The organism is Streptomyces sp. NPDC046122 (assembly GCF_056429965.1).
On the sequence record NZ_JBWKLQ010000004.1, the window covers coordinates 436,267 to 493,160 of the forward strand.

The 56,894-nt window shown below is 72.2% G+C and carries 49 protein-coding genes, 1 tRNA gene and 2 pseudogenes (1 of these 52 running past the window's edge); 18 read left to right on the plus strand and 34 right to left on the minus strand.

Annotated features, from left to right (window positions below; translation table 11 throughout):
• Positions 1-54: 54 nt before the first annotated feature.
• Positions 55-1,758 (plus strand): threonine/serine exporter family protein, encoded by a 1,704-nt coding sequence (locus tag AC07FK_RS15150; RefSeq protein WP_479105321.1) that lies wholly within the window; start codon positions 55-57, stop codon positions 1,756-1,758.
• A gap of 39 nt (positions 1,759-1,797) precedes the next feature.
• On the opposite strand, the gene AC07FK_RS15155 is transcribed toward AC07FK_RS15150, so the two are convergent.
• Positions 1,798-2,493 carry a DedA family protein gene (locus AC07FK_RS15155; RefSeq protein WP_479105322.1) on the minus strand — a complete coding sequence of 232 codons (696 nt, stop codon included), beginning with the start codon at positions 2,491-2,493 and terminating at the stop codon, positions 1,798-1,800.
• Between the two features lie 147 nt (positions 2,494-2,640).
• On the opposite strand from AC07FK_RS15155, the gene AC07FK_RS15160 reads away from it, so the two are divergent.
• Positions 2,641-3,006, plus strand: a complete 366-nt coding sequence (locus AC07FK_RS15160) for a YbjQ family protein (protein ID WP_386721970.1) — start codon at positions 2,641-2,643, stop codon at positions 3,004-3,006.
• 107 nt (positions 3,007-3,113) lie between these two features.
• Here the strand turns inward: AC07FK_RS15160 and AC07FK_RS15165 are convergent, their stop codons facing one another.
• On the minus strand, positions 3,114-3,872 hold the full coding sequence (locus AC07FK_RS15165; protein WP_479105323.1) for a MerR family transcriptional regulator: 759 nt from the start codon (positions 3,870-3,872) through the stop codon (positions 3,114-3,116).
• 118 nt (positions 3,873-3,990) lie between these two features.
• Here AC07FK_RS15165 and gad point away from each other — a divergent pair, with 118 nt between their 5' ends.
• Positions 3,991-5,409, plus strand: a complete 1,419-nt coding sequence (gad, locus tag AC07FK_RS15170) for a glutamate decarboxylase (RefSeq protein ID WP_479105324.1) — start codon at positions 3,991-3,993, stop codon at positions 5,407-5,409.
• Between the two features lie 118 nt (positions 5,410-5,527).
• On the opposite strand, the pseudogene AC07FK_RS15175 reads toward gad, so the two are convergent.
• From AC07FK_RS15175 to AC07FK_RS15185, 3 genes and pseudogenes are all read right to left on the minus strand, one after another.
• Positions 5,528-5,707, minus strand: a pseudogene (locus AC07FK_RS15175) (mycothiol transferase); the annotation flags it as partial.
• 20 nt (positions 5,708-5,727) lie between these two features.
• Entirely contained in the window at positions 5,728-7,185 is a 1,458-nt protein-coding gene (locus AC07FK_RS15180) for an aldehyde dehydrogenase family protein (RefSeq protein WP_479105325.1), read from the minus strand.
• Between the two features lie 63 nt (positions 7,186-7,248).
• Entirely contained in the window at positions 7,249-8,112 is an 864-nt protein-coding gene (locus AC07FK_RS15185) for a helix-turn-helix domain-containing protein (RefSeq protein ID WP_479105326.1), read from the minus strand.
• A 342-nt stretch (positions 8,113-8,454) separates the two neighbouring features.
• Here AC07FK_RS15185 and AC07FK_RS15190 point away from each other — a divergent pair, with 342 nt between their 5' ends.
• Positions 8,455-8,955: an ATP-binding protein gene (locus tag AC07FK_RS15190; protein WP_479105327.1), complete on the plus strand. Its 501-nt coding sequence runs from the start codon at positions 8,455-8,457 to the stop codon at positions 8,953-8,955.
• An 88-nt stretch (positions 8,956-9,043) separates the two neighbouring features.
• Here AC07FK_RS15190 and AC07FK_RS15195 read toward each other — a convergent pair whose 3' ends face one another.
• The 5 genes from AC07FK_RS15195 to rpmG form a co-directional block, all read right to left on the minus strand.
• Complete coding sequence (locus tag AC07FK_RS15195) at positions 9,044-9,286, minus strand: DUF397 domain-containing protein (RefSeq protein WP_479105328.1); 243 nt, start codon at positions 9,284-9,286, stop codon at positions 9,044-9,046.
• Positions 9,287-9,403: 117 nt separating this feature from the next.
• A complete protein-coding gene (gene rpsR / locus AC07FK_RS15200) occupies positions 9,404-9,649 on the minus strand; it encodes a 30S ribosomal protein S18 (RefSeq protein WP_138898867.1) in 246 nt (81 codons plus the stop codon).
• On the minus strand, positions 9,649-10,797 hold the full coding sequence (locus AC07FK_RS15205; protein WP_479105329.1) for a CobW family GTP-binding protein: 1,149 nt from the start codon (positions 10,795-10,797) through the stop codon (positions 9,649-9,651). The genes rpsR and AC07FK_RS15205 overlap by 1 nt, the downstream gene beginning before the upstream one ends.
• Positions 10,797-11,042 carry a type B 50S ribosomal protein L31 gene (locus tag AC07FK_RS15210; RefSeq protein ID WP_479105330.1) on the minus strand — a complete coding sequence of 82 codons (246 nt, stop codon included), beginning with the start codon at positions 11,040-11,042 and terminating at the stop codon, positions 10,797-10,799. The genes AC07FK_RS15205 and AC07FK_RS15210 overlap by 1 nt, the downstream gene beginning before the upstream one ends.
• Positions 11,043-11,135: 93 nt before the next feature.
• On the minus strand, positions 11,136-11,300 hold the full coding sequence (rpmG, locus tag AC07FK_RS15215; protein WP_479105331.1) for a 50S ribosomal protein L33: 165 nt from the start codon (positions 11,298-11,300) through the stop codon (positions 11,136-11,138).
• Positions 11,301-11,351: 51 nt separating this feature from the next.
• On the opposite strand from rpmG, the gene rpmB reads away from it, so the two are divergent.
• From rpmB to AC07FK_RS15230, 3 genes are read left to right on the plus strand one after another with little or no spacing between them, the layout of a single operon-like run.
• Positions 11,352-11,588, plus strand: coding sequence for a 50S ribosomal protein L28 (gene rpmB / locus AC07FK_RS15220; protein WP_479105332.1), 237 nt, complete (start codon positions 11,352-11,354; stop codon positions 11,586-11,588).
• Positions 11,588-11,893, plus strand: a complete 306-nt coding sequence (gene rpsN, locus AC07FK_RS15225; RefSeq protein WP_479105333.1) for a 30S ribosomal protein S14 — start codon at positions 11,588-11,590, stop codon at positions 11,891-11,893. Before rpmB ends, rpsN begins: the two co-directional genes overlap by 1 nt.
• 38 nt (positions 11,894-11,931) lie before the next feature.
• Positions 11,932-12,432 (plus strand): hypothetical protein, encoded by a 501-nt coding sequence (locus AC07FK_RS15230; protein WP_479105334.1) that lies wholly within the window; start codon positions 11,932-11,934, stop codon positions 12,430-12,432.
• Between the two features lie 420 nt (positions 12,433-12,852).
• Here AC07FK_RS15230 and AC07FK_RS15235 read toward each other — a convergent pair whose 3' ends face one another.
• The gene (locus AC07FK_RS15235; protein ID WP_479105335.1) at positions 12,853-14,034 is read right to left on the minus strand and encodes a DUF2786 domain-containing protein; all 1,182 of its coding nucleotides are present in this window, start codon (positions 14,032-14,034) and stop codon (positions 12,853-12,855) included.
• Between the two features lie 367 nt (positions 14,035-14,401).
• Between AC07FK_RS15235 and AC07FK_RS15240 the strand changes: the two genes are divergently transcribed.
• The 5 genes from AC07FK_RS15240 (at position 14,402) to AC07FK_RS15260 (ending at position 19,723) form a co-directional block, all read left to right on the plus strand.
• Entirely contained in the window at positions 14,402-16,099 is a 1,698-nt protein-coding gene (locus AC07FK_RS15240) for a bifunctional 3'-5' exonuclease/DNA polymerase (RefSeq protein ID WP_479105336.1), read from the plus strand.
• Positions 16,100-16,299: 200 nt separating this feature from the next.
• Positions 16,300-16,710, plus strand: a complete 411-nt coding sequence (locus AC07FK_RS15245; RefSeq protein ID WP_479105337.1) for a DUF6479 family protein — start codon at positions 16,300-16,302, stop codon at positions 16,708-16,710.
• Positions 16,711-16,791: 81 nt separating this feature from the next.
• Positions 16,792-17,265 carry a Dps family protein gene (locus AC07FK_RS15250; protein WP_479105338.1) on the plus strand — a complete coding sequence of 158 codons (474 nt, stop codon included), beginning with the start codon at positions 16,792-16,794 and terminating at the stop codon, positions 17,263-17,265.
• A 162-nt stretch (positions 17,266-17,427) separates the two neighbouring features.
• A complete protein-coding gene (locus tag AC07FK_RS15255) occupies positions 17,428-18,831 on the plus strand; it encodes a cytochrome P450 (RefSeq protein ID WP_479105339.1) in 1,404 nt (467 codons plus the stop codon).
• Between the two features lie 82 nt (positions 18,832-18,913).
• A complete protein-coding gene (locus AC07FK_RS15260) occupies positions 18,914-19,723 on the plus strand; it encodes a VOC family protein (protein ID WP_479105340.1) in 810 nt (269 codons plus the stop codon).
• 197 nt (positions 19,724-19,920) lie between these two features.
• Here the strand turns inward: AC07FK_RS15260 and AC07FK_RS15265 are convergent.
• A pseudogene (locus tag AC07FK_RS15265) lies at positions 19,921-20,472 on the minus strand (ABC transporter ATP-binding protein).
• Between the two features lie 253 nt (positions 20,473-20,725).
• Here AC07FK_RS15265 and AC07FK_RS15270 point away from each other — a divergent pair.
• Positions 20,726-22,180, plus strand: a complete 1,455-nt coding sequence (locus AC07FK_RS15270; protein ID WP_479105341.1) for a Gfo/Idh/MocA family protein — start codon at positions 20,726-20,728, stop codon at positions 22,178-22,180.
• Positions 22,181-22,271: 91 nt separating this feature from the next.
• Positions 22,272-23,279, plus strand: coding sequence for an NEW3 domain-containing protein (locus AC07FK_RS15275; RefSeq protein WP_479105342.1), 1,008 nt, complete (start codon positions 22,272-22,274; stop codon positions 23,277-23,279).
• 138 nt (positions 23,280-23,417) lie between these two features.
• Here AC07FK_RS15275 and AC07FK_RS15280 read toward each other — a convergent pair whose 3' ends face one another.
• Positions 23,418-24,209, minus strand: coding sequence for a DeoR/GlpR family DNA-binding transcription regulator (locus tag AC07FK_RS15280; protein WP_479105343.1), 792 nt, complete (start codon positions 24,207-24,209; stop codon positions 23,418-23,420).
• Positions 24,210-24,340: 131 nt separating this feature from the next.
• Here AC07FK_RS15280 and AC07FK_RS15285 point away from each other — a divergent pair, with 131 nt between their 5' ends.
• Positions 24,341-25,360 (plus strand): SIS domain-containing protein, encoded by a 1,020-nt coding sequence (locus AC07FK_RS15285; RefSeq protein ID WP_479105344.1) that lies wholly within the window; start codon positions 24,341-24,343, stop codon positions 25,358-25,360.
• Between the two features lie 3 nt (positions 25,361-25,363).
• Here AC07FK_RS15285 and AC07FK_RS15290 read toward each other — a convergent pair whose 3' ends face one another.
• The 13 genes from AC07FK_RS15290 to AC07FK_RS15350 form a co-directional block, all read right to left on the minus strand.
• Positions 25,364-25,930, minus strand: a complete 567-nt coding sequence (locus AC07FK_RS15290) for a 2'-5' RNA ligase family protein (protein WP_479105345.1) — start codon at positions 25,928-25,930, stop codon at positions 25,364-25,366.
• 91 nt (positions 25,931-26,021) lie between these two features.
• A complete protein-coding gene (locus tag AC07FK_RS15295) occupies positions 26,022-28,301 on the minus strand; it encodes a catalase (RefSeq protein WP_479105346.1) in 2,280 nt (759 codons plus the stop codon).
• Between the two features lie 959 nt (positions 28,302-29,260).
• Positions 29,261-29,334 (minus strand) — tRNA-Thr (locus AC07FK_RS15300).
• A 119-nt stretch (positions 29,335-29,453) separates the two neighbouring features.
• Positions 29,454-30,989, minus strand: coding sequence for an alpha/beta hydrolase (locus tag AC07FK_RS15305; RefSeq protein ID WP_479105347.1), 1,536 nt, complete (start codon positions 30,987-30,989; stop codon positions 29,454-29,456).
• A 283-nt stretch (positions 30,990-31,272) separates the two neighbouring features.
• The gene (locus AC07FK_RS15310; RefSeq protein WP_479105348.1) at positions 31,273-32,487 is read right to left on the minus strand and encodes a DNA polymerase III subunit delta'; all 1,215 of its coding nucleotides are present in this window, start codon (positions 32,485-32,487) and stop codon (positions 31,273-31,275) included.
• Positions 32,488-32,711: 224 nt separating this feature from the next.
• The gene (tmk, locus tag AC07FK_RS15315) at positions 32,712-35,975 is read right to left on the minus strand and encodes a dTMP kinase (protein WP_479105349.1); all 3,264 of its coding nucleotides are present in this window, start codon (positions 35,973-35,975) and stop codon (positions 32,712-32,714) included.
• 136 nt (positions 35,976-36,111) lie between these two features.
• Positions 36,112-39,015 (minus strand): type I DNA topoisomerase, encoded by a 2,904-nt coding sequence (topA, locus tag AC07FK_RS15320; protein WP_479105350.1) that lies wholly within the window; start codon positions 39,013-39,015, stop codon positions 36,112-36,114.
• Positions 39,016-39,227: 212 nt separating this feature from the next.
• The gene (locus tag AC07FK_RS15325; protein WP_479105351.1) at positions 39,228-39,425 is read right to left on the minus strand and encodes a hypothetical protein; all 198 of its coding nucleotides are present in this window, start codon (positions 39,423-39,425) and stop codon (positions 39,228-39,230) included.
• A 220-nt stretch (positions 39,426-39,645) separates the two neighbouring features.
• Positions 39,646-41,178: a DUF7059 domain-containing protein gene (locus AC07FK_RS15330; protein WP_479105352.1), complete on the minus strand. Its 1,533-nt coding sequence runs from the start codon at positions 41,176-41,178 to the stop codon at positions 39,646-39,648.
• Between the two features lie 131 nt (positions 41,179-41,309).
• Positions 41,310-41,888, minus strand: coding sequence for a small secreted protein (locus AC07FK_RS15335; protein WP_479105353.1), 579 nt, complete (start codon positions 41,886-41,888; stop codon positions 41,310-41,312).
• A 288-nt stretch (positions 41,889-42,176) separates the two neighbouring features.
• The gene (locus AC07FK_RS15340; RefSeq protein WP_479105354.1) at positions 42,177-44,516 is read right to left on the minus strand and encodes a sodium-translocating pyrophosphatase; all 2,340 of its coding nucleotides are present in this window, start codon (positions 44,514-44,516) and stop codon (positions 42,177-42,179) included.
• A gap of 263 nt (positions 44,517-44,779) precedes the next feature.
• Positions 44,780-45,256, minus strand: a complete 477-nt coding sequence (locus AC07FK_RS15345) for an ATP-binding protein (RefSeq protein ID WP_479105355.1) — start codon at positions 45,254-45,256, stop codon at positions 44,780-44,782.
• Positions 45,257-45,349: 93 nt separating this feature from the next.
• Complete coding sequence (locus AC07FK_RS15350) at positions 45,350-45,703, minus strand: STAS domain-containing protein (RefSeq protein WP_028810414.1); 354 nt, start codon at positions 45,701-45,703, stop codon at positions 45,350-45,352.
• Positions 45,704-45,784: 81 nt separating this feature from the next.
• Between AC07FK_RS15350 and AC07FK_RS15355 the strand changes: the two genes are divergently transcribed.
• Positions 45,785-48,352, plus strand: a complete 2,568-nt coding sequence (locus tag AC07FK_RS15355) for a DEAD/DEAH box helicase (RefSeq protein ID WP_479105356.1) — start codon at positions 45,785-45,787, stop codon at positions 48,350-48,352.
• Positions 48,353-48,417: 65 nt separating this feature from the next.
• Here the strand turns inward: AC07FK_RS15355 and AC07FK_RS15360 are convergent, their stop codons facing one another.
• The 7 genes from AC07FK_RS15360 to ssd all read right to left on the minus strand — a co-directional run bounded on the left by AC07FK_RS15360 (position 48,418) and on the right by ssd (position 53,424).
• Positions 48,418-48,729: an Rv3654c family TadE-like protein gene (locus tag AC07FK_RS15360; protein WP_479105357.1), complete on the minus strand. Its 312-nt coding sequence runs from the start codon at positions 48,727-48,729 to the stop codon at positions 48,418-48,420.
• A 137-nt stretch (positions 48,730-48,866) separates the two neighbouring features.
• Complete coding sequence (locus AC07FK_RS15365) at positions 48,867-49,238, minus strand: TadE family type IV pilus minor pilin (RefSeq protein WP_479105358.1); 372 nt, start codon at positions 49,236-49,238, stop codon at positions 48,867-48,869.
• Positions 49,225-49,431 (minus strand): DUF4244 domain-containing protein, encoded by a 207-nt coding sequence (locus AC07FK_RS15370; RefSeq protein WP_479105470.1) that lies wholly within the window; start codon positions 49,429-49,431, stop codon positions 49,225-49,227. Before AC07FK_RS15370 ends, AC07FK_RS15365 begins: the two co-directional genes overlap by 14 nt.
• A gap of 81 nt (positions 49,432-49,512) precedes the next feature.
• Positions 49,513-50,304, minus strand: coding sequence for a type II secretion system F family protein (locus AC07FK_RS15375; protein ID WP_479105359.1), 792 nt, complete (start codon positions 50,302-50,304; stop codon positions 49,513-49,515).
• On the minus strand, positions 50,301-51,161 hold the full coding sequence (locus tag AC07FK_RS15380) for a type II secretion system F family protein (protein ID WP_479105360.1): 861 nt from the start codon (positions 51,159-51,161) through the stop codon (positions 50,301-50,303). The genes AC07FK_RS15375 and AC07FK_RS15380 overlap by 4 nt, the downstream gene beginning before the upstream one ends.
• Positions 51,158-52,294, minus strand: coding sequence for a TadA family conjugal transfer-associated ATPase (locus AC07FK_RS15385; protein ID WP_479105471.1), 1,137 nt, complete (start codon positions 52,292-52,294; stop codon positions 51,158-51,160). Before AC07FK_RS15385 ends, AC07FK_RS15380 begins: the two co-directional genes overlap by 4 nt.
• A gap of 8 nt (positions 52,295-52,302) precedes the next feature.
• The gene (ssd, locus tag AC07FK_RS15390; RefSeq protein ID WP_479105361.1) at positions 52,303-53,424 is read right to left on the minus strand and encodes a septum site-determining protein Ssd; all 1,122 of its coding nucleotides are present in this window, start codon (positions 53,422-53,424) and stop codon (positions 52,303-52,305) included.
• Between the two features lie 431 nt (positions 53,425-53,855).
• On the opposite strand from ssd, the gene AC07FK_RS15395 reads away from it, so the two are divergent.
• Positions 53,856-54,734 carry an HAD family hydrolase gene (locus AC07FK_RS15395; RefSeq protein ID WP_479105362.1) on the plus strand — a complete coding sequence of 293 codons (879 nt, stop codon included), beginning with the start codon at positions 53,856-53,858 and terminating at the stop codon, positions 54,732-54,734.
• 324 nt (positions 54,735-55,058) lie between these two features.
• On the opposite strand, the gene AC07FK_RS15400 is transcribed toward AC07FK_RS15395, so the two are convergent.
• Positions 55,059-55,883, minus strand: a complete 825-nt coding sequence (locus AC07FK_RS15400; RefSeq protein ID WP_479105363.1) for a Fic family protein — start codon at positions 55,881-55,883, stop codon at positions 55,059-55,061.
• A 101-nt stretch (positions 55,884-55,984) separates the two neighbouring features.
• Between AC07FK_RS15400 and AC07FK_RS15405 the strand changes: the two genes are divergently transcribed.
• Positions 55,985-56,894, plus strand: the 5' portion of a protein-coding gene (locus AC07FK_RS15405; protein WP_479105364.1) for an ATP-binding protein. It continues 86 nt past the right edge of the window; the window shows 910 of its 996 coding nt (coding positions 1-910); its start codon is at positions 55,985-55,987; its stop codon lies beyond the right edge, outside the window.

Here is a 56,894-nt window from a genome sequence, read left to right on the forward strand (position 1 = left end):
GGGCATGTCTGGCCATGGCTTGGGCATGCGGACGTACTGGATCAAGGAATCGAATTGAGGCGAGTAGTGGCGGAGCCGAAGCGCGGCGGCAGTGGGGCCGATGGTGAGAGCCCCGAGGACCGCAAGCCGCAGTCGGACGAGGCGCGCAGCGCCTTCACTCCGCCGGCCGGTGTGGAGCAGCCGGAACCGCCGGAGGAGGACAGCCCGACCTCGGAGTTCGCCGTCCCGGAGGGGCTGACCACCGGCGAGTACCCCATTCCGCCGGAGGTGTCGGGCTTCGACACCCCCAGCACCTACAGCGCCCGCAACGCGCCGCCCGCCTTCACCCCCGCCACGGGCATGCCCGTGGTCCGGCTGACCAAGGAGGCGCCCTGGCAGGACCGGATGCGCACGCTGCTGCGGATGCCGGTGGGCGACCGGCCGGTCCCGGAGCCGGTGCAGCGCCACGACGACGCGGGGCCCGCCGTGCCGCGCGTGCTGGACCTGACGCTGCGTATCGGCGAGCTGCTGCTCGCGGGCGGCGAGGGGGCCGAGGACGTCGAGGCGGCGATGTTCGGCGTGAGCCGGGCGTACGGGCTCGACCGGTGCGAGCCGAACGTCACGTTCACGCTGCTGTCGATCTCGTACCAGCCCTCGCTGGTGGAGGACCCGGTCACGGCGAGCAGGACGGTGCGCCGCCGGGGCACCGACTACACGCGGCTGGCGGCGGTCTACCACCTGATCGACGACATCACGTCGCCGGACACCGACGTCACGCTGGAGGAGGCGTACCGCACCCTCGCGGAGATACGCCGCAACCGGCACCCGTACCCCGGCTGGGCGCTGACGGCGTCCAGCGGGCTGCTTGCCGGCGCGGCCTCCGTGCTGGTCGGCGGTGGTCCGGTGGTGTTCCTGGCGGCCGCGATCGGAGCGATGCTCGGCGACCGGCTGGCGTGGCTGTGCGCGGGACGCGGGCTGCCGGAGTTCTACCAGTTCCTGGTGGCGGCGATGCCGCCCGCCGCCATAGGGGTGGCGCTCACGCTGGCCCCGACGACGACGATGTGGGACGTGCGGCCGTCCGCCGTGATCACCGGTGGGCTGTTCGCCCTGCTGCCGGGGCGGGCCCTGGTCGCGGGCGTCCAGGACGGCCTGACCGGCTACTACATCACCGCGTCGGCGCGGCTGCTCGAAGTCATGTACTTCTTCATCGCGATCGTCATCGGCGTCCTGGTCGTGCTCTACCTGGGCGTGCAGCTGGACGCCGAGCTGCACGCGGCCACGGCGCTGGAGACCGTCGAGCGTCCGGTGACGCAGATCCTCGCGTCGATGCTGCTCTGCTTCGCCTTCGCGATCCTGCTCCAGCAACAGCGGAACACCGTGCTGATGGTCACGCTGAACGGCGGAGTGGCCTGGATCGTGTACGGCGCGATGCACGACGTCGGCGAGATCTCCGCGGTGGCCTCGACGGCTGTCGCGGCCGGTCTGGTGGGTCTCTTCGGTCAGCTGTTCTCGCGCTACCAGTACGCGTCGGCGCTGCCGTACGTCACGGCGGCGATCGGTCCGCTGCTGCCGGGTTCCTCGACGTACTTCGGACTGCTCGGCATCGCGCAGAACGACCTGAACCAGGGGCTCGCATCGCTGTCGACGGCGGCGGCGCTGTCGCTGGCCATCGCCATCGGGGTGAACCTCGGAGGCGAGATCTCCCGGCTGTTCCTGAAGATGCCGGGAGCCGGCCGGGGGGCCAGCCGCCGCGCGGCCAAGCGGACGCGCGGCTTCTAGGGTCTGCCCGGCTCGGTGCCCCGCCCGGCCCCCGCCGGGTCAGCGCTTGGCGTGGCGGCCGCGCGAGGACGGGGGCGTGCCGTCGGGGTGGTCGCCGCCGGCGGCCCGTGCCTTCTTGTTCTTGCCGCGGGCGCGCAGGAACTCGATGGCGATCGGGAGGACCGAGATCAGCACGATCAGGATCAGGATCGCCTCGATGTGCTTGTGCACGAACTCGATCTTGCCGAGCGAGGCGCCGAGCAGCGTGACGCCCGCGCCCCACAGCACACCGCCGATGATGTTGAACGTGATGAACGAGCGGTAGTTCATCCGGCTCACGCCGGCGATGATCGGCGTGAAGGTGCGGACGATCGGCACGAAGCGGGCCAGCACCAGCGACTTGGGGCCGTACTTCTCGAAGAAGTCGTGGGCCTTCTCGACGTTCTCCTGTTTGAAGAGTCTGGAGTCGGGGCGCTTGAACAGGGCCGGTCCGACCTTGCGGCCGAAGAGATAGCCGACCTGGTCGCCGAGGATCGCCGCGAGGACGACCAGGGTGCAGACCAGCCACAGCGGGGTGTCCAGTACGCCGGTGGTCACCAGCAGGCCGGTGGTGAACAGCAGCGAGTCGCCCGGCAGGAAGAAGCCGATCAGCAGCCCGGACTCGGCGAACACGATGACCAGCAGGCCGATCAGGCCGAACTGCTCCAGCAGATAGTCCGGATCCAGCCAGGTAGGTCCGAGCGCAAGCGTATTCACGGGTACCGGGCTCCAGGGTGGGTTCGTCGTCTGGGGTGTGCTGCCCAAAGCTATCAACGCCACCGGTGTGCTCCTGGTTCCAGTAGGCCCCAGGGGATGCGAGGGAGCCGGACTGCGGCCAAGCTGTCCGGCAGGAGGTGGATGCGGATGAGCATCGAGGATTACGGCGGTGGGCAGGGCACCCAGTCCGATGTACTGGTGGTCACCACGAATGACGCCCCCGGGTACCGGGTGGAGCGGGTGATCGGTGAGGTCTTCGGTCTGACGGTGCGCTCACGGCACTTGGGGAGCCAGATCGGCGCCGGGCTGAAGTCGATGATCGGCGGCGAGCTCAAAGGGCTCACCAAGACGCTCGTGGAGACCCGCAACCAGGCGATGGAGCGGCTCGTCGAGCAGGCCAGGGCGCGTGGTGCGAACGGTGTGCTGATGATGCGCTTCGACGTGACCGACGCGGCCGACGTGGGCACCGAGGTGTGCGCGTACGGCACGGCGGTCGTCCTCGCCAAGGAGTGACCCCCGGGTCCTGTACGGCTCCGGGGCGCGTCCAGGGCCGTACAGGGCGCGGGTGCGGGCGGCGCGGCGCGCGTGGCGTGCGCTACGCGGTGCGTGCGGTGCGTGCGTTACGCGTGGCGGGCCGCGTTGGCCAGGATCGCCTCGCGCAGGTACGCGGCCAGGCCGGGCCTCGCCGCGTCGATGGACGTGGTGAAGCGCTCGTCGGCGACGTACATCTCGGCGAGGCAGACGTGCATCTCGTAGCCGCAGTCGTAGTGGTTGCGGCTGATCCAGGACCGGTGCTCCTCCGCGAGGTCCATGGCGCGCTCCGAGTCCGGCGCCGCGCCGTCCTCCATGGCGGCGACCAGGCCGGCGGTGTTCCGCTCGCCCTCCTCCTTGATGCGCCGCCAGTCCTCCTTGGTGTACGAGGCGCTCCTGCGGCGGGATTCCTTGTACGCCTCGCTGTCGCCCCAGCGCTGCTCGACCTCCTCGGCATACTGCTCGGGGTCGTGGTCGCCGAAGACCTCGAACCTCTCTTCCGGGGTGAGGTTGATGCCCATGTTCCGTGCCTCCAAGGCGGTTTCGACGGCGGCCGCCATCTCCTGCAGCTTCGCGATCCGGGCGGACAGCAGTCCGTGCTGGCGCCGCAGGTGCTCCCGCGGGTCCGCGTCCGGGTCGTCGAGGAGGGCCGCCACCTCGTCGAGCGGGAAGCCGAGTTCCCGGTAGAACAGGATCTGCTGCAACCGGTCGAGGTCGGCGTCGTCATAGCGCCGGTGACCCGCGCGGCTGCGGCCGCTCGGGGAGAGCAGCCCGATCTCGTCGTAGTGGTGCAGGGTGCGCACCGTCACTCCGGCGAATCCGGCGACCTGTCCCACGGAGTAGCTCATCGCCTTCCGCTCCTTCTTCTTCTCGGTACACGTCGACCCTGACGCCTCACGTCACGTGAGGTGCAAGCCCTCGCCCAATGAAGAGCTATGTCCACTTATCCACCCTTATGGTGAGCCCATGGCACTTCACCGAGGCGGTACGGGCCGGGACAGCGAGCGGCACCGCGAGCTCGCCCTGAACCCCTTCTACGGCGCGGCCGACCCGATCGGCGACATGGAGGCCGCCCCGCCCCGTCACCGGCTGCCGGACGGGCCCATGGCGCCCGCGACGGCGTACCAGCTCGTGCACGACGAGCTGATGCTCGACGGCAATTCCCGGCTCAACCTCGCCACCTTCGTCACCACCTGGATGGAACCGCAGGCGGGTGTGCTGATGGGCGAGTGCCGGGACAAGAACATGATCGACAAGGACGAGTACCCGCGCACCGCCGAGCTGGAGCGCCGCTGTGTCGCCATGCTCGCCGACCTCTGGAACGCTCCGGAGCCGACCGCGGCGGTGGGCTGCTCGACGACCGGGTCGAGCGAGGCGTGCATGCTCGCCGGGCTGGCCCTCAAGCGCCGCTGGGCCCTCAGGAACGCCGACCGGTATCCGGGCGCCGCCCGGCCCAACCTGGTGATGGGCGTCAACGTCCAGGTCTGCTGGGACAAGTTCTGCACCTTCTGGGAGGTCGAGGCGCGCCAGGTGCCCATGGAGGGCGACCGTTTCCACCTCGACCCCGAGGCCGCCGCGGCGCTCTGCGACGAGAACACCATCGGCGTGGTCGCCGTCCTCGGCTCCACCTTCGACGGCTCGTACGAACCGGTCGCCGACCTCTGCGCGGCCCTGGACGGCCTCCAGGAACGTACGGGCCTCGACGTGCCGGTGCACGTGGACGGGGCGTCCGGCGCGATGATCGCCCCCTTCCTCGACGAGGATCTCGTGTGGGACTTCCGGCTGCCGAGGGTCTCCTCCATCAACACCTCCGGGCACAAGTACGGACTGGTGTATCCGGGGGTGGGCTGGGCGCTGTGGCGCTCCCCCGCCGAGCTTCCGGAGGAACTGGTCTTCCGGGTCAACTACCTGGGCGGCGACATGCCGACCTTCGCCCTCAACTTCTCGCGGCCCGGGGCGCAGGTGGTCGCGCAGTACTACACGTTCCTGCGACTCGGCCGGGACGGGTACCGGGCCGTGCAGCAGGCGTCGAGGGACGTGGCCCGGGGGCTCGGGACGCGGATCGGGGCGATGGGCGACTTCCGACTCCTCTCGCGCGGGGACGAGTTGCCGGTGTTCGCCTTCACCACCGCGCCCGACGTACGGAACTTCGACGTCTTCGACGTGTCGCGGCGGCTGCGGGAGCGGGGGTGGCTGGTGCCGGCGTACACCTTCCCCGCGAACCGGGAGGATCTGGCCGTGCTGCGGGTCGTGTGCCGCAACGGCTTCTCGGCGGATCTGGCGGAGCTGCTGGTGGAGAGCTTCGAGGAGGTGCTTCCGGAGCTGCGCGCGCAGGACCGCCCGGCGACCCGCGACACGTCCGCCGCCACCTCCTTCCACCACTGAGCGAGCTGAACCGCGGCGGGCGGGGACCCCTGCGCCGGTCAGTCCTCACAGGAGGGCAGGGTGAAGGCGTCCCACCGCACTCCGTCGGCGGAGACGCGGTAGTCGCACCCGCCCTCGCTCACCAGGCGTGGCCGGAGTGCCGGGCCGTCCCGGTGATCAGCCGCAGCAGCAGCCAGCGCATCGACACGCGCTCGCTGTCCGGGAACCACGGCTCGTCGGGCAGCGGGAAGGTCTCGTCCAGACTCGGCAGCGACCGGACGAACTCCTCGGTCCGCCGCGCGACCTGCTCCCGGACAGCTGCTGTCCGCAAGCGGGGACTCAGAACGGGAAGTCGGTCCGCCCGTGCTGCACGGAGATCCACTTCTGGGTGGTGAACGCCTCCACCGCCGAGTCGCCGTTGAGCCGCCCGATCCCCGACAGCTTCTCGCCCCCGAAGGCGACCTGCGGCTCGTCCTGGACGGTCGAGTCGTTGACGTGGATCATGCCGGTCTCGACGCGCTTGGCGAACCGCACGCCGCGCTCGAGGTTCCCCGTGTGGACCGCCCCGCTCAGCCCGTACTGGCTGTCGTTGGCCATCCGTACGGCCTCTTCCTCGCCGTCGAAGGGGATCAGCAGCACCACGGGGCCGAAGATCTCCTGCGTCAGGACCGCGGAATCGGCCGCCAGCCCGCTCAGTACGGTCGGCTCGACGAGGTTGCCGCGCGTGACGCCCTGCACGAGCGCCGTCGCACCCTCCGCGAGCGCCTGGTCGACGAGCGCCGTCAGGGAGTCCGCCTGGAAGGTGTTGATGACCGGGCCGATGTGGGTCCTGGAGTCGGCCGGGTCGCCGGTGACCAGGGACCGTACCTTCGCGACGAACTTCCGCGTGAACTCCGCCTCGACCGACCGGTCGACCAGGATGCGGTTGGCGGCCATGCAGACCTGCCCCTGGTACACGAAGCGGCTGAAGACCGCGGCGTCCACGGCGTAGTCGATGTCCGCGTCGTCGAGCACGACCAGCGCGCTGTTGCCGCTCAGCTCCAGCACCGCGCGCTTGAAGTGGCTCGCGGCGACGGCGGCGACGTGCCGGCCCACCTTGTCGGAGCCGGCGAAGGAGATCACCTTCGGCACCCGGTGCTCTATCAGCGCGTCACCGATCTCGGCGATGTCGGTGACCAGCACGTTCAGCAGCCCGGCGGGCAGCCCGGCGTCCTCGAAGATCTTGGCTATGAGTCCGCCGCCGACGACCGGGGTGTTCTGGTTCGGCTTGATGACGACCGCGTTGCCCAGCGCGAGGGCGGGCGCGACCGACTTGATCGCCACGAGGAACGGGAAGTTGAAGGGGCTGATGACGCCGACGACTCCGACCGGCAGCCGGTAGACGCGGTTCTCCTTGCCCTCCACCGGCGAGGGCAGGATGCGCCCCTCCGGCCGCACGGCGGTCTGCATCGCCTCGCGCAGGAACTCCTTGGCCAGGTGGACCTCGTACGCCGCCTTCAGCCGCGTGCCTCCGAGCTCGTCGATGATCGCCTCGACGATCTCGTCCTCGCGGTCCTGCGTGATCCGCAGGGCGCGTTCGAGGACGTCCCTCCTGCGGTACGCGCTCGCTTCGGCCCAGGCCGGCTGTGCGCGCTCCGCCGCGAGGTACGCCTGGTCGACCTCGTCCACCGAGGCGACGGTGATCGCGGCGAGCTTCTCCCCGTTGTACGGGTTGAAGTCGATGATGTCCCACGAGCCGCTGCCGGTCCGCCACTCGCCGTCGATGTACTGGTGGGCCAGGTCGGTGAAGAAGGACATGCGATCCCTTACTGCAAGGTGTGCAGGTGCGGACTCCTGATAAAACGTCATCGTACTGGCCGGTTATGTGAGTTGGAGCAGGCCGCGGAGCACATCCCGCGTCTCGGCCGCACTCGGACTGTCCTTCTGGAGCCGCTCCATCACCCTCTGGTACTGCGCGACCTCCTCGCGCTTGTCCAGATAGAGCGCGCTCGTGAGCTGTTCCAGGTAGACGAGGTCCGAGAGATCCGACTCGGGGAACTGCAGCATCGTGAAGGCGCCGCTCTCGCCCGCGTGCCCGCCGAAGCTGAAGGGCATCACCTGGAGCGTGATGTTGGGCTGCTCGGAGACCTCTATGAGGTGCTGCAACTGGCCGCGCATCACGGCCCGGTCGCCGTACGGACGGCGCAGCGCCGCCTCGTCGAGGACGGCGTGGAAGTGCGGCGCGCGCTCGGACACCAGCACCTTCTGGCGCTCCAGGCGCAGGGCCACCCGGCGGTCGATCTCGGCCGGGCCCGCGTGCGGCATGCCGCGGGAGACGACGGCGTGCGCGTAGCTCTCGGTCTGCAACAGCCCGTGCACGAACTGGACTTCGTAGATCCGGATAAGCGAGGCGGCGCCTTCGAGCCCGATGTACGTCTGGAACCAGCCGGGCAGCACGTCGCCGTAACTGTGCCACCAGCCCGCCACGTTGGCCTCGCGGGCCAGGCTCAGCAGCGACTCGCGCTCCGCCTGGTCCGTGACGCCGTACAGCGTGAGGAGGTCCTCGACGTCTCTCGCCTTGAAGCTCACCCGTCCCAACTCCATGCGGCTGATCTTCGATTCGGATGCGCGGATCGAGTAGCCGGCCGCCTCACGGGTGACTCCGCGCGACTCACGCAGCTTCCTGAGCTGGGATCCCAGCAGGATGCGCCGCACCACGGAGCCGCTCGACTCGCCTGCGGTCACCTCTCCAGCCCTCCCCAGTCCGACGGTTCACTCGCGGAGCGACCTCCCCCAGGTGCCCGAGAGCCGCAGTCTGCCATTAAAACGCTTCGCCCCGTACTCATCCGATTACGGAAATGGCAAGAGCTGTACAAGTCACCGAAAGATACCCGGGGAAGAAATGAGCAAGAAACGCCATGGGTCCGGACACGTCCGGCGCGTGCACGTGCATCTGCCCTTGCATCTGCCGTACGCATTCGGAACCATGGTCCGCGCGCACCTGCATGCTCTTTCGTGCTGTGGCCGTACTACCGCCGCATCGCTACCGCTGTATCGCAACGACCGCGAATCCCGGGAGTGCCTCGCATGGGGACGAATGGATCGACCATGCTCGAGCCGTTAAGGCAGGGCCTTCCACCCATCGACCCCGCAGCGGTCTCCAGCTCGGCCTCCTGCGCGCTCCCTCCCCGGTACGACGCGGTGCGCGGCGCCCGCCAGTTCACCAAGTCGACGCTGGCCCGGTGGGAGCTCGGCGAGTGTTTCGACGACGTGGCGCTGGTCGTCTCCGAGCTCGTCACCAACGCCCTGCGGCACGCACTGCCGGCCGACACCCCGCGCGCGGGCGAGCAGGACCCTCCCGTACGGCTGCATCTGATGCACTGGACGTCGCGTCTGGTGTGCGCGGTGCGCGATCCCAGTCACGAGAGCCCGGAGGCGCGGGAGACGGACGACTTCTCCGCCGAGTCGGGACGCGGTCTGTTCCTGGTGGATTCCTTCAGCGACAGCTGGGGATGGCACCCGCTGGCCGGAACGCTCAAGGGCAAGGTCGTGTGGGCGCTGTTCCGGCTCGGGGGCGAGCAGCGGTGACCGGCTCCGGGAGCGGGCAGCGGCAACCGGCGGGGGCCGGCCCGGCGAAGAGGCGGACGGAACGGGGCGGCGGACCGGAGTGCGCCGGTCAGCCGCCGGCCGTCAGGTGGTCGAACTCGCCGTCCTTGATGCCGAGCAGCATCGCCTCGATCTCGGCCGGCGTGTAGACCAGGGCGGGCCCGTCCGGGTGCCGCGAATTGCGGACTGCCACATTCCCGCCCGGCAATTTGGCGAACTCCACACAGGAGCCCTGCGAGTTGCTGTGCCTGCTCTTCTGCCAGACCACCCCGTGGAGCTCTGCGGCGGCCATGCCGTTGTACGCGTGGTGCACAGATCGCTCCCGGAAAGTGCAGATGTCAACTGCCCCGGATCATAGCTTTGTTCACTTGCTGATGCATGGGCAGATGCACGTGCACGCGGGGTGCTCTCTCGGTTACAGACCCCCGGATCAGCGCGAGGAGTACGGCAACAGGGCCATCTCCCTGGCGTTCTTCACGGCCCGGGTCAGCTGGCGCTGCTGCTGGGCCGAGACCCTTGTCACACGGCGGCTGCGGATCTTCCCGCGGTCCGAAATGAATTTCCGCAGAAGATCGGTGTCCTTGTAGTCAATGTACGTAATCCCCGCCTCGTCCAGCGGATTGGGGCGGGACTTGAGGGGCTTACGAGGGTCTTTACCTCGGGACGGTCGGGACATCAGGCCTCCAGAAGGGAATCAAAAGCGGACGGCAGGCGCTTCCACGCATCGCGCCCCGCCGCGTATTCGGCGTCGGTCAGCAAGCAGGATTCGAGGAGCTCTTCGAGCCCGCCGCGGTCGAGACCCGGCGACGTGAAGACCAGGTGCTGACAGCAGTCGCCGTGCTCGGGGTGCCAGTCGAGAGCGGCCGCCGCCCGGCGCACGGCCGGCACCATCTCCCACGCCGCGTCCGGCAGCGACGCCAGCCACGGCCCGGCGCTCTCCACGCACAGCGCGCCCCCCGCCGCGTCCCACGCCATCAGCGTGTCCGGGCGGTCGGCGAGCCAGAAGCGGCCGCGGCTGCGGGCGGCGGCGCAGGTGAGGTCCTCCAGCGCCTCGTACAGGCGCCCCGGGTGGAAGGGGCGGTCGCGGTGCCACACCAGCGTGCCGACCCCCCGGTCGTCGGCGTCCTGCGGGAGCAGCGCGCAGGCGGGGTGCTGGCGGTTCGCCGCCGCCTCGATGTCGAAGCCGGCGAAGGCGGCCTCGGCCAGTTCACCGGAGGCCGCCCGCACCCGGCGGGCCGTCGGGTGCAGCTGCGCGAGCAGCGCCTCGTCCTGCTCGTCCGCCTCCTCGCTGTCCACCACGGCGAGGACCGGGGCGTACTCCAGCTGGCGTGCCCAGGTGTCCGCGACCGTCCGCTGGTCGGTCGCCGCGGCCGCCAGCCCGGCCTCCGCCAGGTCGTCGCCGCAGCCCAGGTACGGCAGGAGCAGTGCGGGGTCGACCGCCGTCATGACGGCGGTCAGATCGAGGACGCCGCCGCCGTGCGCGACGACGACCTCGGCCATCGCCCTGGGCTCGACGGAGTCCCACAGCTCGACGACCGCGAGGCGGGTGAGCCCGCTGCCGGCCAGCCGCTCCAGCTCGGGCACCAGGTCCTCGCGCAGCGCGCAGCACGCGCAGTCGTTGACCAGCGGCGCCTCGCCCGACGCGCTCTCGCCCTGGGCGTCGCGGACCGTGCGGCGCACCGTCCCCTCGGTCGCGGTCGACAGGTCGTGGTGGAGCGCGACGCTGCCGGGGACCTGGCGCAGGAGCTGCTCGACGACGTCCTTGCGGGCGTCGGAGTGCAGCCCTGCGACCACGACGACGGGCAGCCTGCCCTTCTCGCTCACTACTTCGCTCCGTAACGGCGCTCGAAACGCTCCACGCGGCCCGCCGTGTCCAGCACACGGGCCGTGCCCGTGTAGAAGGGGTGGCTCTTCGAGGAGATCTCGACGTCGACGACGGGGTACGTACGGCCGTCCTCCCACTCCACCGTCTTGTCACTGGACAGGGTGGACCGGGTGAGGAACGCGAAGCCGCCGGCCTTGTCACGGAAGACGACGGGGCCGTACGGCGGGTGGATTCCGGGCTTCATCTGCTGATGCCCCCTTCTGGTCTGGCTTCTGGTCCGGTCGGCTGTGGTCCGGTTTCTGCTCCGGTCAGCCGTGTGGTCCGGCTTCTGGTCCGGTCAGCGCTCTTCGCGGAAGTCGACGTGCCGGCGGACGACCGGGTCGAACTTGCGGAGCGTCATGCGGTCGGGGTCGTTGCGGCGGTTCTTGCGGGTCACGTACGTGTAGCCGGTCCCCGCCGTGGACCTGAGCTTGACGATCGGGCGGATTTCGTTGCGTGCCATGTGGTTAGTATATGGAAATGGTTCCCATTTTCAAAGAGGAGTGATCGCACCTTGTCCGCCCACTGCCAGCTGACCGGCGCCAAGCCCGGATTCGGCAACAACATCTCCCACTCGCACCGGCGCACCTCCCGCCGCTTCGACCCGAACATCCAGCGCAAGCGCTACTGGCTGGCGAGCGAGGGCCGCCACGTGCGCCTCACGCTCAGCGCCAGGGCCGTCAAGACGATCGACACGATCGGCGTCGAGGCGGCCGTGGCCCGCATCCGCGCGCGGGGGGTGAAGGTCTGATGGCGAAGAAGAGCAAGATCGCGCGCAACGAGCGGCGCAAGGCCGTCGTGGAGCGGTACGCCGAGCGGCGGGCCGAGCTGAAGGAGATCCTCCGCAAACCCGGGACGGGCGAGCCGGAACGCGCCGCCGCGCTGGAGGAGCTGCGCCGCCAGCCGCGCGACGCGAGCGCCACCCGGGTGCGCAACCGCGACAGCGTGGACGGCCGGCCCCGGGGCCACCTACGGAAGTTCGGGCTCTCCAGGGTCCGGATGCGGGAGCAGGCGCATGCCGGTTTTCTCCCCGGAGTGCGCAAGTCCTCCTGGTAGCTTGGCGCGTTCTGACCTACCGAATCTGGGAGTCCGGAGTGCGTGAGTACGTACGTACCACCGTCGCGGCGGCCGCTGTCGCTGTCGCGCTCGCCTTGACCGGTTGCAGCGGCGACAGCGGCGGCGGCGCCGACGGCGACAAGGGCAAGGACGAGGGCACAAGCAGCGGCGGCGACGCCGGGCGCGGCGGTACGCCGCCGAGCGAGGACCGGGGGGCGTCTGCGGACGTCGCCGGGTCCTGGCTCGCGACGACCGACGGGAAGATCATCGCGCTGATCATCCAGGGGTCCGACGCGGCTGTGGCCGGTGAGCACGTCTGCACGGGCAAGGTCGCCAGGGCCGGCGAGGTGACGCTCACGCTCAAGTGCGGCGACGGCGACACGGGCCGTACGACGGGCGTGGCCACCCCGGGAGCGGGCGGTGACTCGCTCACGGTGAAGTGGGGCAGCGGGATCAAGGACACGTTCCGCAAGTCCGCGGCCGGCGACGAGCTGCCGGAGGGAATCCCCTCGGGCATGCCGAAGCTGCCGGGTTCCTGACGGGGGGCCGGGGACCGCGGCGTGCGGGCGGGGCGGCGGCTGCGGGGGTGTGGGGTTGCGGGCGGGGCGTGTACGGGCCGGACGTGTGCGGGCGGGGGCGTGCCGCTCCGGGGGGCGACGTTCGGGACTGCATGATTTAGGCGCCCTGCGGGGCCGGACCGCGAAGCCGGTGCCCTGCCCGCACATCACGCTTTACGTCCCGAACGCCACCCCCTGCGCGTCCCGCCCCCTCGCGCGGGTGGGTGGTAGCCGTCACCGCGGGGCCGCCTCCCGGCGGTACGGGTGGAGGGGCTCGGCGGGGTGCGGGTAGAAGGGTCGGCGCTCGGCGAGGCCAGCGGATGGACGGGGTCAGCGGGTCAGCGGGTCAGCGGGTCAGCGGGTCAGCGGGTCAGCGGGTCAGCGGGTCAGCGGGTCAGCGGGTCAGCGGGGGATGGTGGGGCGGGGGCCCATGGTTGCGCGGTCGGCGGCCGCTGTGCCGTGTTCCCAGCCCGCGTGGTCGCTGACGCCGCGTACCCGCGTGGAGGTCGTCGCCGGGAACATCCGCTCCGCCCGGTCCTCCACCGCCACGTCCCGCGCCGCCAGCACCGGCAGCAGAGAGCCGCCCGCCTCCTCGGTCACGTGGTCCGTCGCCTCCGCCAGGCGCTGGCCGACCCGGCTGGCGTACGCCGTCAGGAACGCCTGGCGGAATGTCTTCGTGCGCTTGCGGCCGGCCGCCCGCTGCGCCGCCTCGGCGCGGGTCATCGCCGCCGTGCCCTGCACGAGGAGGGAGGTGTAGAGCAGCTCGACGGATTCCAGGTCGGGTTCGAAGCCGACGACCGTGGAGAAGTTCAGGTCGCTGTTCCACACCGCGCGGCAGCGGTTCGCGGAGGCGGCGGCGTCGAGGAGGATCGCCTTGGCCGTCTCGTACGGGGCGTCCACGCCGATCCGGCACGCCGTCGGGGTGTCACCGGTGTGCCCCTGCGCGGCCAGCAGCGCGGCGTCGATGCTGTGGCGCGCCATCAGCTCCTGCGCTTTGGCGGTGAGCGCTTCGGCCTCGTCCGGAAAGTCCGTTCCCTCCGCCTTGGCCAGCAGCGCGCGGATGCGGCCGAGCATGCGCGGCTCGTCGGGCGTGGCCGCGTGCGGGCGTACGTGCACGGGTTCGCCCGGGGGCGGCCCGACCGGTTCGATCGCGGGGAGGCGGACGAGGAGGCGGAAGAGTTCGAGGAGCGCCGTGGCGAGTGAGAAGCGGTCCGTCCGCTCGCGCGCGGCCAGCTCGTCGGCGTACCGGTCGTCACCGTTCCACCAGGGCCGCGCCGCTTCGAGTTCGCGAAGCTGCGCCTCCCAGCGGGGTGCTGTCCGCGCGTACCTGCGGTTCTCGGCGGCGATCAGGTCGGTGGTCAGCCTCGCGTGGCGGTCCTCGAGGTCCCGGCGGACGATGCGTACGACGTCGGCGGGCTGCCAGCCCCGCTCCCAGGCCCGGCGTACGAACTCCTCCCCGCGCCGGAGGATTTCGCGGCCCGCTTCCGACCAGGGGGCGGCGGCGATCAGCGAGGCGCCGAGGTCGAGTCCCGCGTCGCCTTCGGCGTACACGGCCCCGGATATCGCCTTCTCCACCTGCTCCATGTCCTCGATGGTGTCACGTGCGGGTGTGGGGGCAGGGCCGGGCGTACCCCGGGAGCCGGCTCAGTGGTCGTGTCCGGCGGGCGTCCACCCGGAGGACCGGCCGCACGATCACACGGGCCGTACGGCTCACCGCACTCCGCGGGACATCGCGACACCCGCAGGGCGTTGAACGCAACCACCCCGAACCGACCGCAGCCGTACCCGAACGTTCGACGCCCGAGGAGACGCCCCGGCACGGCACCGACCCCGGAACCCCCCGCCCGGCACGGCCGACCCAACGCCCCCGCGCCGCCCGGCACCGACCCCCCACGCCCACGCCCGCGGCGGCCGGAGTCCGTTGTCAGTGGTGGGTGTCAGACTCGCAATCATGAGCGAGCGCTGGGCCGTCGCCGCGACGGACGGGGGTGGGGCGCTGCTCGTGCCGCTGGGGCGGGACGGGCGGCCGGCCGGCGACGTGCGCAGGGAGCCCGACCTCGTGACGGCGGTCGGCTCCAGGCCCGAGGTCGGGCGGTGGGTCTGGCGGTCCACCGCCGAGATCTACCCCCGGCTGCTCGCCGCGGGCGTACGCGTCGAGCGGTGTTACGACGTGGAGGACGCCGAGTCACTGCTGCTCGGCCACGAGGGCCGCCACGGCGAACCGCGCTCGGCGGCGGCCGCCTGGGCCCGGCTGCACGACCGGCCCGTACCGCCCGATCCCCCGCAGCGCGCCGCCGAGCCCGGATCGCAGTCGTCGCTCTTCGAGCCGCAGCCCGTGCCGCTGCCGTTCGAGGACCTGCTGGAGGTGTACGCGGACCAGCAGCGCAGACACGCCGCGGCGGAGCACCCGGACCGGATGCGGCTGCTGACGGCCGCCGAGTCGGCGGGGATGCTGGTGGCCGCCGAGATGAACGGGGCGGGGCTGCCGTGGCGGGCGGACGTGCACCGGGCGGTGCTGGAGGAGCTGCTCGGCGAGCGGTACGCGGGCGGCGGCGACCCGCGCCGCATGGCCGAACTGACGGACGAGATCTCGGCGGCGTTCGGCCGGCGCGTTCGCCCCGAGCTGCCGGCCGACGTGATCAGGGCGTTCGCGCAGGCGGGTATCAAGGTCAGGTCCACCCGGCGGTGGGAGCTGGCCGAGGTCGACCACCCGGCGGTGGAGCCCCTGATCGCGTACAAGAAGCTGTACCGGATCTACACGGCGCACGGCTGGGGCTGGCTCCAGGACTGGGTGCGGGCAGGCCGCTTCAGGCCGCAGTACCTGCCCGGCGGGACGATCACGGGCCGGTGGGTGACCAATGGCGGCGGCGCGCTCCAGATCCCGAAGGTGATCCGGCGGGCGGTGATCGCGGACGAGGGCTGGCGGCTCGTGGTCGCCGACGCGGACCAGATGGAGCCGCGCGTCCTGGCCGCGATCTCGCGCGACCCGGGCCTGATGGACGTGGCGGGGCAGCCCGGCGACCTCTACAAGGCGGTGTCGGACCGGGCGTTCTCCGGTGACCGCGAGATGGCGAAGCTCGCCGTGCTCGGGGCGGTGTACGGGCAGACGTCCGGCGACGGCCTGAAGAATCTCGCGGCGCTGCGAAGACGTTTCCCGCGTGCTGTCGCGTACGTGGACGACGCGGCGCGCGCGGGCGAGGAGATGCGGCTCGTACGGACGTGGCTGGGGCGCACCTGCCCGCCGGCAGCGGGGGCCGGGGACGACGGGGAGGCGGGCATCCCCCAGGACGACGTCGAGCCGCCGGGGGCGACGCGTGAGGGGGAGTTCACGCCGGGGTACGCGTCGACGAACGCCCGGGCTCGGGGTCGTTTCACCCGCAATTTCGTGGTGCAGGGCAGCGCCGCGGACTGGGCGCTGCTGATGATGGCGGCGCTGCGGCAGAGTCTGCGGGCGGCGGATTTGCGGGCGGAGCTGGTGTTCTTCCAGCACGACGAGGTCATCGTGCACTGCCCCGCCGAGGAGGCGCGGACCGTCGCGGAGGCGATCCGGGCCGCCGGTGACCTGGCGGGACGGATCGCCTTCGGCGAGACGCCGGTGCGGTTCCCGTTCACGACGGCGGTCGTGGAGTGCTACGCCGACGCGAAGTGACCGGCGGCGCGGCGCGCGGGCCGGACCGGCGCGGGCCGCGCGCTGCCGAGGCGGGGCGCGGGAGGCCCACAGCGCGCACCGCGGCGGGTTCGTCGGCGGCCCGGTGAAAGCCGCAGGTCGGCGGAGAGCGGACGGGCGCGCGGAAGTGATTCACCTGTTCGGCCGCTCATGACTCCGGCCCCCGTGGGTACCCGCCGCGCATGAGCGCTATCCAGAGCACAAGCTCCAGCGAATTCGCCGGCCTCGCGGACCCCGTGGCCGCGAGCGACCTGGTCATCGGCATCGCGCCGTTCATCGCGGGGCTCGCGATCGCGGCCGCTCTGATCGCTGCCGTGTGGTGGGGCATCCGCATCAGGAACCGCGAGCCTTCGCCTCCCACGCCCCAGGAGCAACCGCACCGCCCCGAGGGCTCGGGCCCGCCCGAGGTGACGGAGCGCCGGGAGCCCGACGAGGTGGTCCCCCCGGAAGGCGGCCGCGGACGGCTCCTCCCGCACGAGCTGAGGAACACCGGCAACTCCTCCGGCCGGCCCAGCGCCGGAGACCCGGAAGAGCCGCCCCGGTGGGACGAGAAGTCCGGTGGCGCCTTCGGCAGCGGAGGCCCCGGCAGCTGACCGCCGACAGGCGGAACAGCGTCTTCCGTACCCAGACTGACACCAGACGAGACCCGAGAGTGTGGACAAGGAGCACCCTGCATGACCACCCTCAAGAGCACCCTGCCCGACGCCGCCCGTAAGACCACCGGGGAGGCCCTCCAGGGCACGCTGGTGGATCTGCTCGGCCTGTCACTGCTGGCGAAGCAGGCGCACTGGACGATCGTGGGACCGCGCTTCCGCTCGATCCACCTCCAGCTCGACGAGGTGGTGGACTTCGCCCGTTCGTACGCCGACGTGGTGGCGGAGCGGGCGTCGGCCATCGGCGTCGCGCCGGACGGGCGCGTGGAGACGGTCGCCAAGTCCGCCGAGCTTCCCACGCCCATGGACGGCTGGACGCAGGACACCGATGTCGTGACCCTGATCGTCGAAGCGCTGGGCGCCATCGGCACGAGGATGCGCGAGCGGATCGAGGCGACCGACAAGCCGGACCCGGTGACGCAGGACATCTTCATCGGCCTCACCGCGGAGCTGGAGAAACAGCGCTGGATGTTCCAGGCCGAGAACCAGCACTGAGCTAGCCGCGCTCGGGCGCCCGCGCCGCCGACCGGCACCGCCGGTAAGTCCCCGGCCGGCACACCCCGGGCCGACGCGCCGGGCGGCCCGCCGCCGGCGCCCCGTCTCCCCCGTCTCCCCCGTAACCGCCGCCCCACCAGCACCGCACCGAGGAGCCGCACGATGGCCGGGAGACACCCAGTCGCCGGATCGACCGACGACGCGCGGCGGGGCGAGCAGGACGGCCCGGCCGCGCGGCGCACCTCGACACCCGCCCGCGCGTCCGCGCGGGACACCGCCCGCGTCGCCGTACGGGTGGCCCTTCCCACGCTCGCCGGCGGAGTGATCCGGCGCCGCAGGCGCGGGATGGCGGCGGCCGCCCGCATCGACGCCGACCGGCACGCGGTGGAGCTCCTGAACGAGCTGCGCCGCCGATACGGTCCCGGCCCGCTCCACCTGCGCCTGGCGGGCCGGGACCTCGCCCTGCCGCTCTCGGCGCCGGACGCCCGGCGGGTGCTGGACGAGACGCCGGAGCCGTTCACCCCGGCGGCGCGCGAGAAACGCGACGCGCTCGGCCACTTCCAGCCGCACGGCGTACTGGTCTCCCAGGGCCCGGAGCGCGCCGAACGCCGGGCCTTCACCGAGGACGTACTGGAGACCGGGCGCCACCTCCACCACCTCGCGCCGGTATTCGTCCGCACGGTCCGCGAGGAGGCCGCCGGACTGCTCGGCGGCGCCGGCGGCCCGCTGGACTGGGACGACTTCGGCGCGGCCTGGTGGCGGATCGTCCGCCGCGTCGTCCTCGGTGACGCGGCGCGCGACGACACCACGCTCACCGACCGGCTCTCCCGGCTGCGCGGCTTCGGCAACTGGGCTTCGCTGGTGCCCGACCGCGTCACCGCCGGCCCGCGCGAGCGCTTCCTGCGCGACCTGCGCGAGCGCCTGGACCGGGCGGAGCCCGGCAGCCTCGCCGAGGCGCTCGCCCGGACGCCCGCCAAGCCGGGCGTCGACCCGGCGGGCCAGGTGCCGCACTGGCTGTTCGCGTTCGACGCGGCGGGCATGGCCGCCGCGCGCACGCTCGCCCTCCTGGCCACCCATCCGGCGCAGGAGCAGCAGGTGCGCAACGAGCTGGCCGTACCGGACCTGGCCCGGCCGCAGGTGCTGCCCTACACCCGCGCGTGCGTCACGGAGTCCGTGCGGCTGTGGCCGACGACGCCCTTCCTGCTGCGCGCGAGCACCCGGGAGACCCGGTGGGGTGAGGGAACCCTGCCCGAGGGCACGGTGTTCCTGGTGTACGCCCCGTACTTCCACCGCAACGGCGCCACGCCGTACGCCGACCGCTTCGTACCGGAGATCTGGCTGGACGGCACGGCGCACACCGGGCCCGAGCTCGTGCCGTTCAGCGCGGGGCCCGGCGTGTGCCCCGGCGAGGACCTCGTCCTGCTCGTCACGTCGACGCTCGTGGCCGCGCTGATGGAACGGCACGACATCCGGCTGGACGGCCCGGGCGGACCGCGGGCCGACGAGCCGCTGCCGTACACCCTCGACCACTTCGCTCTGCGCTTCACCGCCACCGCCAGGCCCTGAGAGGGCGCACGGCCGAGCGGCGCGTGTCAGTGACGGATGACACGCTGGATCTACGAGGATCTGCGCGACGAAAGGCAAGGTCATGATCACCACCGACTTCGTGCCCGGCTCTCCTTGCTGGATCGACCTGGGCGCCCCGGACGTCCCCGCCGCGGCCGGGTTCTACAACGCGGTGCTCGGCTGGCAGTTCGAGAGTTACGGCCCCGACGCCCCGGACGCGGGCGACTACGGCATGCTGAAGCGGGAAGGGCGGACGGTCGCCGGCATCGGGAAGCTGACCGAGGAAGGCGCCCGCTCCGCCTGGATGATCTATTTCTGCACCCCGGACGCCGACGCGACCACCGAGGCCGTCGAGCGGTCGGGCGGCACGGTACGGGTGCCCCCGATGGACGCGGACGGTGAGGGGCGGATGGCCCAGTACACCGATCCGCAGGGCGGCCAGTTCGCGGTCTGGCAGCCGGGCAGGATGCGGGGCATGGACGCGGCGGACCGGCCCGGGACGCTGTGCTGGACCGAGCTCTACACGACCGACGCGGCCGCTGCCAAGCAGTTCTACGGCACCCTCTTCGGCTGGACCACCGACGACATGGAGCTCCCGGGCGGCGGCGGCACGTACTCGATGGTCACCCCCGCCGGCCAGCCGCAGGAACGGATGCACGGCGGCCTCATGGAGGTCCCGTCGGAGGCGCTGGCGCTGAACGGCGGCCGGCCGTACTGGCACCCGGTGTTCGCGGTCGAGGACTGCGACGCCACGGTCGCCCGGGTCACCGGGAACGGCGGCACTGTGCTGATGGGCCCCGAGGACGCCGAGGGCGTCGGCAGGCTCGCCGTCTGCGTCGACCCGGCCGGTGCGGACTTCGTGGTGCTCACCCCGGCCCCGCCTCCGGCCTGAGCGGCCCACCGGACCACCGGCCCACGGCGAACCGCGCGCCGCGGCGTGAAAGGGCCGAGCCGCGCGACGACAGGGAGCCGCACCCGGAACGGAGGGCGCACGCCCCGGGAGCCAGGCCGCGCAAGGGCCCGCGTACGCCGCACGCCGGAGCCCGGACCGCCGACGACGCACCGGCCGGCCTCCCGCGTGCGCACTGCTCAGGCCGCCACCACCACCGCGTCCACCGCAGGTGCGCGCAGGGCCCGCGCGATGGCGACGCGCTGGCGCTGGCCGCCGGACAGCTGGTCGGGGCGGTGGCCGAGACGGTCGCCGAGGCCGACCTGGGTGAGGATCTCGCGGGCCCGTTCGCGGTCGACGCGGCGGCCGGCCAGCTTGAGCGGGAGGACGGTGTTCTGCTCGACGGTGAGGGTGGGCAGCAGGTTGTACTGCTGGAAGACGAAGCCGATCCGCTGTCGCCGGAACCTCGTCAGCTCGGCCTCCGTGCCCGCCGGTCATCTCCTCGCCGTCGACGACGACCTGCCCCTGTCCGGCCGGTCGAGCCCCGCCGCGCACTGGAGCAGGGTCGTCTTCCCGGATCCCGAGGGGCCCATGACGGCGGTGAAGGTCCCGGCCCCCAGGCTGAGCGTCACCGCGTCGAGCGCCGTCACGGCGCTGTCCGCCGTCCCGTAGACCTTGCTGACGGACACGAGCCGCAGGGCAGTGGCCGCCCTGCGGATCTGCTCCTGCTGCGTACGGCGGAACATCCTCATCACTCCCTCGTGGCACCTGATGTGCCGTCGGGAAACGACGCTACGAACGCGCGGCGGCCGTGCCGATGGCCGTACACACCGAGTGGCTGGTGTACCTGGGTGCACCGTCGCCCGGCGACCTCGCGCCCCCCGAATGCTTGATTCTGTTCGTAACGCGCTTCCCGCGAGCACCTATTGACATGTAACTGGCGATCCAGCGAGAGTCGACCCCGCCAGGGAAGTGATGCCGGTCACGTGTCGAGGAGCGTCTCGTATGCCCGAAATCCCCGCAGTCTCACGTCGCTTGCTCCTGGGAGGGACGCTGGCCACCGGAGCGTCGCTCGCCGCCGGGACCGGATCGGCCGGGAGTGCGTCGGCGGCCCCGGCCGCCGCTGCCGGCGCGAGCGCCGGCTCCGCCGCGACACCGGGACGCAGGCCGGGTCAGAAGTCGATGATCAACGTTCCGTTCAAGCCTTACAGGACCGTGCGCGTCGGCGTGATCGGACTCGGCAACCGCGGCTCCGGCATGACCACGGGCTGGTCCGTCGTGCCCGGCTGCGTCGTCACCGCCGTCTGCGACATCCGCGCCGACCGCGCCAAGCGCACCGCCGACCAGCTGGTCGCGAAGGGCAAGCAGCGCCCGGCGGAGTTCGGCGGCTCGGAGGACTCGTACACGCAGATGCTCAAGCGCGACGACATCGACCTCGTGTACATCGCGACGCCGTGGGAGTTCCACTACGAGCAGGGCAAGGCCGCGCTGCTGGCGGACAAGCACGCCGTCGTCGAGCTGCCCGTCGCGACCGAGCTGCGTGAACTGTGGGACCTCGTGGACACCTCGGAGCGCACCCGCAAGAACCTCATGCTGGCCGAGAACTGCAACTACGGCCGCAACGAGCTGGCCATGCTCAAGGCGGCGCACGAGGGCCTGTTCGGCGACATCACCAACGGCCACGGCGGCTACCTGCACGACCTGCGCGCCCTGCTCTTCTCGAACACGTACTACACCGACTCCTGGCGCCGGCTCTGGCACACCCGCAGCACCGCGTCCTTCTACGCCATGCACGGGCTTGCCCCGATCGCGGCGGCCATGGACATCAACCGCGGCGACCGGATGACGACGCTGAAGGCCACGGCGACCGCGCCGAAGGGCCTCGCCGACTACCGCGAGCGCTTCGTCCCCCGGTCGCACCCGTCGTGGAACGAGACGTACGTCAACGGGGATCTCGTCACCTGCGCGATCGAGACGGCGAAGGGCCGGACGATCAGGGCCGAGCACGACGTGAGCTCGCCCCGCCCCTACAGCCGCATCAACTCCCTCGCGGGCACGCGCGGGATCTTCGAGGACTACGCGGGCACGTCGGCGACCGGCGGCCGCATCTACGTCGAGCCGGACCACGGCGGCCACTCCTGGCGCGACTTCGACACGTACCGCAAGGAGTTCGACCACTGGCTGTGGAAGAAGATCGGCGACGACGCCGCGAACAACGGCGGCCACGGCGGCATGGACTACGTACTCCAGTGGCGCACGGTGCAGACGATGCGGGCGGGGCTGGTCCCGGACATCGACGTGTACGACTCGGCCGCCTGGTGTTCACCGGTTCCGCTGAGCGTCATGTCGCTGGCCGACAAGGGGCGGCCGGTGGCGATACCGGACTTCACCCGCGGCGGCTGGGTCAACCTGCGCTCGGGCCTGGACTCGCGCACGACCGAGATGCCTCCCGTCTCGTGAACCCCCGGTGCGCCGCATCCCCGCACCCCCGCGACGCCGGCCCCCCGTGTCCGCCGCCCGTCGGACGCGCCCCCACGCGAAGGAGCAGGCCATGAGATCTGCCTCGGCACGTCTGACCACTCCCCTCAGAGCCCTGGCCGCGGCGGTGGCGGGCGCGGTGCTGCTCGTCCCCGCCCAGGCGGCGGCCGCGCCCGGCCCCGGGACCGCCGCGGCGGCCCGGACCGAGGTGACGATCTCGCCCGTCGACCTCGACGGTCCGGCCGTCTCGACGGTGAAGGTGTCCGTCAGGAACGCGGGCCCGCAGCGCATGCGCTCACTGAAGGTGTCGTTCGCCGGTCCGGTGGGCTGGGCGGTCCAGCCTGCCGTGCGCACGGTCGACGGCTCCCTCGCGTCCGGCGCCACGGCGGATACGACGTTCCGGATCCAGGTGCCGGAGAAGCGCTCCGGTTTCGTGATCCGTACGTTCACGGCGACCGCCGCGTACCGGGGCGGCGACGGCGAGGGCACGGCGACCGGCACGCGGTCCGAGCGGTCCGGCACCCCGCAGCCGAACCTGGCGGCGGCGTACAACAACGTGGCGATCACCGACGAGTCCGCGACGAAGGCGGGCGACTACGACGGTGAGGGCAACAGCTTCTCGGCGCAGAAGCTCGCCGCGGTGGGCCTGACGCCCGGGGCGACGGTCGACGCGCTCGGCGCGAAGCTGACCTGGCCGGACGTGCCGGCCGGCACGAAGGACAACGTGGCGAGCGGCGGACAGGCGATCACTCTGGGCGGCAAGGGCGCCAGGCTCGTGTTCCTCGGGTCCGGCGTCACCAGCGCCGCGACGGGCAGCGCGACCGTCCACTACACCGACGGTTCCTCCAGTACGGGCACGTTCGGCTTCCCCAACTGGTCGTTCGACCCGGAGACGGCGCACGGCGCGACGCTGGTCAGGTCGACGGACGGCCGCAACCGGCAGGACGGATACGGCAACGCCACGGTGAAGTACCGCGTGTTCGCCCACGCGGTGCCGCTGGATCCGGCGAAGACGGTGGAGTTCGTGGTCCTGCCCGCGAACGCCAACATTCACATCTTCGCCATGGCCCTCGCGCCGTAACGGGACCGCGGCGGTCTGCCGGGTGGGGCTCGCAGCCACCCTCGCCCGGCAACCGGCGCGGTCGTGATCAGCCCGTCCGGCGACCGTCGCGGCCGCGAAGACCCGCCCCCGAGTCGCGGACGCTTCCCCGCGGGGACCTCAGACAGCGATCACCTTGATCCCGGCCTCCGTGAGCCGGGCCGTGGCCTCGGCCGTGATCGCGGAATCCGTCACCACCACATCGATCCGGTCCAGCCCGCAGATCCGGGCGAACGCCCGCCTCCCCATCTTCGAGGAGTCCGTCACCACGATCACCCGGTGCGCGCGCTCCGCGAACAGCCGGCTGACACTCGCCTCGTCCTCCTGATGCGCCATCACCCCCAGCTCCGGGTCCACCCCGTCGACACCGAGCACCACCGCGTCCAGTACGACCTCGCCCAGCACGCCCATGGCCAGGGGGCCGACCAGCTCGTACGTCTGGGGCCGCGCCACCCCGCCCGTGACCACGATCTTGATCTGCGGCCGTACGGCCAGCTCACCGGCGATGTTCAGCGCGTTGGTGACCACGGTCAGCACGGGACCCCCGCCGGGGGCGGAGCCGGCCGCCGACGCCCGCAGCGCCAACGCCCGCGCGACCTCCGTGGTCGTCGTACCGCCGTTGAGGCCGACCACGTCCCCGTCCGCGACCAGATCCGCCGCGGCCGCCGCGATCCGCTGCTTCTCGGACGCGTGGCGCGAGGACTTGTAACGCAGGGGCAGTTCGTACGACACGCCGTGCGCGATCGCCCCGCCCCGCGTCCGCACGAGCATCTGCTGCTCCGCCAGCTCGTCGAGGTCCCGGCGGATCGTCGCGGCCGACACCTCCAGCGTGGTCGCGGCCTCCTCGACCTCCAGCCTGCCCTCCGCGGCCAGCAGCTCCAACAGCGCGCTCCACCGCTCGTGTTTCGACATGCGGTCGGACTCCTTCACGACATGGACGGGGCGTTCGGCTTGGTGAATACTTCGCCCCATGGCGGGCAACGCTCGAATCTGCTTGGAATGCCCGCCCTCCGAGCAGTTTCAATCATATGGGAGTTCGTTGCATGCCCACCGCAGAGCCCACGGCAGACCCGACCGCCACCGCCGCCCCTCACCCCGCCGCCTCCCGCACCGCGGTCGAGATCGCCTCCCAACCTGCCACATGGCGCCGGGCGGCCACGACGCTTTCCTCGCACGCGGACGCCCTGCCGCGCCGGGGCGAGCGCGTCGCCGTCGTCGGCTGCGGCACCTCGTGGTTCATGGCCCAGGCGTACGCCGTGCTCCGCGAGAGCGGCGGCCACGGCGAGACGGACGCGTTCGCCGCCTCGGAGTTCCCGTACCGCACCGGCTACGACCGCGTCCTGGCGATCACCCGCTCGGGCACCACGACCGAGGTCCTGGAGGTACTCCGGCGCGTGAAGGGGGCGGTGCCCACCGGCGCGATCACCGCCGACCCCGCCACGCCCGTCATGGAGGCGGCGGACGCCGTGGCCGTCCTGGACTTCGCCGACGAGGAGTCAGTGGTGCAGACCCGCTTCGCCACCACCGTCCTCGCGCTGCTGCGCGCCCACCTGGAGGCGGAGGGCGCGCTCGTGTCCGGCCTGCGCCCCCTCTCCGAGGCGATCGGGGACGCCGAGCGGGCGCTCACGGCGCCGCTGCCCGCCGAGGTGCTCGGCGCCGAACAGTTCACCTTCCTCGGCACCGGCTGGACGTACGGGCTGGCCCTGGAGGCGGGGCTCAAGATGCGCGAGGCGGCGGGGGCGTGGACCGAGGCGTACCCGGCGATGGAGTACCGGCACGGCCCGATCAGCATCACCGGCCCCGGCCGCGTGGCGTGGGTCTTCGGCTCGCTGCCCGACGGCCTCGCGGAGGACGTCGCCCGCGTCGGCGGCACGCTGACGGCCGAGTCCCGGGCCACCGCCGCCGGCGCCCTGGACCCGCTGGCCGACCTGATCCGCGCCCAGCGACTGGCGGTCGCCCTCGCCGAGTCCCGCGGCTACGACCCCGACAAGCCCCGCAACCTCACCCGGTCGGTGGTGCTGGACGACACCGCGGGCAAGGGTGCGGCGAGCGGCGCGGCGTAACGCTCACGCGCCGTCGCCCCCCAGCCGGTACGCCGTACGATCCCGCCAGCGCCCGTCCTCCCGGACGATCAGTTGCACCGTCTCCACGCGCGACGTCACGGGCAGGGCGGGGGCGAACTCCGCTTCCAGGGCGTCGTACGCGCGCTCCCAGGTGTCCGGTCCCTCGTGGTTGGCGAGCGTCAGATGCGGGTCGAGTCCTTCGCCGAACAGGCCCCGGTACGGCACCGCTTCCGGCCACCGCCCGGTGAGTTCCTTGGTGAGCGCCCGTACCGGGTCGGCCGGCCACGGGTCGAGGAAGAGGACGCCCGGATACCGCCCGAACCCCGCGAACGTCAGCGGGAAGGGGTCGTACGAGCGGAACAGGTCCAGCAGCTCGCGGTGGACCGGGCCGTCGATCCGGCTCACGTGCAGGAACGGGTAGAGCACGGTCACATGGGCCGGAATCCCGGTCCTGACGAACGGGTCGGCCTCCGGCACCTTGATGGTCAGGGCCGTGTCCCCGTCGACGTCCGGCCACCCCACTGCCTTGCCCCCGCCGCCTGTCCGCGCCCGTTCCTCTGCGAGGCCCAAGCGAACCACACCGACCGCACCGACGCGCCACCGGCGGGCGACCGCGCTCGGTCACCCGCCGGTGCGGGCGTCGCCCTTCAGGCGTCAGCCGTCATACGGAGATGGGAAACCGCTCCCACACCCGGTGCTGCCCCAGCAACTGCGTGAGCTGCCCCAGCACCGCCGTGCCGCTGCCGGCCGTCACCACGCCCGGCGCGCCGACGGGAATGCCCGCGGACTCCAGCACCCGTTCGGCGCCCGCCCAGCCCCCGATGGCCTTGCCGTGCCGGAACGCCTCCAGCAGCATCAGCTGCACGCGCGGATCGGTGGCCGCCCCGGCCGGCGCCACCGCCTCGGCCGCCTTGGCGTCCCGCGCCCCGGACGCGTCGCTTCCGATGGCGGGCACGCCCGCCACCAGAAGGGCGTCGAACTCGACCGACCGCGCGGTGACATAGGTGCGCTGGACGGCGACCGGCTCGCCGCCGTCCTCCAGCTTGCCGCCCGCGGGAGCGATCACCAGCGGGACCATCCCGGCGTCCAGCACTGCCTGGCGTACGGTCCGCACCCCGTCCAGATCGCCCTCGGCGTCGGTCACGATCCCGATGATGCGCCCGTCCAGCGGCCAGGTCTGCCCGAGCTGGGACAGGGCCGGACTCGGCTCGGGGGTCGTCAGCGACACCGTGGCGGCGGGCGCCGGCAGGCCGAGGCCCGCCGCCACCTGCTCGCACAGCTCCGGGTCGATGTTGGCGAGCACCTTCAACGCCCGTTCCTTGACGGCCTGTTCGTAGCACTTGTTCAGCTCGAAGGTGTACGCCGCGATGATGTGCTCGCGCTCGACGGGCGTCATGCTGAGCCAGAACAGCCGGGGCTGACTGAAGTGGTCCGCGAAGGAGGCGGGCGCCTCTCGCACCTTCTTCGCCGCCGGCACCTCCCTGGGCACCTCGATGTACGCGCCGGTGTCCGGTCCCGCAAGGAACGGGCAGCCGCCGTCGAGCGAGTTGGGCCGGTAGGGGGCCGCTCCCCGGTGCACGGCGGTCTGGTGCATGCCGTCGCGCAGCATGTCGTTGACCGGCGCGTGCGTGCGGTTGATCGGGATCTGGGCGAAGTTGGGCCCGCCGAGCCGGCTGATCTGGGTGTCCAGGTACGAGAAGAGCCGTCCGCTGAGCAGCGGGTCGTCGGTGATGTCGATGCCGGGCACGAGATGGCCGGGGTGGAAGGCGACCTGCTCGGTCTCGGCGAAGAAGTTCGACGGGTTGGCGTTGAGGGTCAGCAGCCCGATCGGCTGTACGGGCGCCAGCTCCTCCGGGACGATGTTCGTCGGGTCGAGCAGGTCGATGCCCTCGAAGACCTGCTCAGGGGTGTCGGGGAAGGTCTGGATGCCGAGCTCCCACTGCGGGTACGCGCCGGCCTCGATCGCGTCGGCGAGGTCCCGGCGGTGGAAGTCGGGGTCCATGCCGTTGACGAGCTGCGCCTCTTCCCACACCAGCGAGTGCACGCCGAGCCTGGGCTTCCAGTGGAACTTCACCAGCGTCGTCGCACCCTCGGCGTTGACCAGCCGGAAGGTGTGGACGCCGAAGCCCTCCATCATCCGGTACGAACGCGGAATGCCCCGGTCCGACATGTTCCACAGGGTGTGGTGGGTGGCCTCGGTGTGCAGCGTGACGAAGTCCCAGAACGTGTCGTGTGCGCTCTGCGCCTGCGGGATCTCCCGGTCCGGATGGGGCTTTCCGGCGTGGATGATGTCCGGGAACTTGATCGCGTCCTGGATGAAGAAGACCGGGATGTTGTTCCCGACCAGGTCGAAGGTCCCCTCCTCGGTGTAGAACTTCGTCGCGAAGCCGCGGGTGTCCCGGACGGTGTCGGAGGAGCCGCGCGAGCCGAGGACGGTCGAGAACCGTACGAACACCGGCGTCTCTACGCCCTTCCCCAGGAAGGCCGCCTTGGTGACCCCCGCCGCCGTGCCGTAGCCCTGGAAGATCCCGTGCGCCGCGGCGCCGCGCGCGTGGACGACCCGCTCCGGGATGCGCTCGTGATCGAAGTGCGTGATCTTCTCACGCAGATGATGGTCCTGCAGCAGGACCGGCCCCCGGGCGCCTGCCTTCAGGGAGTGGTCGGTGTCGTACAGCCGCGCGCCCTGGGCCGTGGTCAGGTACGCGCCCGCCTGAGCCAGGTCGGCCTGCGCCGCACCGGTGGGCCTGCCGGTCGGACCGACCGTCTCGGGTCCCCGCTGGTCCGGCTTGGGCGGCAGCGGCTCCCGTACTTCGGTCGGCTCGTCGACCGGCGGCGACTGCGCTCCGGGCCTGCCCGGGATGCCGTCCGGCGGACCACCGTCGCCGCGCAGCGCGTCGACGGCCTTTTCCGCGGCCGCTTTCACCGGGTTCTTCTCGCTCATCTGTTCTCCAACCGTGTGGGGGCAACGTCACAGCTATGACCCGCACCGCAGAAGAGGAAACTGCGCCGCTCCCCGCGTGACCGCGCGTACGGGCACCTGTGACAGCGCCTCGCCGGGTACCCGCCGACCGGCCCGCTGAACCCGCGTGTCGCACGGCAGGGAAGTGTGGCCGGTTTCGTCCGTTGACGGCCGCCCTTGACTCTCCATCAGGTCTCTGTGCTGCACGATCACGCTCCCTGTTTCCCTTTCACCGCCCCCAAGCAGGACGCATGATTCATTTCGCGGGCCGGAACAGGCAGGTCCAGTACGCAGGCCCGGTAAGCAGGCCCAGCAAAACGTGGGGGGATCCAGAAATGAGCAAGCCGCGGGCCCTCCCCGGTAGCCGCCGGCCGGCTGCGCCCCGGCGACCTGATCAGGCTCGCCACCCGAGCGATGGGTTTCAGCTGGGGCATCACGACTGCTGGCCCTGCCGCCGGTGGCGGGGGGGTCGGATCACCGACCGCCTCAGTGTCTCCCACGGCTTCGAACAGGCCGTCAACGCGTTCCTGGGGATGCTGCGAGGAGAGAACACGGGGACGGCGGTCGTGCGGCTGAGCGGCGCCGCCCAGGAGGATGCCGCCCAGGAAGCAGGGGAAGCACCATGCCGCCAGTTCACTGGGGACTGCACATCAGCACCGTCGGGATCGGTGCCTCCCACCGCGTCTGCGCCGTCTGGAGGGTGAGCGGACCAGCCGATCCGCAGCACCCGTGAGAGTCCCCCGGCGCCCTGCTGCTCTCCCGCCGCGGCGCGGAGCAGGACTGGGCGGTCGAGGTGACGCTGGCCGCACTGGACCGTCACCCCTTAGACCGGCATCCTCGACGACGGTCCCCGCCCCCTGACGCGCCCGCCCCCGAGCCCGCCATCGCCGGGAAAAGCAAAAGCCCCAGGTCACGGCGAGTGAGTCCTGAGGCTTCCACAGAGCCGCCTTCGGGATTCGAACCCGAGACCTACGCATTACGAGTGCGTTGCTCTGGCCAACTGAGCTAAGGCGGCGCCGCTGCCGACACCATGGTGCGATCAGCAGCGGGCACAAGTCTACACAGTTTCCAGGGGTGCTCCGCACAGCCCAGCGCGGCACACATCCGCGCAGGTCAGAGCCAGGTCGAGCCGGGTCAGGAGCACTTCTTGCCGTTCTTCGGGGGCGTGCCCTCCAGGAGGTAGGTGTTGATCGCGGTGTCCACGCAGTCGCTGCCCCGGCCGTACGCCGTGTGGCCGTCGCCCTCGTACGTCAGCAGGGTGCCGGAGGCCAGCTGGCCGGCCAGGGAGCGGGCCCACTTGTAGGGGGTCGCCGGGTCGCGGGTGGTGCCGACCACGACGATCGGCGCGGCGCCCTTCGCCGCGATGCGGTGCGGGGTACCGGTCGCCTTCGTCGGCCAGTAGCCGCAGTTCAGGGACGCCCAGGCGAGGCCCCTGCCGAAGACCGGGGACGCCTTCTCGAAGGTGGGGAGGGCGGAGCGTACGTCGTCGGGGCCGGTGAAGGCCGGGGGGAGGTCCAGGCAGTTCACGGCGGCGTTGGCGTACATGAGGTTCTGGTAGCTGCCGTCGTCGGCGCGCTCGTAGTAGCTGTCGGCCAGGGCGAGCAGTGCCGCGCCGTCGCCGCCCGACGCACGGGTGAGGGCGGTGCGCAGCTCCGCCCAGGCGGACTCGTCGTACATCGCGGCGATCACGCCCGTGGTCGCGAGGGACTCGCCGAGCGGGCGGCTCTGGCCGGTGCGTACGGGCTTCGCGTCGAGCTTGGCGAAGAAGCCCTTCAGGCGCTTGCCGGCCTCGGCCGGCGTTCCGGTGCCCAGCGGGCAGTCCTTGCGCCGGACGCAGTCTGCGGCGAACGAGCGGAACGCGGTCTCGAAGCCGGCCGTCTGGTCACGGCTCATGTCGCGGGCGGACAGCGACGGGTCCATCGCGCCGTCGAGCACGAGCCGGCCGACGCGGGCGGGGAAGAGTTCGGCGTACGTCGCGCCGAGGAAGGTCCCGTACGACGCCCCGACGTAGTTCAGTCTCCGGTCGCCCAGGACCGCGCGGAGGATGTCCATGTCGCGGGCCGTCTCGACGGTGGAGACGTGCGGGAGAAGCGCGGCCGAGCGCTTCTGGCAGCCGGCGGCGAAGCTCTGGTACGACGTGACCAGCGCGCCGGTCTCCCGACGGTCGTCGGGGGTCTGGTCCACCTGCGTGTACGCGTCCATCTCCTGGCCCGTCAGGCACTCCACGGGTTCGCTGCGGGCCACGCCGCGCGGGTCGACGGCCACCATGTCGTACCGCGCGCGGACCTGCGCGGGATATCCGATCGCGGCGTACGCCTGGAGGTAGCCGACCGCCGAGCCGCCCGGGCCGCCCGGATTGACCAGCAGGGAGCCGAGGCGCTTCCCGGGGCCGGTGGCCTTCTTCCGGGACACGGCCAGGTTGATGTCGGCCCGCTCCGGCTCCGCGTAGTCGAGCGGGGCCTTCAGCGTGGCGCACTGGAAACCGGAGACACCGCACTCGCGCCAGGCCGGCTTCTGCGCGTAGTACGTCTTCAGAGCGGCCGGGACCGCCGCCGGCGGCGCGGACGCCGAGGCACTCGGAGAGGAACCCCCCGACGAACAGCCGGAGATGAGCAGCCCGGCTGTCGCGAGGGCTGTGGCAGAGATCCGGATCAGATGCCTGGTGTCCATCCTCGGAGCGTAGTGCGGAGGTGACGGATTGTGCGCTCGACGGCTCGTACGAGTGATCCGGTCAACCGGGGCGGCGTACCGCGCGCCGCACGGGGACGCCCGGGGGCGAACCGCGGCGGGTGCACGGGCCTGGCGGGCATCGCGGAGACAAGCGGTGCGGACCCGCGCGCCTCGCGGACACAAACGGTACGGACCCGCGCGCCTCGCGGACACCAGCGGTACGGACGCGCCGGTCGGCCGGGCGGGCGGATGGGCGCAGCGCGCGCAGGGCCCCGCGGCCGGGTCAGCCGGCGCGCAGGGCCACCGTCATGGCCTCCACCGCGAGCAGCGGCGCGACGTTGCGGTCCAGGGCCTGGCGGCAGGCGATGATCGCCTCTATCCGGCGCAGGGTGCGCTCGGGCGTCGAACTCTGCGCGATACGGTCCAGGGAGTCCCGTACGTCCTCGTTCGCCAGGGCGACCCGTGAGCCGAGCTGGAGCGCGAGCACATCGCGGTAGAACCCGGTGAGGTCGCTGAGCGCCAGGTCGAGGCTGTCGCGCTGCGTACGGGTCGAGCGGCGCTTCTGGCGGTCGGCCAGCTCCTTCATCGCGCCCGCCGTGCCGCGCGGCATACGGCCGCCCGACGCCGCGCCGAGCGCCGCCTTCAGGTCGTCCGTCTCCTTGACGTCCATCTCCTCCGCGACCTGCTTGGCGTCCTCACCCGCCGCGTCGACCAGCTCCTGCGCCGCCTTGAGGCAGCCGCCGATGTCGGCGACGCGCAACGGGACCTTGAGGACGACGGCCCGCCTCGCCCGCGCGCGCTCGTCGGTGGCCAGCCGGCGGGCCCGCCCGATGTGGCCCTGGGTGGCGCGGGCGGCGGTCGCGGCGGTCGCGGGGTCGATCCCGTCACGCCGTACGAGCACGTCCGCGACGGCGTCGACGGACGGCGTGCTCAGGGTGAGGTGACGGCAGCGGGACCGAATGGTCGGAAGGACGTCCTCCAAGGACGGCGCGCAGAGCAGCCAGACCGTACGGGGAGCGGGCTCCTCGATGGCTTTGAGCAGCACGTTCCCGGCGCCTTCGGTGAGCCGGTCGGCGTCCTCAAGGACGATGACCTGCCAGCGGCCGCCCGCCGGCGACAGCTGGGCCCGCCGGACGAGCTCCCGGGTGTCCTTCACGCCGATGGACAGCTGGTCGGTGCGGACGATCTCCACGTCGGCGTGCGTGCCGACCAGAGTCGTGTGGCAACCGTCGCAGAATCCGCAGCCCGGCTCGCCGCCCAGCGCACGGTCCGGGCCGACGCACTGCAGAGCCGCGGCGAACGCGCGGGCGGCGGTGGACCGCCCGGAGCCCGGGGGCCCCGTGAACAGCCAGGCGTGCGTCATCCTGGAGGCGGCGGGGGCGGGGGTGGCCCCCGACCGGTCCGCGACAGCGGTGACGAGGCCGTCTGCGTCCCGCGCGGCGGCGGCCAACTGCGCCTGAACCCGCCCCTGCCCGACCAGGTCGTCCCATACGGCCATGGTGCTACCGCCTCCGCCGCGCCCTTGCGCCGCTGCCTGCGTACTCACGTTCTCGAACTCCGACGACCCCCATTGTGGTCGACCCCACTGACATCGACGCCCGCCGAGCCCCGGCCGCCCCGGATGTCCGGGCCGGGGGCCGCACGCGTGCCGCGAACCGGGGTCGCGCCGGCGTGACGGCGACACCGTGCCGAGCCGGGGCATGCCCGGCTCGGCACGACCGCCTACCTGCGGCCGCCCCGCCCCCGCCGGCCGCCGTCGTCCTCGTCCGCGTCCCGGCCGCCGAGCAGCTCGTCCGCCAGCGAGGGCAGGTCGTCGAGCGGGGTCTCCTCCGCCCAGTCGGAGCGCCGGCGCGCCGCGCGCGCGTTCTGACCCGCGGTCGGATGCGCCGCTTCCGGATCCAGCCACGGCATTTCCCGCGTGCGGTCGTTGCCGGCGTCACCCGCGTCGTCGCCGGCCGTGGCCCGCTCGTCGCGGAAGAAACCCGGAGGCACCCGGTCCGACGGCTCCTCCCGTACGGACGGCAGTACGGCGGTCTCCTCTGCGGGCGCCGCGTCCCGCACCGGCCGCAGCACGGCCGTGTCGTCGGTCGCGTACTCCGCGGACGCCCGACGCGGCTCCTCCTTGCGCATGTCGACGCGCGGCCGCTCCACCGCCTGCGTCACCTCGTCCGGGCGCACGACCGGCGTGGGCACGGTCAGCTCGGCATCCGACGGGGCCGCCGACTGCGACGGGGAGGGCGACGCGGACGGCGACGGGGACGGGGCGGGCGGCGCGGACGGGGACGGCGACGCGGACGGGGACGGGGACGGCGACGCGGGTGGGAACGGCGACACGGAAGGCGACTGAGCGGGCGACTCGGGCGCCTGCGGCCGTGCCGCGCGCTCCGCCTCCGCCGCGGCCGCGGAAGCCGCCGCCGCCGACTCCGCGAGCCGACGCGCCTCCTCCGCCCGCAGCAGCGCCTGCTCCGCCCTGCGCTGCTTCTCGCGGCGGCGTTCCTCCGCCTCCGCCCGCAGCCGGGCCTCCTCGGCGGCCTGCCTGCGCAGCCGTTCCTGCTCGGCGGCCCGCGCCTTCTCCTCGGCCTCGCGGCGCAGCCGCTCCTCCTCGGCCAGCCGGCGCGCCTCCTCGGCCCGGCGCCGGGCCTCCTCCGCCTGCCGTTCGGCCTCGCGCTGCCGCGCCTCTTCGATCTCGCGGCGCTTGCGCTCCTCCTCCTCGGCCCGGAGCTTCGCGAGCTGTTCCTGCCGCTCGCGCTCCAGCCGCTCCTCCTCCGCCTTGCGCGCCGCTTCCTCCTCGGCCTTGCGCCGCGCCTCCTCCTCGGCGGCCTTCCGCGCCTCTTCCCGCGCCTTGATCTCGGCGTCGGACAGGGGCAGCATCCGGTCCAGCCGGTGGCGTACGACCGTGGTGACCGCTTCCGGGTCCTGCCCGGCGTCGACGACCAGGTAACGCCCCGGATCGGCGGCGGCCAGCGTCAGGAAACCGTGCCGCACGCGCGTGTGGAACTCCGGCGGCTCCGACTCCAGCCGGTCCGGGGCCTCCGTGAACCGTTCGCGCGCGGTTTCCGGCGACACGTCGAGCAGTACCGTCAGATGCGGTACGAGCCCGTCCGTCGCCCACCGCGAGATACGGGCGATCTCGGTCGGCGAGAGGTCGCGGCCCGCTCCCTGGTACGCCACGGAGGAGTCGACGTACCGGTCCGTGATGACGACGGCGCCGCGCTCCAGCGCCGGACGCACGACGGAGTCGACGTGCTCCGCGCGGTCGGCGGCGTACAGCAGCGCCTCGGCGCGGTTCGACAGCCCCGCGCTCGACACGTCCAGCAGGATCGAACGCAGGCGCTTGCCGATCGGCGTGGCGCCCGGCTCGCGCGTCACGACGACCTCGTGGCCCTTGTTGCGGATCCACTCGGCGAGCGCCTCGACCTGGGTGGACTTGCCCGCTCCGTCGCCGCCCTCCATCGCGATGAAGAACCCGGTCGCGGCGGGCGCCTGGTCGGGCTCGCCGCCCCGCAGCGCCTCGCGCAGATCGCGGCGCAGCGGTACGCCCTGGCGGTCGTCCGCCTTGGCGAGCACGAGCGCGGCCACCGGCAGCAGCAGCGCGCCGACGAGCATCAGCGTGAAGGCCGCGCCGCCGTGGGCGAAGACGAAGCTGCCGTTGGCCAGGCGGTGCGGGCCGATCGCGGCGGCGAGCACCGGGGCCACGACCGCGCCGAGCGCGATGGCGACCCGGGCGACGGCCTGGAGGTGCTCGATGGTGCGCGCCCGACGGAAGTCCTCGGTCTCCTGGTCGAGCAGGGTGTGGCCGGTGTTCGCGGCGACGCCGGCACAGAAGCCGGCGAGCAGCGTGATCATGAGTACGGTCGCCGTGTCGGGCACAAGGCCCATGGCGAGCAGCGCGACGCCGGTGACGGCGATCGCGAGCGCGAGCAGACGCCGCCGCGACAGTGTGGGCAGCACCTTCTGCGCACTGCGGATGCCGAGCACGGTGCCGCCGGTCAGGCCGAGGAAGAGCAGGGCGAAGGTGACGGGGCCGCCGCCGAGGTCCTTCGCGTGCAGTACGGCGACCGCTGCCGCGGCGGCGGTCGCCCCGGCGACGGAGGCGCAGGCCAGGACGATGAGCCGGATCGCGCCGGTACGCCCCGTGTCGACGCCCGTGCCGGTCTTGGGCCGGCGCAGCCCCTCCAGCGGGGAGCGCGCGCGGGGCGTCTGCGCGTCGGGCAGCTCCAGGAAGTACAGCGTGGACACGGAGGCGGCGAACAGGCCCGCGGCGACGTACGACCCGAGGGCCGCCTGGTGCTGCGTGAACCAGGCGATGCCGGATCCGAGCAGGTTGCCGACCAGCGTCGCGGACAGCAGTACCGCGGCGGCCGCGGGAAGCGCGGCGAAGGTCGTACGCAGCGACAGCCGGCGCAGCGCGTCCAGGTGGTCCGGCAGCGGACGCACCGTCGCGCCCTCCGGCGGCGGCGGGGGCAGCAGCGCGGGAGCCGCGCCCTCCTTGGCGACCGTCCAGAACCGTTCGGCTACGCCGGCGACGAAGACCGTGCTCAGGAGTACGGCCTGGGCCTGGCCGGGGGTCCAGTCGATCCACAGCGGGGCGACGACGAGGAGGGCGAGCCGCAGCCCGTCCGCGCCGATCATCGTCCAGCGTCGGTCGAGGGGGCCCGACGGTCCGGTCAGCGTGGAGACCGGGCCCAGAAGCAGGGCTCCGAAGAGGAAGGTGGCAAGGATCCGAGCCCCGAACACCGCGGCGACCGCGAACGCCGCACCGCGATAACCACCGCCGAACGACCCTTCCGAGATCGCCGCCTGGAGCGACAGCAACAGCAGCACGAGAAGGGCGAGGGCGTCGCCGGTGTTGCCGACGAGCTGTGCGCTCCACAACCGCCTGAGCGGAGGCAGGCGCAGCAGACTGCGTACGGCTCGCTCGCGTGAGTCTGCGGCTAGTGCGTCGGAGCTGGGGCTCACGACCGTTGGCTGCTCGGCTCGCGTCATCCGCCCAGCCTATCCGGAGCCCGGCACTCACCGGAGGCCCGCCCGAACAAACGTCTGCTCACGGACCATACGGACGCCCGCACAGGAACGCCCCCGGCGCCGAGAGGCACCGGGGGCCGCGTGTTCCTGCCGCCGCCTAGTCCTCGGCAGCCGGCGCCGAGGCGCTGGAGGCCGTCGCCTTCTTCGCCGGAGCCTTCTTGGCCGCCGTCTTCTTGGCGGCGGTGGTCTTCGCGGCGGTCGTCTTGGCCGTCGTCGTCTTCTTGGCCGCCGTCTTCTTCGCCGCGGCGGTCTTCGCCGTGGTCGTCTTCTTGGCGGCCGTCTTCTTCGCCGTGGCCTTCTTGGCCGGGGCCTTCTTGGCGGTCTTCTTCTTCGCCGGGCCCTTGGCGCGCTTCTCCGCGAGGAGCTCGTAACCCCGCTCCGGGGTGATGGCCTCCACGCTGTCGTCGGTCCGCAAGGTCGCGTTCGTCTCGCCGTCGGTGACGTATGCCCCGAAGCGCCCGTCCTTGACGACCACCGGACGCTCGCTGACCGGGTCGGTGCCGAGCTCCTTGAGCGGCGGCTTGGCGGCCGCCCGGCCCCGCTGCTTGGGCTGGGCGTAGATCGCCAGCGCCTCTTCGAGCGTGATCGAGAAGAGCTGGTCCTCGGTCTCCAGGGAGCGCGAGTCCGTGCCCTTCTTGAGGTACGGGCCGTACCGGCCGTTCTGCGCGGTGATCTCGACGCCCTCGGCGTCCGTGCCGACGACGCGCGGCAGCGACATCAGCCGGAGCGCGTCCTCCAGTGTCACCGTGTCCAGGGCCATCGACTTGAAGAGCGAGGCCGTGCGCGGCTTGACGGCGTTCTTGCCGGTCTTCGGAGTGCCCTCGGGGAGGATCTCCGTGACGTACGGGCCGTACCGGCCGTCCTTCGCGACGATCTGGCGGCCCGTCTCCGGGTCGGTGCCCAGCTCGAAGTCGCCGCTCGGCTTGGCCAGCAGCTCCTCGGCGTACTCGACGGTCAGCTCGTCCGGCGCCATGTCCTCCGGCACGTCGGCGCGCTGGTGGTTCTCCTCGTCCTTCTCGCCGCGCTCGATGTACGGGCCGTAGCGGCCCACCCGCAGCACGATTCCCTCGCCGACCGGGAAGGAGGAGATCTCCCGGGCGTCGATCGCGCCGAGGTCGGTGACGAGCTCCTTGAGACCGCCGAGGTGGTCGCCGTCGCCGTTGCCGGCGTCCGCCGCGCCACCCGGAGCGACACCGGCACCGGCGTCGCCCTCACCGAAGTAGAAGCGCCGCAGCCACGGCACCGCCTGGGCCTCGCCGCGCGCGATGCGGTCGAGGTCGTCCTCCATCTTGGCCGTGAAGTCGTAGTCGACGAGACGGCCGAAGTGCTTCTCCAGCAGGTTGACCACGGCGAAGCTCAGGAAGGACGGCACGAGCGCCGTGCCCTTCTTGAACACATACCCGCGGTCGAGGATCGTGCCGATGATCGACGCGTACGTCGACGGGCGGCCGATCTCGCGCTCTTCGAGCTCCTTGACCAGCGAGGCCTCGGTGTAACGGGCCGGGGGCTTGGTGGCGTGCCCGTCGACCGAGATCTCCTCGGACGTGAGCGCGTCGCCCTGGGCGACCTGCGGGAGCCTGCGCTCCCGGTCGTCCAGCTCGGCGTTGGGGTCGTCGGCGCCTTCGACGTACGCCTTCATGAAGCCGTGGAAGGTGATCGTCTTGCCGGAGGCGGAGAACTCGGCGTCCCGGCCGTCGCTCGCCCGGCCGCCGATCTTCACCGTCACGCTGTTTCCGACGGCGTCCTTCATCTGGGAGGCGACGGTGCGCTTCCAGATCAGCTCGTACAGGCGGAACTGGTCGCCGCTCAGACCCGTCTCGGCCGGGGTGCGGAAGCGGTCGCCCGAGGGGCGGATGGCCTCGTGCGCCTCCTGCGCGTTCTTGACCTTGCCGGCGTACGTGCGGGGCTTGTCCGGCAGGTACTCGGCGCCGTACAGCTGCGTGACCTGGGCGCGGGCCGCCTGGACCGCGGTGTCGGACAGCGTCGTGGAGTCCGTACGCATGTAGGTGATGAAGCCGTTCTCGTACAGCTTCTGCGCGACCTGCATCGTCGACTTCGCACCGAAGCCGAGCTTGCGCGAGGCCTCCTGCTGAAGGGTCGTCGTACGGAAGGGCGCATACGGCGAGCGGCGGTACGGCTTCGACTCGACCGAGCGGACGGCGAACGGCGAGTCGGCGAGGGCGTCGGCCAGGGCGCGGGCGTTCGCCTCGTCGAGGTGAAGGACGTCACTCTTGAGTTGTCCCACGGAGTTGAAATCGCGCCCCTGGGCGATACGCCGGCCGTCGACCGTCGTCAGGCGGGCGACCAGAGAGGACGGGTCGGAGGCGTCACCGGTGCGTCCCGTGGAGAACGTGCCGGTCAGGTCCCAGTACTCAGCAGAACGAAAAGCGATGCGCTCGCGTTCCCGGGCGACGACGAGCCGTGTGGCGACGGACTGGACACGTCCGGCGGAGAGCCGGGGCATGACCTTCTTCCACAGGACCGGCGAGACCTCGTAACCGTAGAGACGGTCGAGGATGCGGCGGGTCTCCTGGGCGTCGACCATGGGCTTGTTGAGGTCGCGCGGATTGGACACGGCCTCGCGGATCGCGTCCTTGGTGATCTCGTGGAAGACCATCCGGTGGACCGGGACCTTGGGCTTCAGCACTTCCAGGAGGTGCCACGCGATGGCTTCGCCCTCGCGGTCCTCATCGGTGGCGAGGAAGAGTTCGTCGGACTCCGCGAGGAGGTCCTTCAACTTCCTGACCTGCGACTTCTTGTCGGCATTGACGACATAGATCGGCTGGAAGTCGTTCTGTACGTCGACGCCGAGGCGGCGTACCTCGCCCGTGTACTTGTCGGGCACCTCGGCGGCGCCGTTCGGGAGGTCGCGGATGTGCCCGACGCTCGCCTCGACGACATAACCAGGGCCGAGGTAGCCCTTGATCGTCTTCGCCTTGGCGGGCGACTCGACGATGACGAGTCGGCGGCCGCCGTGTGCGGTCTCGCTGGTCGGGGACAACTTGGCTCTTCTCTCCGGTCGACACTCAGTGGTCCGTACGTGACGCTGCGGAGTGTGACGGTACAACCCGTCCCCGTGTCAAACGGCAAAAGCCCGCAACGGCCACTCGAACGGTAACCCGACTCCCGGCATTCCTGCCGCCCGGACCGCCCGACCGCCGCCGCGGGACCTGCCTGAAGACCTCGTGGAGATGCCGTGTGGATCTCTTCCGATCAGATCCGGCCGAAACACCACACTCCGAGAACGACGAACGCCGCGCCGAACGCGGTGGCCAGCGCGAAGGAGGTCACGGGGCTCGTTCCGTGCGCCACCGGCGCGCGACGCAGAGCGCGCGCCCCTGTCCACCACAGGAGCGCGGCTCCGAACGCCGTGAACGCCGCTCCGGCGAAAACCGCAGGCCCGCTCTCCATCCCCGTACCCCTCACCCTCGCCTCGCCCCACCGGCTCTCCCGGACGGTGAGGCTCGCAGCCCCGGGACACCACCCGGCGGCCAGGACACGAACCGGTGGTGAACGGCGCGTGGGCGGCTGGGGGCGATGGGCGGGCGGCAGGCGGCAGGTCGCGGCGGGGGCGGCAGGGCCGCGCGGGCTCGGGTCCGTGTGCGGCCCCGCTGGGGGCCCGAGCCGCGGCTCAGTCCAGCGGCTCCAGAAAGCCCTGCTCGACCAGCAGCCGGATCGCCTCGGGCGTGCGGTCCCGCAGCAGCACCGGGTCCTCCCCCAGGAGTTGCGCGATGGCGTCGAGGATGCGGCCCGCGCTGAGCGATCCGTCGGACACCCCGGCGAAGCCCGCGCCGACCGTGTCGACCTTCGTCGCACGCCGCATGCCCCGGTTCTGGCGCAGCACCACGTACTCCGGGTCCTCCGCGCCCGGCAGACCGATCTGCTCCTGCACGACCTCGTCGGCCAGCTTGAAGTGACCGGCGAGCAGGGCCGCGTCGTCGTGCGCCCGCAGGTAGTCCTGGCGCTCGAAATGGGCCCGTACGACCGGGCCGAGCGGCTGTTCGACAGGGTGCGGCCACTCCTCGACGGTGATCGAGGGGTCCTCGGCGCCGGACTTGCGCAGCGTGATCCAGCCGAAGCCGACGCCCTTGGTCTTGCGGGCCTCGAACTCGTCGAGCCAGGCGTCGTAGCGCGCGGCGTACTCCGCGGGGTCGGCGCGGTGGTCGCCGCTGTCGCGCAGCCACAGTTCGGCGTACTGCGTGACGTCCTGGACCTCGCGCTGCACGATCCAGGCGTCGCATCCGCGCGGCACCCAGGAGCGCAGCCGCTCCTGCCACTCCTCGCCCTCGACGTGCTGCCAGTTGGCGAGGAACTGCGCGTACCCCCCGTCGTTCAGGCGCTCCCCCGCTGCCTGAACGAGCGTGCGGCACAGATCGTCCCCGCCCATCCCGCCGTCGCGATACGTCAGCCGCGCACCCGGCGAGATGACGAACGGCGGATTGGACACGATCAGGTCGTACGTGTCCTCGCCGACCGGTTCGTAGAGCGAGCCCTCACGAAGGTCCGCCTCGGGCGCCCCGGAGAGACCGAGCGTCAGACGCGTGAAGTGCAGGGCGCGCGGGTTGAGATCGGTGGCGGTGACGTGCACGGCGTGCTGCGCCGCGTGCAACGCCTGGATGCCGGACCCGGTGCCGAGGTCGAGAGCCCTGGAGACCGGCGTACGGACGGTGATCCCGGCCAGCGTGGTGGACGCGCCGCCGACTCCGAGGACGACGCCCTCGTCGCGGGTGCCCGCGCCTGCGGCGCCGCCGACCGCGCGGCCGAGGTCGGAGACGATGAACCAGTCCTGGCCCTCCTCACCGCCGTACGGGCGTACGTCCACGGTGGCCCGTACGCCCCCCGGCACGCCGTCGCCGCCGTCCGCCCCCTCGCGCACCAGCCAGCCGTCGGCCAGGCACTGCTCCAGGGGCAGGACGGCGCCGGCGCGGTCGGCCGGCACGGCCTGCTGGAGCAGGAAGAGCCGTACGAGCGTTTCGAGCGGGCCGCCGCCCCGGGTGGCCCGCAGGGCGGGCACGGTCTCGCTGCGGGCGAGCGCGGCGTACGCGGGCGCGCCGAGCAGCTCCAGCAGCCCGTCGGCGGTGAAGTCGGCTGCGAGGAGCGCGTCGCGCAGTCGGGCGGAGCTTTCGGGCGCGGGGAGGCTCGCGGGGAGGCTGGTCGTACTCACCCGGCCATTGTCGCCGCTCCCACTGACAAAAGCCGCGCGGCCCGGCCCTCTTCGGGGTTCCGGGCCGCGCGGCAGGGCCGTTCGCGCCGTAACGGGGCCGCGTCAGCGGCGACATGGCTCCCCGGCGGCGACTACGCCTTCGCGTCGGGCGAGGCGGAGGTCGCGCCCGGCTTCTGGCACCCGGGCTGCTTGGCCATCGCCTTGCCGACCTCGCCGGACTGGAGCTTCTGGAGCGCCTGGTCGCCACTCTTGCTGATCTTGCTCAACTCGTCGGCGACGCCCTTGAGGCCGTCGGCGAACTTCGCCTGGTCCTTGGTGTCGAGCCCGTCGACCTGCTTCTTGAGGCCGGCGTACGCCGCCGAGGAGTCGTTGAGCTCCTTGACCGCTTCCTTCTGAGTGGTCTCCCCGCCCTCGACCGGCGGGGCGCCCGCCTTGTCCACGGCCGCGCCCATGGCCTTGTAAGCGTCGGAGATCTGCTGGAAGGCGCGGGAGTCCGTGCTCTGGACGTCGGCGGGCTTGCTGTTGTCCGCCGTCTGCCGCTGGATGGAGGTGTTGGCGTCCGAGATCTTCTTCAACTGGGGCTGCACCTGGTCGCAGACCGTCTTCGCCCAGTCGTTGACCTTGTCGTCGCTGTCGTCGCTGCTGCAGCCGGACAGCGCCATTGTCAGTACCGCACCGCCGGACAGTGCGGCCGCAAACTTCTTGTTCACCGGATTGGTCCCTTCCAAGGCTCTCGGCCCCGGAACATACACGCCAAGTGGGCGACATCAGCATGTCATACGTCCGGTCCATGCGCTTTTGAAGCCATTTGAACCAAGGGAGAGACACCTCACGACACGCCGCTGAACACCGTGCTCGGCGGGCGGACGCCGCGTCAGTACGCGCCGCCCGCCCGCCTTCTGAACCGGTGTTACGTGTACGACGACACGATGTTCGCCGGCGCCCGAAGATCTGCCGGTTCCGGCCGGCCGCACGGCGCCGGCGCCGAGTCGTCCGCGTCACCCCACGGCGATCCCGCGCCGCTTGGACACGTACACCGCGCCGACGATGACGCCGATGGCCAGCGCCGCCACCGCCGCCCGCACCCCGGCGTTGGCGTCGCCGCCGTAACTGAACTGCACCACCGCGGGGGCGATGAGCAGCGCCACCAGGTTCATCACCTTCAGCAGCGGGTTGATGGCGGGGCCCGCGGTGTCCTTGAACGGGTCGCCGACCGTGTCGCCGATGACGGTCGCGGCGTGGGCCTCGCTGCCCTTGCCGCCGTGATGACCGTCCTCGACGAGCTTCTTGGCGTTGTCCCACGCGCCGCCGGAGTTGGCGAGGAAGACGGCCATCAGCGTGCCGGTGCCGATGGCGCCCGCGAGGAACGCGCCGAGCGCGCCGACACCGAGCGAGAAGCCGACCGCGATCGGCGTCAGCACGGCGAGGAGACCGGGCGTGGTCAGTTCGCGGAGCGCGTCCTTGGTGCAGATGTCGACCACCCGGCCGTACTCCGGCTTCTCCGTGTAGTCCATGATCCCCGGATGCTCGCGGAACTGCCGCCGCACCTCGAAGACCACCGCGCCGGCCGACCTGGACACCGCGCTGATCGCCAGCCCGGAGAAGAGGAAGACGACCGCGGCGCCGAGCATCAGGCCGACGAGGTTGTTGGGCTGCGAGATGTCCATCTGCAGGCCCAGCTCGCTCACCTTCGCCCCGACGTCGTCGCGCGCCGTGGCGATGGCGTCCTTGTACGAGCCGAAGAGCGCCGCCGCCGCGAGGACCGCGGTGGCGATGGCGATGCCCTTGGTGATCGCCTTGGTGGTGTTGCCGACGGCGTCCAGGTCGGTGAGGACCTGCGCTCCGGCGCCCTCGACGTCGCCCGACATCTCTGCGATGCCCTGCGCGTTGTCCGAGACGGGGCCGAAGGTGTCCATCGCGACGATGACGCCGACGGTGGTGAGCAGGCCGGTGCCGGCCAGCGCCACCGCGAACAGGGCGAGCATGACCGACGTACCCCCGAGCAGGAACGCGCCGTACACGCCGAGCCCGATGAGCAGCGCCGTGTAGACGGCGGACTCCAGGCCGATGGCGATGCCGGCCAGGACGACGGTGGCGGGGCCCGTCAGCGAGGACTTGCCGATGTCCCTGACGGGGCGCCGGGTCGTCTCGGTGAAGTAGCCGGTCAGCTGCTGGATCAGCGCCGCCAGCACGATGCCGATGGCGACGGCGACGAGCGCCAGCACCCTCGGGTCGCCGCCGTGCCCCTGGACGACCGTGTCGGTCACGCCGTCCAGATCGGCGTAGGAGGACGGCAGATAGATGAACACGGCCACCGCCACCAGGACCAGGGACACCGCGGCGGAGATGAAGAAGCCGCGGTTGATGGCGGTCATTCCGCTGCGGTCGGCGCGCCGCGGGGCGACCGCGAAGATGCCGATCATCGCGGTGACCACGCCGATCGCCGGAACGATCAGCGGAAAGGCCAGTCCGGCGTCGCCGAAGGCGGCCTTGCCGAGGATGAGTGCCGCGACGAGCGTCACGGCGTACGACTCGAAGAGGTCGGCCGCCATGCCCGCGCAGTCGCCGACGTTGTCGCCCACGTTGTCGGCGATGGTCGCGGCGTTGCGCGGATCGTCCTCCGGGATGCCCTTTTCGACCTTGCCGACCAGGTCGGCGCCCACGTCGGCGGCCTTGGTGAAGATGCCGCCGCCCACTCGCATGAACATCGCGATGAGCGCGGCGCCGAGTCCGAAACCCTCCAGCACCTTGGGAGCGTCGGCCGCGTAGACGAGGACGACGCAGGCGGCGCCGAGCAGGCCGAGGCCCACGGTGAACATGCCGACCACGCCACCCGTACGGAAAGCGATCTTCATCGCTTTGTGCGAGACGGCCGTCAGATCCTTTTCCGGCTCGCCCTCGGCCGGAGTGGCCTCACGCGCGGCGGCCGCCACGCGCACATTGCTGCGTACCGCCAGCCGCATGCCCATGTAACCCGTCGCCGCCGAGAAGAGAGCGCCGACCAGGAAGAACACGGAACGTCCGATGCGCTGCGACCAGTCGTCCGCCGGAAGCAGCATGAGCAGGAAGAACACCACGACGGCGAATACGCTGAGTGTGCGCAACTGGCGGGCCAGATAGGCATTCGCGCCTTCCTGCACCGCCGCCGCGATCTCTTTCATCTTGTCGGTGCCTTCGCCGGCCGCCAGTACCTGACGTACCAGCAGCTGTGCGACGACCAGTGCCGCCAGTGCCACTACGGCGACGACGATCACGATGATCCGGTTCTCGTCGGTGAGTACCGCCGCCGCGAGAGTAGAGGGATGGTCCAGCTGATCCGATGTGAAGAGCCCCGCCATTCGTCCTCCTTGACGCTCAGAGCTCAAGATGTGGACGGATTGTAGGGAGCGGAACCTGATCAAAACAGAGCGCCGCGAACCCAATTGACCTTCGCGCGCCTCTCAGCAAATGATCGCGTTGCCGCAATCCCCTCGAACGCCGTAACGGGGCCAACGCATTCGCGATTTCGCAACGATCTCCGAAATAGATCCGGGGAAATACGAAAGACCCTGCTCAGCAGGGTCTCACGTAAAAGATCTGTCCGCTCGGACACGGCGGGCCGTCAGGGGGAAACGGCCGCCGGTGTCGTCGGCCAGGTCATGCGGATGGTCCCACCGGACACGCCGGTGACGACTTCGACATCGTCGACGAGGCCGCTGATGACCGCGAGCCCCATCTCGTCCTCACCGTCCGCGTCGGCGTCCGCATCGGGACCGGCGCCGGCTTCCGCCCCGGGCCCCGTGGTGCTGCGCACCCCGGGGACCGATCCGGCCGCGCCGCCGCCCGAACCGGGCACCTCGTCGCCGACCTCGATGGAGAACGACTTCTCCTCCTCGGTCAGCGCGACCCGGACCGGAGCCGAGATGCCGTTGCTGCGGTGGAGTCCCACCGCACGGGTGCACGCTTCGCCGACCGCGAGTCGGACCTCGTCCAGCACCGCCTCGTCCACCCCGGCCCGGCGCGCCACGGCGGCCGCCACCAGGCGGGCCGTCCTGACGTGTTCGGGCTGAGCGCTGAATCGGAGTTCAACGGTGGCCATCTGCGGTCCCCCTCGGACGTACGGGCGTGCTTCTCAGGGGCCCGGGCTTTCGGCCCGGTGCCCCTGTTCCTGCTTCCGGTCTCCCGGAAGCCGTCAGTCGGTGGCGTTGACGGCTTCGTCGACCGAGGTGTGAATGGGGAACACCTTGGTCAGTCCCGTGATCCGGAAGATCTTGAGAATGCGCTCCTGGTTGCAGACCAGTCGCAGCGAGCCCTCATGGGCCCGGACGCGCTTGAGTCCGCCCACGAGCACGCCGAGTCCGGTGGAGTCGAGGAAGTCCACGCCCTCCATGTCGACGACCAGGTGGTAACTGCCGTCGTTCACCAACTCGACCAACTGCTCGCGCAGCTTCGGCGCGGTATACACATCAATCTCGCCACCGACCTCGACGACCGTACGGTCGCCACCAGGTCCAGACACGTTGCGAGTCGACAGGGACAGGTCCACGGATCCTCCAGCACCTTGCTATCGAGCGGCCGCCCCCCTGAGGTCTCCCCGGCGGAGCCAGAGGACGGAACGCCAGCCGCGATGGCATTCAATCACTTACCTGCAGGCATGCACGATGCCTTGGAACCATTGTCCGTCACGCCAGTGACACACTCGGTGCCGATGGCCAAGAATCACCGTCCCAGCAGACCCGGGGAGAACGCGGGCGCGCGCCCCGCTCCCCGCACGGTCCTCGACCGGCTCACCGCAGGCGAGAGCCGGTCCTCGCGCATCACTCATACGGAGCACCTGCCCCCGCGCGCGGGGTCTCATGCAGTGTGGCCCGACCGCATCCGCCCGGAAGTGATCGCCGCGATCCGGGACGCCGGGATCGAGCACCCCTGGACCCACCAGGCGCTGGCCGCCGAGCACGCCCTGGACGGCGAGTCCGTCGTCATCGCCACCGGCACCGCGTCCGGGAAGTCGCTCGCCTACCTGGCCCCCGTCCTGACCACCCTGCTGGACGGCTCCGAGGCCGCGAACGGGCGCGGTGCGACGGCCCTGTACCTCGCCCCCACCAAGGCGCTCGCGGCCGACCAGCGCCGCGCGGTCAAGGCCCTCGCGGCGCCGCTGGGCAACGCCGTCAGGCCGGCGGTGTACGACGGCGACACGCCGGTGGAGGAACGCGAATGGGTACGTCAGTACGCCAATTACGTCCTCACCAACCCGGACATGCTCCACCTCGGCATCCTCCCCTCCCACCCGCGGTGGGCCTCCTTCCTGCGCGCCCTGCGCTACGTCGTCATCGACGAGTGCCACACCTACCGCGGCGTCTTCGGCTCCCACGTCGCCCAGGTGATCCGCCGGCTTCGCCGCCTGTGCGCCCGCTACGGGGCGAATCCCGTCTTCCTGCTCGCCTCCGCCACCTCGGCGGAACCCGCCGTTTCCGCGGGCCGCCTGACCGGCGTGCCCGTCCGCCAGGTGGCGGACGACGCCTCTCCGCGCGGGGAACTGGTGTTCGCCCTCTGGGAGCCGCCGCTGACCGAACTGCAGGGCGAGAAGGGCGCACCCGTACGACGGACCGCCACGGCGGAGACCGCCGACCTTCTCACCGACCTGACCGTGCAGGGGGTCCGCTCGGTCGCCTTCGTGCGCTCCCGGCGCGGCGCGGAGCTGATCGCCCTCATCGCCCAGGAACGGCTGGCCGCCGTCGACCGTTCGCTGCCGGCCCGGGTCGCCGCCTATCGAGGCGGATACCTCCCGGAAGAACGCCGGGCCCTGGAGCGCGCCCTGCACTCCGGCGAGCTCCTCGGCCTCGCCGCGACGACCGCTCTCGAACTCGGCGTCGACGTGTCGGGACTGGACGCCGTCGTCATCGCCGGGTACCCCGGCACCCGCGCCTCGCTGTGGCAGCAGGCGGGGCGGGCCGGCCGGTCGGGCGAGGGCGCCCTGGCGGTGCTCGTGGCGCGCGACGACCCCCTGGACACGTATCTCGTCCATCATCCCGAGGCCCTGTTCCGCCAGCCGGTGGAATCAACCGTCCTCGACCCCGCCAACCCGTACGTGCTGGCCCCCCATCTGTGCGCCGCCGCGGCCGAGGTCCCGCTGACCGATGCCGACCTGGAGCTCTTCGGCCCGGCCGCCGCGGACCTGATGCCGCAGCTGGAGGCGGCCAACCTGCTCCGCCGCCGGGGCAGGTCCTGGTACTGGACCCGCCGCGAGCGGGCCGCCGACCTCGCCGACATCCGGGGCCAGGGCGGCCGGCCCGTCCAGATCGTCGAGGCGCAGACCGGCCGGCTGCTCGGCACGGTCGACGCATCGGCCGCCCACGCCTCCGTCCACGACGGCGCGGTCCACCTCCACCAGGGACGTACGTACCTGGTCCGGCACCTGGACCTCGAGGACCCGCACGGCGCCGTCGCCCTGGTCGAGGAGGCGAACCCGCCGTACTCCACGACCGCCCGCGACACCACCGCCATCTCGGTCCTGGAGACCGACACCGAGATCCCCTGGGGAGAGGGCCGCCTGTGCTTCGGCTCGGTCGAAGTCACCAACCAGGTCGTCTCCTTCCTCCGGCGCAAACTCATCACCGGCGAGGTGCTCGGCGAGACGAAACTCGACCTCCCGCCCCGGACGCTGCGGACCCGCGCGGTCTGGTGGACGGTGACCGAGGACCAGCTCGACGCCGCCCGCGTCGGGCCCGAGCAGCTCGGCGGCGCCCTGCACGCCGCCGAGCACGCCTCCATCGGCATGCTGCCGCTCTTCGCCACCTGCGACCGCTGGGACATCGGCGGCGTCTCGGTCCCGCTCCACCCGGACACGCTGCTGCCGACGGTGTTCGTGTACGACGGCCACCCGGGCGGGGCGGGTTTCGCGGAGCGGGCCTTCCACACGGCCCGGGAGTGGCTGACCGCGACCCGGGAGGCCATCGCCTCCTGCGAGTGCGAGGCCGGCTGCCCCTCCTGCATCCAGTCGCCGAAGTGCGGCAACGGCAACGACCCGCTGAACAAGCGCGCCGCCGTCCGCCTCCTGACCGTCCTCCTGCGAGGTGCCCCCCAACCGTCCGACGACACCGCGCCCGCCGATTCGGCGGCGGACCCCCCGGACTGCCCGGGCGGCGCGGACGCCCCGGGCGGCCCTGACGCCCCCGAGGCTTCGGACGCCTCCTGACGCCCCGGACGCCTCGGATGCCCGGGAAGCTCCCTGGGGCCGCTCAGAGCCCGTGGGTGCCGCGGTCATCCGCTGGGACCGGCCGGCCCCGCGCGGGCCCTCACAGCCACTCTGTACGGCCCTGCGGCCGCCTCCGCCGTCACGTCGGAGACCTCCCCGCGCACGGAGCACCTCACGAGCCGCGCGTCCTGAGCCACGGCGACCTGGGCCGCCTCACCGCACGCGGTGGCCTCACCCCGCATCCATACGCCCGCCGCCGCGAGCGCCGCCAGGTCCGCGGCGCTCCCGGCCCGATGGCGGGCCACGACCGCCTGCCCCATCGCCAGCACCACGGCGAACACCACCCCGAGCACAGCCACCACCCCCAACGCCCACACGGTCGCCGACCCCCGGTCGGCAGGTATCCCCCGTTCGGCCCACCGACGGTGACCACCCCGCCGACCCTCCCCTCCGCCGCCCGTGCGAGCCAGAAGGGCGCGACCGCAGCCACCGGCCCCGCCGCCCCGCGCCCCGCTCACGCCGCCACCTCCACGCTCTCCTCGGCCCGCGCGACTGCCTCTGCTCGCAGGATCAGCGGCAACGCGCTCAGGGCCGGCGCGGGGGCCTCGACGACCACACGGACCAGGCCGCCCTCGCGAGTCACCGTGACGCGCGCCCCGCTCGGGGCCGCCTGCCGGGCCGCCGCGACCGACTCCTCCCGCGACTCCTGGCGAGCGGCTGCCCTCGCGCCCGTTCCCGCCGCGTCCACACACTGGATCTGCGCGGCGACCGCCATCAGAGCCCACACCAGGGCCATGGTGAAGAGCAGCAGCGCCGGGACCACCACGGCCGCCTCCGCCGTGACATATCCCCGGTCCCCGCGCCCCCCGGTCTCAGAACGGCACATCGAGCGCCCTCCCCACGACCGCTTGCAGCGCCGACGAGACCATGTCGCTCGTCACCACCTTGTAGAGCACCGCCGCGAAGCCGCAGGCGGCGATCGTGCCCATCGCGTACTCCGACGTCGTCATCCCCGCGTCCCCGCCGCCTGCGGCCCTCCGCACGAAGCCCCGCGCCAGCGCCCGCGTCACGTTCCACATCCGCATGTCGACCCCCGAGGTCACTTGCCGTTCAGGTCACTTGCCGGTCATTTGCCGTGCAAGGTCAGTCGCCGTTCAAGGTCAGTTGCCGTTCATCAGTCCGCTCGCCAGGCCGATCACCACGGGCACCACTCCGACCACCAGGAAGGCGGGCAGGAAGCACAGCCCGACCGGCCCCACCATCAGCACGCCCGCCCGCTGGGCCCGGGCAGACGCATCCCGCGCCCTCTCGGCCCTGAGGCTCTCGGCCACCCGGGTAACGGGTTCGGCCGCCGGAGCCCCGGAGGCTGCCGCCCGTTCCAGGCAGCGGGCCAGCCCGCCGGCGCCCGGTATCGCTGCCAGCCGGGCCCACGCGTCCGCGGGTTCGCCCCCGAGCCGGAGCTCGGCGGCGGTACGGGCCAGCCGCTCACCCACGGGGCCGCCGAGCGAGTCCCCGACCGCCTCCGCCGCCTCGCGGGGGCCCGCGCCCGCCGAGATGCAGGCCGCCAGAAGATCCGCAGCCAACGGCAGTTGGCGCGCGTCGACCGGGCGGTGGTCGCACTGCGGCCGCCCGCGCTGCCACCTTGCGAGCGCGTACGCCCCGACCGCCCCCAGCGCGCCGCCGAGCAGCCCGCCGAGCAGCACATACGTGGTGACAGCCGCTCCCAGCGGCGGCCCCCAGCGCAGCACGCGGCCTCCGTACTCGGGCCTCCACCGCCACCAGCGTCCGAAACGCGGCCCAGTGGTTCCCGCACCGTTCACGGCCACCAGCGCCGCGAGCCGATCGCGCAGCAGCCTCTCCCGCCGTCGCCCCGCCCACGCGAGGACCAGCCACACCGCCGCGGCCGCGACGAACACCGCCGCCCCCAGCCTGTGGACAACTTCCGCGCTCATGAGCCCTCCCCCCGCCGTACGATGCGCCGGGCCCAGAAGAGACCCGCGCCCTCCAGCAATCCGCCGACCAGCAGGCACCCGAGCCCGGCCGGCGTGTGCAGCAGCACCCGCAGCGGCGCGGCTCCGAGCGCGCTGCCGATCAGCAGTCCGGCCACCGGAAGCAGCGCCAGGAGCGCCACCGTGGCCCAGGAGCCCGCCAGCTGGGCCCGGAGGTTCTCCCGCTGGTCCCGCTCGGCCCGCAGCGCCCCTTCCAGCCGGTCGAGTCCCGCCGCGAGACCGGCGCCGCCGTCCACCGCCACCCGCCAGCACGCGGCGACCCCCGCGAGCCCGTCCGCCCCCGGCTCCCGAGCGGCCCGGCGCAACGCATCCGGCACGTCCCCGCCGAACCGCGCCGCGGCCAGCACCTCGGCCTCCGCGGCGCCCAGCCCGCCGGTGCCCGCGGCGGCGAACAGTGCCTGTCCCGGCTGCCTCCCGGCACGCAGTTCACCCGCCACCGCCCCGCAGAGCCCGACGACCGCGTCCGCGCGCCGTTCACGCTCCCGGCGCCGCTCCACGGCCCGCAGCCGGCGTCTCACCAGCGGCACCGCCACCGCTCCGGCGGCGCACGGCAGCACCGACTCGCCCAGTACGGCCAGCAGCACCGCGACCGGCACGCAGAGCCACTCGCGCCCCAGCCGCCCCTGTAGAGCCGCTGCCAGCCGCTCCCACAGCGCCGCCGGGCCGCCGGGCTGCACGCCCCCGCCCGCGAGCATCAGCCGCGCCCGCCGCAAATCCGCGTCCCACCCGGCCAGCAGCCAGGCCGCCACCCCCGCGCACACCACCGCCGCGTACACCGGCGCCGCACCGGCCCCGGTCACACCGCACCCCCGATCAGCGCCCGCAGCCGGGGCCAGCCGCGTTCGTACGAGAAGGCACGGGCGCCCCACCGCAGCGCGGGCGCGGTCACCACCAGCCCCGCCGGGTCCCGCTCCAGCACATGGATCTCGGCGACCCGCCGCGACCCGTCCCGGTCCCGCGCGAGATGCACGACCACCGCGAGGGCGGCCGCCAACTGGCTGTGCAGCGCCGCCCGGTCGAGGCCCGCGGCCGCACCGAGCGCCTCGAGCCGCGCCGGGACATCCGTCGCCGCGTTGGCGTGTACGGTCCCGCACCCGCCCTCGTGCCCGGTGTTGAGCGCCGCCAGGAGTTCCGTCACCTCGGCCCCGCGCACCTCCCCGACCACCAGCCGGTCGGGGCGCATCCGCAGGGCCTGGCGCACCAGGTCCCGCAACGTGACCTGCCCCGCGCCCTCCTGGTTGGCGGGCCGCGACTCCAGGCGCACCACATGCGGGTGATCGGGTCTCAGCTCCGCCGAGTCCTCGGCCATCACGATGCGCTCGCGCTCGCCGACGAGCCCCAGGAGGGTCGAGAGGAGGGTGGTCTTCCCCGTGCCCGTGCCGCCGCTGACCAGGTACGACAGCCGGGCTTCGACGAGCGCCCGCAGCACCGCGTCGCCGCCGGGCGGCACCGTCCCGGCCGCGACGAGCTCGGCCGGCGAGAACGCCTTCGGCCGCACCACCCGCAGCGACAGGCAGGTGCAGCCGACGGCGACCGGCGGCAGCACCGCATGCATCCGCGTCCCGTCGGGCAGCCGGGCGTCCACCCACGGCCGCGCGTCGTCCAGCCGCCGCCCCGCCGCGGCAGCGAGCCGCTGAGCGAGCCTGCGGACCGCTGCCGCGTCGGTGAAGGAGACCTCGGTCAGTTCGAGGCCGCTGCCCCGGTCCACCCAGACGCGGTCGGGGGCGGAGACCAGCACGTCCGTCACCGAGGGGTCGGCGAGCAGCGGTTCCAGTGTGCCGGCGCCCACCAGCTCGCTCCGCAGCTTCTCGGCCGCCCCCAGGACTTCCGCGTCCCCGAGCAGCCGGCCCTGCGCCCGCAGCGCCGCGGCCACGCGCGCCGGTGTCGGCTCGGCCCCGCTCTCCGCGAGCCGCCGCCGTACGGCGTCCAGCATTCCCGCGCTCACGAGACAACGCCCGCGGCCAGCGCCTGCTGCCAGAACGCCGTGCAGAACCGGCCCAGCGGCCCCCGCGCGCTGCCGCCCGGCGGCGTCCCGCCGGCCTGGGCCTCCAGCAGCCCCGCCTCCACCGGCAGCTCGCCGGCCAGCGGCAGCCCGAGGAGCCCCGCGACCGCCTCCTCGTCGAGGCCCGCGGCGTACGGTCCGCGCACCACCGCCCGCAGGTCGCCCAGGACCATGCCGACGGTCGAGGCGACGCGGCTCGCCGCCGCGACCGCCCGTAGCTCCGCCGGCACCACCAGCAGTCCGAGGTCGAGCTGGGCCAGCGCCTCGGCCACGGCCTCGTCGACCCGGCGCGGCAGGTCGACGACCACCACTCCGCCCCGCCTTCGCGCGGCGGCCAGCACCGCGCGCATCGCTTCCGGCGGGATGACCACGCGGTCACCCCGGTCCCAGCTCAGCACGCGCAGCGCGTGCAATTCGGGCAGCGACTCCTCCAGCGCGCCACTGCCGACCCGCCCTCTGGACTCGGCGAAATCCGGCCACCGCAGGCCTTCCGCGGCTTCCCCGCCGAGGAGCACGTCGAGCCCGCCGCCCAGGGGGTCGCCGTCGATGAGCATGGTGCGCCGGCCCGTGCGTGCCGCTGCCACCGCCAGGGCGCACGCCAGCGTCGAGGCCCCCGCCCCGCCCCGGCCTCCGAGCACCCCCACGGTCACCGCCTGCCGCCCCACGCCCTCCGCGACGTCGGCGATGCGCTCCACGAGCCAGTTCTCCGCGTCGGGCAGCCGCAGCACGTGGTCGGCGCCGATCTCGACCGCGCGGCGCCACACATGGGGGTCGTCCTGGTCCTTGCCGACGAGCATCACGCCGCTGCGGCGCGCTCCCCCTCGTCCGAGAACCGCCCCGCGCACCCGCTCGGCGGCGTCGTCGCCGACGAGGACCAGCGGTGCGCTCTCCCAGCTGCCCCGGCGCTCGGGCACCCCGTGATGGACTTCCGGTTCCGCGCCGGCGGCGGCGCACAGCCGCAGCAGATCGTCGAGCAGCTCGACGTCCTCGGTGACGATCAGCGGTCCGCCCTGCCGCGCCTCGGCGACCTGCGGACGGTCGGGTGTGCTGGATCCGGCCACGATCTCCGCCCCCTCTCCCTGCGATTCCTTCTGTCCGCGAACTTCGCGAACGGAATCACCGTGGAGGGATCTCCGAAATCGTGTGGATCTTGCTGGAAAACCGGGGACAACTCGCCGGTTGTGAATATCCCGCTCACCTATACCGGTGACTTCCGGAGAGCGGCGGAACAACTACGCAGCGTGACGCGTCTGGGGAGTGGAAGGCCGCTGCGGCCGCAGGCCAAGAGGGGGAGAAATGATCCGAACCGGAGGGCGAAAAAGTATCCGGACATGCGACGACCCCCGTCGGGGGGGAGAACGGGGGTCGTCTCCACGGCCGACTCGGGGGGGGAGGAGTCGGACCGGGGTAGCACGGTCGCGAACGATCCGTGACTTCCATGGTGTACCCGAGAGCCTTCTCAGGCAAACCCACGCGCCACAGCGTACGCCGAATGGTGGGCGCCTATGCTCGCCTCGTGGAAAAACGCTCCTTGCCGCGAACAGCCGCCTTCTTCGACCTCGACAAGACCGTCATTGCGAAGTCGAGCACGCTGACCTTCAGCAAGTCCTTCTATCAAGGCGGACTGATCAGCCGCAGAGCCGCACTGCGGACCGCGTACATCCAGTTCGTCTTCCTCGCCGGCGGCGCGGATCACGACCAGATGGAACGCATGCGCGCGTACCTCTCGGCGCTCTGCAAGGGGTGGAACGTCCAGCAGGTCAAGGAGATCGTCGCCGAGACCCTGCACGACCTGATCGACCCGATCATCTACGACGAGGCGGCCTCCCTCATCGAGGAGCACCACACGGCCGGCCGCGACGTCGTGATCGTCTCCACGTCCGGGGCGGAGGTGGTCGAGCCCATCGGTGAGCTCCTCGGGGCCGACCGCGTGGTGGCGACCCGGATGGTCGTCGGCGACGACGGCTGCTTCACGGGTGAAGTGGAGTACTACGCGTACGGCCCCACCAAGGCCGAGGCGATCAAGGAGCTCGCGGCGTCCGAGGGGTACGACCTCGCGCGCTGCTACGCGTACAGCGACTCGGCCACCGACGTTCCGATGCTGGAGTCGGTCGGTCACCCCTACGCCGTCAACCCGGACCGGGCGCTGCGCCGTGAGGCGCTCGCTCGGGAATGGCCGATTCTCGTCTTCAGCCGACCGGTCCGCCTCAAGCAGCGGCTGCCCGCCTTCTCCATGCCGCCCCGGCCCGCACTGGTCGCGGCGGCGGCGGTCGGAGCGGCCGCGGCCACCGCGGGTCTGGTCTGGTACGTCAGCCGCAGGCCAGGGCGCGGGAAGAACCGCCGCCCAAATGAAACTTTTGCCCGCATTTGAACCGGTAGGCAAAGAGGTGCGTCCAGGGCTTTCGCTTCCCCGGCTTCAGGAGTACAAAGGTTTTAACGGCCCGCGAGACCAGGGACATCCGAGAGGATGACCTACAACGCAGTAAGGCCCCACGGACCGAGCACGGAAGACGAGCACCCACGCGACGTCGACCCGTCGATTACGGGCCAGCCGCACCAGGTGACGGGCAAAGCACCCGACCTGATGGGCAAAATTTCGAGGACGCATGGTAACTCGGCGGACGTGCCAGCGGCGGTACCGTTCACCGGTACCGCCGCAACCCTTTGTCCGGCCGGCAGGGGCTCCGGCGGCCGCTCAGGCGGCGCCGCGCTGAAGCGCCTCACAGACAGCCGTCGACTCCCTGGCCCCCAGCTCCACCGCACGCCCGCAGTGCGTGATCCACGCCGCCATGCCTTCCGGCGTTCCCGAGACGTAGCCGTCCAGAGCCGCCACGTACGCCGCGCGTCCGAGTTCCCCGTGGCCGACCTCGGCCGGGCAGACGGACTTCGGGTCGAGGCCGCTGCCGATCAGCACGATCCGCTCGGCGGTCCGCGCCACGAGGCCGTTGTGGGAGCCGAAGGGGCGCAGCGCCATCAGTTCGCCGTGCACCACGGCGGCGGCCACCAGGGCGGGCGCGGAGCCGCCCGCGATGATCAGTTCCGAGAGCCCTTCGAGCCGGCCCGCCACCTCGTCGGCGCCCGGAAGCGGCAGCTCGACCAGGGGCTCGTCCACCGGCTCACCCGCGAGCCTCGGCCGGCCCACCAGCTCGTCCGACACCCCGGCGCCGCCCGCGGCCACCAGATGCAGCCGGGCCAGCACCCGGAGCGGCGACTGACGCCAGATGGACAACAGCTGCCCGGCCTCGGCCGTGAGGCGCAGCGCCGCGCCGACGATCCGGGACTCCTCGTCGATGCTGAAGTCGGTACGCCGGCGCACCTCCTCCAGCGCCCAGTCCGCGCCCGAGAGCGCCGCCGACCCGCGCGCGCCGCGCAGGGCGGCCTCCGCGGTGATCTCGTTGCTGCGGCGCCGCATGACGCGGTGTCCGTAGACCCGGTCGACGGCCTTGCGTACGGAGTCCACGGCCTCGGGTACGCCGGGCAGCGCGCCCAGCGCCGCGAGTGGATCAGCAGTCGTACTCATAGGTAAGGAGCCTACGCACCCACGGCACGGACCCCACCTTGGAGTGGTCTTCCTCACTCCCGTGCGCACGGCGAGCAATCACGCGATTACCCTTGGTGAACATGAAGATCGCTTTCGTAGGGAAGGGCGGCAGCGGCAAGACGACGCTGTCCTCGCTCTTCATCCGCCACCTCACCGCCAACGAGGCCCCGGTCATGGCCGTGGACGCCGACATCAACCAGCACCTGGGCGCCGCACTCGGTCTCGACGAGGCGCAGGCCGGGGCGCTGCCCGCGATGGGCGCGCACCTGCCCCTCATCAAGGACTACCTGCGGGGCTCCAATCCCCGTATCGCCTCCGCCGAGACGATGATCAAGACCACCCCGCCCGGAGAGGGTTCCCGCCTGCTCCGGGTGCGCGAGGACAACCCGGTGTACGACGCGTGCGCCCGTACCGTCCCGCTGGACGACGGCGACATCCGGCTGATGGCCACTGGCCCGTTCACGGAGTCCGACCTGGGCGTCTCCTGCTACCACTCCAAGGTTGGGGCGGTCGAGCTGTGCCTCAATCACCTGATCGACGGCCCGGACGAGTACGTCGTCGTCGACATGACGGCCGGCTCCGACTCCTTCGCCTCCGGCCTGTTCACCCGCTTCGACATGACCTTCCTGGTGGCCGAACCGACCCGCAAGGGCGTGTCCGTGTACCGCCAGTACAAGGAGTACGCCCGCGACTTCGGCGTGTCGCTCAAGGTCGTCGGCAACAAGGTGCAGGGCCAGGACGACATCGACTTCCTGCGTGAGCAGGTGGGCGACGACCTCCTGGTCACCGTCCGCGCGTCCGACTGGGTCCGCTCGATGGAGAAGGGCCGGCCGTCCCGCTTCGAGCTCCTGGAGGCGGACAACCGCCTCGCCCTGCAGACCCTGCAGAACGCGGCCGAGGACTCGTACGCGGAGCGCGACTGGGAGCGCTACACACGCCAGATGGTGCACTTCCACCTGAAGAACGCGGAGAGCTGGGGCAACGCGAAGA

Coding starts and splice junctions, on each gene's coding strand:
- rpsR (WP_138898867.1), bottom strand. CDS start 9,649: ATGTCCCGACCGTCCCGAGGTAAAGACCCTCGTAAGCCCCTCAAGTCC.
- AC07FK_RS15340 (WP_479105354.1), bottom strand. CDS start 44,516: ATGGCGGGGCTCTTCACATCGGATCAGCTGGACCATCCCTCTACTCTC.
- AC07FK_RS15385 (WP_479105471.1), bottom strand. CDS start 52,294: ATGCTGGACGCCGTACGGCGGCGGCTCGCGGAGAGCGGGGCCGAGCCG.
- rpsN (WP_479105333.1), top strand. CDS start 11,588: ATGGCGAAGAAGAGCAAGATCGCGCGCAACGAGCGGCGCAAGGCCGTC.
- AC07FK_RS15245 (WP_479105337.1), top strand. CDS start 16,300: ATGAGCGCTATCCAGAGCACAAGCTCCAGCGAATTCGCCGGCCTCGCG.
- AC07FK_RS15280 (WP_479105343.1), bottom strand. CDS start 24,209: ATGTCGAAACACGAGCGGTGGAGCGCGCTGTTGGAGCTGCTGGCCGCG.
- AC07FK_RS15260 (WP_479105340.1), top strand. CDS start 18,914: ATGATCACCACCGACTTCGTGCCCGGCTCTCCTTGCTGGATCGACCTG.
- AC07FK_RS15270 (WP_479105341.1), top strand. CDS start 20,726: ATGCCCGAAATCCCCGCAGTCTCACGTCGCTTGCTCCTGGGAGGGACG.
- AC07FK_RS15255 (WP_479105339.1), top strand. CDS start 17,428: ATGGCCGGGAGACACCCAGTCGCCGGATCGACCGACGACGCGCGGCGG.
- AC07FK_RS15250 (WP_479105338.1), top strand. CDS start 16,792: ATGACCACCCTCAAGAGCACCCTGCCCGACGCCGCCCGTAAGACCACC.
- AC07FK_RS15235 (WP_479105335.1), bottom strand. CDS start 14,034: ATGGAGCAGGTGGAGAAGGCGATATCCGGGGCCGTGTACGCCGAAGGC.
- AC07FK_RS15310 (WP_479105348.1), bottom strand. CDS start 32,487: ATGGCCGTATGGGACGACCTGGTCGGGCAGGGGCGGGTTCAGGCGCAG.
- AC07FK_RS15395 (WP_479105362.1), top strand. CDS start 53,856: ATGGTGGGCGCCTATGCTCGCCTCGTGGAAAAACGCTCCTTGCCGCGA.
- tmk (WP_479105349.1), bottom strand. CDS start 35,975: ATGACGCGAGCCGAGCAGCCAACGGTCGTGAGCCCCAGCTCCGACGCA.
- gad (WP_479105324.1), top strand. CDS start 3,991: ATGGCACTTCACCGAGGCGGTACGGGCCGGGACAGCGAGCGGCACCGC.
- AC07FK_RS15275 (WP_479105342.1), top strand. CDS start 22,272: ATGAGATCTGCCTCGGCACGTCTGACCACTCCCCTCAGAGCCCTGGCC.
- AC07FK_RS15365 (WP_479105358.1), bottom strand. CDS start 49,238: ATGTGCCGTTCTGAGACCGGGGGGCGCGGGGACCGGGGATATGTCACG.
- AC07FK_RS15160 (WP_386721970.1), top strand. CDS start 2,641: ATGAGCATCGAGGATTACGGCGGTGGGCAGGGCACCCAGTCCGATGTA.
- AC07FK_RS15165 (WP_479105323.1), bottom strand. CDS start 3,872: ATGAGCTACTCCGTGGGACAGGTCGCCGGATTCGCCGGAGTGACGGTG.
- AC07FK_RS15370 (WP_479105470.1), bottom strand. CDS start 49,431: ATGTGGAACGTGACGCGGGCGCTGGCGCGGGGCTTCGTGCGGAGGGCC.
- AC07FK_RS15180 (WP_479105325.1), bottom strand. CDS start 7,185: ATGTCCTTCTTCACCGACCTGGCCCACCAGTACATCGACGGCGAGTGG.
- AC07FK_RS15400 (WP_479105363.1), bottom strand. CDS start 55,883: ATGAGTACGACTGCTGATCCACTCGCGGCGCTGGGCGCGCTGCCCGGC.
- AC07FK_RS15355 (WP_479105356.1), top strand. CDS start 45,785: ATGGCATTCAATCACTTACCTGCAGGCATGCACGATGCCTTGGAACCA.
- AC07FK_RS15285 (WP_479105344.1), top strand. CDS start 24,341: ATGCCCACCGCAGAGCCCACGGCAGACCCGACCGCCACCGCCGCCCCT.
- AC07FK_RS15375 (WP_479105359.1), bottom strand. CDS start 50,304: ATGAGCGCGGAAGTTGTCCACAGGCTGGGGGCGGCGGTGTTCGTCGCG.
- AC07FK_RS15295 (WP_479105346.1), bottom strand. CDS start 28,301: ATGAGCGAGAAGAACCCGGTGAAAGCGGCCGCGGAAAAGGCCGTCGAC.
- AC07FK_RS15325 (WP_479105351.1), bottom strand. CDS start 39,425: ATGGAGAGCGGGCCTGCGGTTTTCGCCGGAGCGGCGTTCACGGCGTTC.
- rpmG (WP_479105331.1), bottom strand. CDS start 11,300: ATGGCACGCAACGAAATCCGCCCGATCGTCAAGCTCAGGTCCACGGCG.
- AC07FK_RS15305 (WP_479105347.1), bottom strand. CDS start 30,989: ATGGACACCAGGCATCTGATCCGGATCTCTGCCACAGCCCTCGCGACA.
- AC07FK_RS15190 (WP_479105327.1), top strand. CDS start 8,455: ATGGGGACGAATGGATCGACCATGCTCGAGCCGTTAAGGCAGGGCCTT.
- AC07FK_RS15210 (WP_479105330.1), bottom strand. CDS start 11,042: ATGAAGCCCGGAATCCACCCGCCGTACGGCCCCGTCGTCTTCCGTGAC.
- AC07FK_RS15240 (WP_479105336.1), top strand. CDS start 14,402: ATGAGCGAGCGCTGGGCCGTCGCCGCGACGGACGGGGGTGGGGCGCTG.
- AC07FK_RS15345 (WP_479105355.1), bottom strand. CDS start 45,256: ATGGCCACCGTTGAACTCCGATTCAGCGCTCAGCCCGAACACGTCAGG.